The organism is Hymenobacter endophyticus (assembly GCF_032464715.1).
Lineage (GTDB): Bacteria > Bacteroidota > Bacteroidia > Cytophagales > Hymenobacteraceae > Hymenobacter > Hymenobacter endophyticus.
In genome coordinates this window covers 57672-115342 of the sequence record NZ_JAWDJT010000011.1, presented here as the reverse complement: position 1 = coordinate 115342, position 57671 = coordinate 57672, and the positions used below count along the sequence as shown (strand labels likewise).

General features: G+C 58.7%; 47 protein-coding genes and 2 tRNA genes (2 of these 49 cut by a window edge). 27 read left to right on the top strand and 22 right to left on the bottom strand.

Translation table 11 applies throughout. The annotated features are described in order from the left end of the window. Together ROI90_RS16025 and ROI90_RS16020 are read left to right on the top strand one after the other, a co-directional pair. Positions 1-224 carry the end of a hypothetical protein gene (locus tag ROI90_RS16025; protein WP_315999368.1) on the top strand. 886 nt of this gene lie to the left of the window's left edge, so 224 of the gene's 1110 nt are visible here — the last part of the coding sequence; its start codon lies off the left edge, out of view; the stop codon is at positions 222-224. A 341-nt stretch (positions 225-565) separates the two neighbouring features. Beyond that, the gene (locus ROI90_RS16020; protein WP_315999367.1) at positions 566-1099 is read left to right on the top strand and encodes a hypothetical protein; all 534 of its coding nucleotides are present in this window, start codon (positions 566-568) and stop codon (positions 1097-1099) included. A 68-nt stretch (positions 1100-1167) separates the two neighbouring features. Here the strand turns inward: ROI90_RS16020 and ROI90_RS16015 are convergent, their stop codons facing one another. Both ROI90_RS16015 and ROI90_RS16010 read right to left on the bottom strand, forming a co-directional pair. Beyond that, a complete protein-coding gene (locus ROI90_RS16015; RefSeq protein ID WP_315999366.1) occupies positions 1168-2220 on the bottom strand; it encodes a glycosyltransferase family 9 protein in 1053 nt (350 codons plus the stop codon). Positions 2221-2328: 108 nt separating this feature from the next. After that, positions 2329-4083, bottom strand: coding sequence for a helix-hairpin-helix domain-containing protein (locus tag ROI90_RS16010; protein WP_315999365.1), 1755 nt, complete (start codon positions 4081-4083; stop codon positions 2329-2331). 237 nt (positions 4084-4320) lie between these two features. On the opposite strand from ROI90_RS16010, the gene ROI90_RS16005 reads away from it, so the two are divergent. From ROI90_RS16005 to ROI90_RS15990, 4 genes are all read left to right on the top strand, one after another. Beyond that, positions 4321-4716, top strand: coding sequence for a hypothetical protein (locus tag ROI90_RS16005; RefSeq protein ID WP_315999364.1), 396 nt, complete (start codon positions 4321-4323; stop codon positions 4714-4716). A gap of 72 nt (positions 4717-4788) precedes the next feature. Further along, positions 4789-5172, top strand: a complete 384-nt coding sequence (locus ROI90_RS16000) for a hypothetical protein (RefSeq protein WP_315999363.1) — start codon at positions 4789-4791, stop codon at positions 5170-5172. 75 nt (positions 5173-5247) lie between these two features. Next, positions 5248-5655, top strand: coding sequence for an EVE domain-containing protein (locus tag ROI90_RS15995; protein ID WP_315999362.1), 408 nt, complete (start codon positions 5248-5250; stop codon positions 5653-5655). A 250-nt stretch (positions 5656-5905) separates the two neighbouring features. Further along, positions 5906-7480: a hypothetical protein gene (locus tag ROI90_RS15990; RefSeq protein WP_315999361.1), complete on the top strand. Its 1575-nt coding sequence runs from the start codon at positions 5906-5908 to the stop codon at positions 7478-7480. Positions 7481-7624: 144 nt separating this feature from the next. On the opposite strand, the gene ROI90_RS15985 is transcribed toward ROI90_RS15990, so the two are convergent. The 3 genes from ROI90_RS15985 to ROI90_RS15975 all read right to left on the bottom strand — a co-directional run bounded on the left by ROI90_RS15985 (position 7625) and on the right by ROI90_RS15975 (position 11365). Continuing rightward, positions 7625-8173, bottom strand: a complete 549-nt coding sequence (locus tag ROI90_RS15985) for a DUF4252 domain-containing protein (RefSeq protein WP_315999360.1) — start codon at positions 8171-8173, stop codon at positions 7625-7627. Between the two features lie 106 nt (positions 8174-8279). Beyond that, positions 8280-9746 carry an OmpA family protein gene (locus ROI90_RS15980; protein WP_315999359.1) on the bottom strand — a complete coding sequence of 489 codons (1467 nt, stop codon included), beginning with the start codon at positions 9744-9746 and terminating at the stop codon, positions 8280-8282. Positions 9747-10075: 329 nt separating this feature from the next. Continuing rightward, positions 10076-11365, bottom strand: a complete 1290-nt coding sequence (locus ROI90_RS15975) for an aminopeptidase P N-terminal domain-containing protein (RefSeq protein WP_315999358.1) — start codon at positions 11363-11365, stop codon at positions 10076-10078. A 206-nt stretch (positions 11366-11571) separates the two neighbouring features. Between ROI90_RS15975 and ROI90_RS15970 the strand changes: the two genes are divergently transcribed. From ROI90_RS15970 to ROI90_RS15950, 5 genes are all read left to right on the top strand, one after another. Further along, positions 11572-12600, top strand: coding sequence for a glycosyltransferase family 9 protein (locus ROI90_RS15970; protein WP_315999357.1), 1029 nt, complete (start codon positions 11572-11574; stop codon positions 12598-12600). Between the two features lie 268 nt (positions 12601-12868). Further along, complete coding sequence (locus ROI90_RS15965) at positions 12869-14101, top strand: M16 family metallopeptidase (RefSeq protein WP_315999356.1); 1233 nt, start codon at positions 12869-12871, stop codon at positions 14099-14101. 40 nt (positions 14102-14141) lie between these two features. Further along, positions 14142-14987 (top strand): YDG/SRA domain-containing protein, encoded by an 846-nt coding sequence (locus ROI90_RS15960; protein WP_315999355.1) that lies wholly within the window; start codon positions 14142-14144, stop codon positions 14985-14987. Next, positions 14987-15631: an O-methyltransferase gene (locus ROI90_RS15955; RefSeq protein WP_315999354.1), complete on the top strand. Its 645-nt coding sequence runs from the start codon at positions 14987-14989 to the stop codon at positions 15629-15631. The genes ROI90_RS15960 and ROI90_RS15955 overlap by 1 nt, the downstream gene beginning before the upstream one ends. A 125-nt stretch (positions 15632-15756) precedes the next feature. Then, entirely contained in the window at positions 15757-18726 is a 2970-nt protein-coding gene (locus tag ROI90_RS15950) for a TonB-dependent receptor (RefSeq protein WP_315999353.1), read from the top strand. Positions 18727-18864: 138 nt separating this feature from the next. Here ROI90_RS15950 and ROI90_RS15945 read toward each other — a convergent pair whose 3' ends face one another. Together ROI90_RS15945 and ROI90_RS15940 are read right to left on the bottom strand one after the other, a co-directional pair. After that, the gene (locus ROI90_RS15945; protein WP_315999352.1) at positions 18865-20712 is read right to left on the bottom strand and encodes an alpha/beta fold hydrolase; all 1848 of its coding nucleotides are present in this window, start codon (positions 20710-20712) and stop codon (positions 18865-18867) included. A gap of 131 nt (positions 20713-20843) precedes the next feature. Continuing rightward, a complete protein-coding gene (locus tag ROI90_RS15940) occupies positions 20844-21698 on the bottom strand; it encodes an AraC family transcriptional regulator (RefSeq protein WP_315999351.1) in 855 nt (284 codons plus the stop codon). A 458-nt stretch (positions 21699-22156) separates the two neighbouring features. Here ROI90_RS15940 and ROI90_RS15935 point away from each other — a divergent pair, with 458 nt between their 5' ends. From ROI90_RS15935 to trxA, 8 genes are all read left to right on the top strand, one after another. After that, positions 22157-24379 (top strand): LysM peptidoglycan-binding domain-containing protein, encoded by a 2223-nt coding sequence (locus tag ROI90_RS15935; RefSeq protein WP_315999350.1) that lies wholly within the window; start codon positions 22157-22159, stop codon positions 24377-24379. 40 nt (positions 24380-24419) lie between these two features. After that, positions 24420-25214, top strand: a complete 795-nt coding sequence (locus ROI90_RS15930) for a LysM peptidoglycan-binding domain-containing protein (protein ID WP_315999349.1) — start codon at positions 24420-24422, stop codon at positions 25212-25214. Between the two features lie 180 nt (positions 25215-25394). Then, positions 25395-29111: a DNA polymerase III subunit alpha gene (gene dnaE, locus ROI90_RS15925; RefSeq protein WP_315999348.1), complete on the top strand. Its 3717-nt coding sequence runs from the start codon at positions 25395-25397 to the stop codon at positions 29109-29111. 90 nt (positions 29112-29201) lie between these two features. Continuing rightward, positions 29202-29615 (top strand): hypothetical protein, encoded by a 414-nt coding sequence (locus ROI90_RS15920; protein ID WP_315999347.1) that lies wholly within the window; start codon positions 29202-29204, stop codon positions 29613-29615. Positions 29616-29696: 81 nt separating this feature from the next. After that, complete coding sequence (locus ROI90_RS15915) at positions 29697-30218, top strand: GbsR/MarR family transcriptional regulator (RefSeq protein ID WP_315999346.1); 522 nt, start codon at positions 29697-29699, stop codon at positions 30216-30218. A gap of 93 nt (positions 30219-30311) precedes the next feature. Further along, positions 30312-31241, top strand: a complete 930-nt coding sequence (locus ROI90_RS15910; RefSeq protein ID WP_315999345.1) for a TIGR01777 family oxidoreductase — start codon at positions 30312-30314, stop codon at positions 31239-31241. Positions 31242-31393: 152 nt separating this feature from the next. Further along, positions 31394-31762, top strand: a complete 369-nt coding sequence (locus ROI90_RS15905; protein WP_315999344.1) for a hypothetical protein — start codon at positions 31394-31396, stop codon at positions 31760-31762. 220 nt (positions 31763-31982) lie between these two features. Beyond that, on the top strand, positions 31983-32312 hold the full coding sequence (trxA, locus tag ROI90_RS15900) for a thioredoxin (RefSeq protein ID WP_044003005.1): 330 nt from the start codon (positions 31983-31985) through the stop codon (positions 32310-32312). Positions 32313-32419: 107 nt separating this feature from the next. On the opposite strand, the gene ROI90_RS15895 is transcribed toward trxA, so the two are convergent. Together ROI90_RS15895 and ROI90_RS15890 are read right to left on the bottom strand one after the other, a co-directional pair. Continuing rightward, complete coding sequence (locus ROI90_RS15895) at positions 32420-33385, bottom strand: TonB family protein (RefSeq protein ID WP_315999343.1); 966 nt, start codon at positions 33383-33385, stop codon at positions 32420-32422. A 230-nt stretch (positions 33386-33615) separates the two neighbouring features. Beyond that, entirely contained in the window at positions 33616-34101 is a 486-nt protein-coding gene (locus ROI90_RS15890; protein ID WP_315999342.1) for an AsnC family transcriptional regulator, read from the bottom strand. 156 nt (positions 34102-34257) lie between these two features. On the opposite strand from ROI90_RS15890, the gene ROI90_RS15885 reads away from it, so the two are divergent. After that, positions 34258-34372: transfer RNA gene (locus tag ROI90_RS15885), tRNA-Glu, on the top strand. Positions 34373-34678: 306 nt separating this feature from the next. On the opposite strand, the gene ROI90_RS15880 is transcribed toward ROI90_RS15885, so the two are convergent. Together ROI90_RS15880 and ROI90_RS15875 are read right to left on the bottom strand one after the other, a co-directional pair. Then, positions 34679-35818, bottom strand: coding sequence for an isoaspartyl peptidase/L-asparaginase family protein (locus ROI90_RS15880; RefSeq protein WP_315999341.1), 1140 nt, complete (start codon positions 35816-35818; stop codon positions 34679-34681). A 95-nt stretch (positions 35819-35913) separates the two neighbouring features. After that, a complete protein-coding gene (locus ROI90_RS15875) occupies positions 35914-38136 on the bottom strand; it encodes a protein-disulfide reductase DsbD family protein (protein WP_315999340.1) in 2223 nt (740 codons plus the stop codon). 225 nt (positions 38137-38361) lie between these two features. On the opposite strand from ROI90_RS15875, the gene ROI90_RS15870 reads away from it, so the two are divergent. Then, on the top strand, positions 38362-39693 hold the full coding sequence (locus ROI90_RS15870; protein ID WP_315999339.1) for a hemolysin family protein: 1332 nt from the start codon (positions 38362-38364) through the stop codon (positions 39691-39693). Between the two features lie 458 nt (positions 39694-40151). On the opposite strand, the gene ROI90_RS15865 is transcribed toward ROI90_RS15870, so the two are convergent. The 6 genes from ROI90_RS15865 to accD form a co-directional block, all read right to left on the bottom strand. Continuing rightward, complete coding sequence (locus ROI90_RS15865; RefSeq protein ID WP_315999338.1) at positions 40152-40670, bottom strand: gamma carbonic anhydrase family protein; 519 nt, start codon at positions 40668-40670, stop codon at positions 40152-40154. A 99-nt stretch (positions 40671-40769) separates the two neighbouring features. Next, a complete protein-coding gene (locus ROI90_RS15860) occupies positions 40770-41753 on the bottom strand; it encodes a radical SAM protein (RefSeq protein WP_315999337.1) in 984 nt (327 codons plus the stop codon). Between the two features lie 90 nt (positions 41754-41843). Beyond that, positions 41844-42605, bottom strand: a complete 762-nt coding sequence (locus tag ROI90_RS15855) for an endonuclease III domain-containing protein (RefSeq protein ID WP_315999336.1) — start codon at positions 42603-42605, stop codon at positions 41844-41846. 87 nt (positions 42606-42692) lie between these two features. Continuing rightward, positions 42693-43400, bottom strand: coding sequence for an OmpA family protein (locus tag ROI90_RS15850; RefSeq protein ID WP_315999335.1), 708 nt, complete (start codon positions 43398-43400; stop codon positions 42693-42695). A 368-nt stretch (positions 43401-43768) separates the two neighbouring features. Continuing rightward, positions 43769-44503 (bottom strand): OmpA family protein, encoded by a 735-nt coding sequence (locus ROI90_RS15845; RefSeq protein WP_315999334.1) that lies wholly within the window; start codon positions 44501-44503, stop codon positions 43769-43771. A gap of 236 nt (positions 44504-44739) precedes the next feature. After that, on the bottom strand, positions 44740-45624 hold the full coding sequence (accD, locus tag ROI90_RS15840) for an acetyl-CoA carboxylase, carboxyltransferase subunit beta (protein WP_315999333.1): 885 nt from the start codon (positions 45622-45624) through the stop codon (positions 44740-44742). A gap of 271 nt (positions 45625-45895) precedes the next feature. Here accD and ROI90_RS15835 point away from each other — a divergent pair, with 271 nt between their 5' ends. Further along, positions 45896-46903 (top strand): OmpA family protein, encoded by a 1008-nt coding sequence (locus tag ROI90_RS15835; protein WP_315999332.1) that lies wholly within the window; start codon positions 45896-45898, stop codon positions 46901-46903. Positions 46904-46952: 49 nt separating this feature from the next. Further along, positions 46953-48401, top strand: a complete 1449-nt coding sequence (locus ROI90_RS15830) for a T9SS type A sorting domain-containing protein (protein ID WP_315999331.1) — start codon at positions 46953-46955, stop codon at positions 48399-48401. 83 nt (positions 48402-48484) lie between these two features. On the opposite strand, the gene ROI90_RS15825 is transcribed toward ROI90_RS15830, so the two are convergent. From ROI90_RS15825 to ROI90_RS15815, 3 genes are all read right to left on the bottom strand, one after another. Then, positions 48485-51229 (bottom strand): TonB-dependent receptor, encoded by a 2745-nt coding sequence (locus tag ROI90_RS15825; RefSeq protein WP_315999330.1) that lies wholly within the window; start codon positions 51227-51229, stop codon positions 48485-48487. 618 nt (positions 51230-51847) lie between these two features. Further along, on the bottom strand, positions 51848-52564 hold the full coding sequence (locus tag ROI90_RS15820) for an SGNH/GDSL hydrolase family protein (protein ID WP_315999329.1): 717 nt from the start codon (positions 52562-52564) through the stop codon (positions 51848-51850). 141 nt (positions 52565-52705) lie between these two features. Further along, entirely contained in the window at positions 52706-53845 is a 1140-nt protein-coding gene (locus ROI90_RS15815) for a cystathionine gamma-synthase (RefSeq protein WP_315999328.1), read from the bottom strand. A 174-nt stretch (positions 53846-54019) separates the two neighbouring features. Here ROI90_RS15815 and ROI90_RS15810 point away from each other — a divergent pair, with 174 nt between their 5' ends. The 4 genes from ROI90_RS15810 to ROI90_RS15795 all read left to right on the top strand — a co-directional run bounded on the left by ROI90_RS15810 (position 54020) and on the right by ROI90_RS15795 (position 56616). Beyond that, positions 54020-54745 (top strand): TVP38/TMEM64 family protein, encoded by a 726-nt coding sequence (locus ROI90_RS15810; protein ID WP_315999327.1) that lies wholly within the window; start codon positions 54020-54022, stop codon positions 54743-54745. A 130-nt stretch (positions 54746-54875) separates the two neighbouring features. After that, positions 54876-54949 (top strand) — tRNA-Arg (locus ROI90_RS15805). A gap of 448 nt (positions 54950-55397) precedes the next feature. Beyond that, positions 55398-55865, top strand: coding sequence for a nuclear transport factor 2 family protein (locus ROI90_RS15800; protein WP_315999326.1), 468 nt, complete (start codon positions 55398-55400; stop codon positions 55863-55865). Between the two features lie 73 nt (positions 55866-55938). After that, positions 55939-56616 (top strand): flavodoxin, encoded by a 678-nt coding sequence (locus tag ROI90_RS15795; protein ID WP_315999325.1) that lies wholly within the window; start codon positions 55939-55941, stop codon positions 56614-56616. A 65-nt stretch (positions 56617-56681) separates the two neighbouring features. Here the strand turns inward: ROI90_RS15795 and ROI90_RS15790 are convergent, their stop codons facing one another. Both ROI90_RS15790 and ROI90_RS15785 read right to left on the bottom strand, forming a co-directional pair. After that, the gene (locus ROI90_RS15790; RefSeq protein ID WP_315999324.1) at positions 56682-56813 is read right to left on the bottom strand and encodes a hypothetical protein; all 132 of its coding nucleotides are present in this window, start codon (positions 56811-56813) and stop codon (positions 56682-56684) included. A gap of 4 nt (positions 56814-56817) precedes the next feature. Then, positions 56818-57671 carry the 3' portion of a xanthine dehydrogenase family protein molybdopterin-binding subunit gene (locus ROI90_RS15785; protein ID WP_315999323.1) on the bottom strand. It continues 1486 nt past the right edge of the window, so only the last 854 of its 2340 coding nucleotides appear in the window; its start codon lies beyond the right edge, outside the window — the gene reads right to left on this strand; its stop codon occupies positions 56818-56820.

Genomic DNA, 57671 nt, shown 5'->3' with positions numbered 1-57671 from the left:
CAGGGGCATACTGGCAGCCACTATGTGAAACGTTTGTCGAGTCCGACACTAGGTCATACAGCAATTATGGCGCACCTTATTTGGGCAACGAAACTGGTGACCATAACACGGTAGTTCACCGCTATTTTAGTTACATGAAAGGAATGAAGCGATATAAAGGAGAAGTTCGCTTCCGAATAGGTCAAAATATTACGCGCACATTCAGTATTGAGGATAAATGGTAGCATTAAAACGAGGCAGCTATATAGACATAGCTGCCTCGTTTTTTTAAAATGAAAAAATCATGAAATGCTTATTTCTCCTACTCTGGATTTTGTTGTTTTTCACACCTGCTTCGTATAGCCAAAGTAAATTGTACCTAGACTTAAAGCTAGGCGTAAATCATACCGAAGCGGAAGGGGCGCATTTTAACAAAAGCGCCTTGCCGCTGAAGATATACAGTCCTTTTCACGCTTTGAATTTCGATGAGCAGGGGGTTGCTATGTTGCGGTTGCAAATGCGTGAAAACTGGGGTATTGCAGCCGGTTACAGCGGCAGCACTCTTGGGTGGTTTTACAGTATAAAGGTGCCCGAGAAGTATACTGTTAACCCCTACGAAGGCGAGTGGAGAGGCCATGGCACGGGCCGCTATATGCACCAGTTCCCTGTTCTGGTCAGCAAGCGCATCGGCCAATACAACATCCAGGAAATTGACACGCTCAACCATACCTACCTAGTCAGCTTCCGGCTTGATGCCGTGCTGGGCTCCGGCCTGAACTGGAACAACCGAACCTGCGAGGATTGTGGTAGTCTGAGCGGGGGCGGCCTAGCCTATGACGTTATCGAGTTTGAGGAAAAAATCATCACCAAGCGGCGCTTCGGCACGTTTGTCACGGCGGGGGCAACGGCCCGGTTTTACCGCCTGGGCAAGGAGCGGCTGAACCTGAGTTTGTACTACACGCAGGGCCTGACCGATATGCTGCTGGTGCCGGTGGAGTACCGCTACAACTCGCAGCGGGGCAGCACCACGCTGCGCATCCGAGGCTCCGGGTTCAGCGCCACGCTGGGCGTGCCCATCCGCCTGAAAACCTTTAAAAAATCAGCAGCCCGCAGCGGGTAGCCCCGGCCCGCGTTGTCGCCGGGCAGGGCCCGGTGGGGCAGTGCGCCCGCAAGCCACGCGGCACGCGGCTACACGCCGGCGGGCAAATCCAGATCGAACCGAATGTCGCGCATGCAGCGGAAATGGCCTTTGGGGCATTGCTCGTAGCCGATTTTGGAGCAGGGCCGGCAATCCAGGCCTCTCACCTCCAGCACCCGGAAACTGGTGCGGTAGGGGTACATGCCAAACTCCGGCACCGTGTTGCCCCACACGCTGATGATTTCCTTGTGAAACGCGGCGGCAATGTGCATCAGGCCGGTATCGTGGCTGACCACCAGGCTGGCCTGCCGCACCAGGGAGGCCGATTGGTTGAGGCTGAACTTGCCGCAGGCGTTGTAGATGATGGTGGCCGGGGCGGGGGCAGCGGGGGCGGGGAAGTAGTAGGGGCTGTCGGGGATGCGGGCGGGCGCGGGCGGGGAAACGGCCGCGCCCTGATCGAAGGCCAGCTCCACTACGTGGCCGGTGGTTTCGTCGGTGGGGCCGCCCAGCAGCAGCACCGGCCGCCGCAGCAGCCCGCACAGCTCAATGATGCGCTCCACGGGCAGGCGCTTGGTGGCGTGCTGGGCCCCGATGGCAAAGGCCACGTACCCGCGCTGAAACGCCGGCGGCAGCGCAACCCGGATATCCACCTCATCGGCGGGCGGGATGAAATAGTCGAGACCCTGCCCGTCGGGGCGCACGCCCAGGGGCGCGGCGGCGGCCAGGTACCGCTCCACAATATGCACCCGGGGCAGGGTGTCCATTTTCAGGTTCACCAGCAGCCACTTGCGCCAGTTGAGCTTATCGAAGCTTCGGGATTTTACACCCAGCCGGGCCTTGAGCAGCGTGGTGCGCAGGTTGTGGTGCAAATCCACCACGAAATCGAATTGTTCGGCCCGCAGCTCGGCCACCAGCTCCGCCAGGGTGCCCGTGAGGCAGTGTACTTTGTCCACGTAAGGGTTGGCCGCCAGAATACCGCGAAAAGCCGGTTTAGTGGCGTAGTGTACCTCGGCCCCCGGCACCTGCTGCTTGAGGCCGCGCACCACGGGCGTAGTCAGCACAATATCCCCGATGGAGGAAAAGCGCAGAACGAGAATTTTCATAAGCATCAGTTGCCAGTTATCAGGTGCTGGTTGCCAGTTGTTTGTTGCCAAGGTCACACCGGTAACCAGAACGAGCTACCAACTGACCACCACCACCTGGCAACCAGACTATCCAAACAACGAGTCCTTGAATTCCAACGGGGGCTTGATGGCGGCTTTGCGCCGGGCGAAGTACTCGGCCACTTCCGCCGCCGATTTAGCATTGAACGTCATATCCTTGGTTAGGCCGCCTTTACGCCCCATCAGCACGCCGTAGCGCATATCGGCGTAGCCGTTGGTGTGGTGGGCATCGGGGTTGATGCTGAGCTGCACGCCTTTGTCCAGGGCGTAGTGTACCCAGCGCCAGTCCAGGTCGAGGCGCCAGGGGTTGGCGTTGATTTCGATGATGACGTTGTGCTGGGCGCAGGCGTCGATGACGGCTTTGTGGTTGAGTGGGTATCCTTCGCGGCGCAGCAGCAAGCGGCCGGTGGGGTGGCCCAGCATGGTAGTGTACGGGTTTTCGATGGCGCGCAGTACCCGAGTGGTGGCCTTTTGCTCATCCATTTTGAGGTTGCTGTGCACCGAAGCCACGATAAAGTCGAAAGTTTCGAGCACGGCCGGCGGATAATCCAGGGAACCATCGGAAAGAATGTCCGATTCAATGCCCTTGAAGATGCGGAACGGGGCTAACTCCCGGTTCAGCTCGTCGATTTCCTGCTGCTGCTGGCGCACCCGCTCCGGTGGCAGGCCGTTGGCGTAGTGCGCCGCCTGCGAATGGTCGCAGATACCCAGGTACTCATAGCCCTGGCCTTGCAGGAAGGTGGCCATTTCGCGCAGGCTGTGACTGCCGTCGGAGTAAGTGCTGTGGTTGTGCAAGGAGCCGCGCAGGTCCTGGTCTTCCAGCAACCGGGGCAGCTTGCCGGCGCGGGCCAGCGCCAACTCGCCCAGTCCCTCGCGCAACTCGGGCTCCACGTACTGCAAGCCGGCCCGCTCGTACAGGGCCTGCTCCGAGCTGAACTGCTCCCGCTTTAGCCAATGACGCAGTGTGTTGGGCTGACCGGAGCGGGCTTCCTCCGTTACTACCTCATTGAGGTGAGCAGCGGCGGCAGAATGCAACAGCACTTCATTGGTATACTCCGTCGGCGACGTCAGCAGTACCTCCACTTTCACCCCCGATTCGGTGGCCGTGCCGCGCCAGGCCAGGGGGCCGCTGCGGCGCGGATCGGGCGTGAGGCCATCCAGGCTCTTAAGCAGCTGATGCGCGGCAGCGGGCTGGGTAGTGGCGGCTACCAGCGTAATGGTTTCAATGGTTTCGAGGCGGCGGCGCACCTCCCCTACCACGGTTGCCTGCCCGATGCCCGCCGTGGCGGCCAAGCGGTTCTGCAGGTCTTCAGCCAGTGCTTCGGCCTGGGGGTACAGCAGCTTACCCCGGCTTTGGTCAGTGAATTCCAGGGCTTCCAGAATGGCTTGCTGGGTTTTTTGTCCGAAGCCTTTCAGCTTGCTGACCTCGTTGTTCTGGGCCGCTACGCGCAGCTGCTCGGCACTTTCAATGCCTAACTCCTTCCACAGGCTACGGATTTTTTTGGGGCCGATGCCTTTTATCTTCAGCAGCTCCACCACGCCGGGCGGGGTGGCCGCCAGCAGGCGGGTTAGCTCCTCAAACGAGCCCGTATCGAGGAGCTCGGCTACTTTGGCGGCGGCAGTTTTGCTCAGGCCAGTGCGGTCGGGCAGGCCGTGGCGCTCAATATCGGCCACGGGCACCGTTAGTTGCTCCAGGGCATTCACCGTGCCTTCGTAGGCCCGGATTTTAAACGGGTTTTCCTCGTGCAGTTCCAGTAGCTGGGCAGTAAGGCGGAAAGCTCGGATGAGGGCGCGGTTATCCATAGGACGGCAAAGGTAGGATGGTTGGTGGTTGTTACTTGCTGGTGGTTGCTTGTTTGTGGACGGCCGGTTTGGCGAAGTGCAACAGCCAGCCCCGGCGGCACCCGGATGGCCCTGCTGCTCTCCGCCTCGTCCAGCACCAGGGCCTACGGATAATCACCCAGCAACAAACAACTACCAACCAATAAACTACCTTGCGCCCAGTCCCGTTTCACTGGTAACGGCTTACTTCTCCTGCTTATGCGTTTATTTTCTCTGCTGGCCTCCCTGAGCATAGTACTGCTGGCCGCCACTTGCAAACCCGATTCCAAAGCAGCCAGTCAGCTCAAGCAGCTGGAGCGCACCTGGCTGCACGCCCATGAGGAAGACCAGGGCGACGTGCGCGTGTACCGACCCAATACCTACGCCTTCCCGCCCTCCCGGGGGCGCACTGGGTTTGCCTTTGAGCATAATGGCCTGTTTACGCAGTATGATATTGCCCCCACCGATGGTATTGAGGGGCGCAAAGGCCGCTGGGCTGCCGAAAATGACCATACCCTGCGCATCACCCTCGACGATAAAAAGGACCCCGACTACAAGCTGGAAGTGGTATCGTTGGAGAATAACGTGCTGAAAGTGCGCCGCGTGGAACAGTAAGCCGGGTTGCAACCTTTCGGCAGATACCAGGCCTCTCTTTGGTAGACTGTTCACTGATTTATGCCGACTCGTATGCGCTTCGCTACTGTATCCTTGCTGGGAGCCATGCTACTGGCTACCGCCTGTCAGAAAGATGATAACCCGGTTTCTCCGGACGCTGTAATTGGGCCACGCTGGCACAACACGTTTCGGCCCGCCCAGCAAGGCTACTCCACGTACACACCTACCAACCTGGCTGAGCCGGGCTGGCGTTACGAGGTTATGCAGTTGAACCCCGACCATACGTTCGTGGAGTCGGGTCTGGGCCCCGCCGATGGAGTGGTGGACTACCCCGGCACCTGGCAGCAGCTCAGCACCACCACCTACCGCATTCAGTTTCTTGATCCGCAGCGGCCGGGCTACGTGCTGCGCGTGAAAGCCGTGGACGCCGACAAAATGGAGGCCCGCCGGGAGTAGGGCGCAACCTGCGAAGGCCGGCTAGCAGCGCCGTGGTACTTTTGCGTCATTCTCTCACTCTGACTGACCGACTACGTGAACTACTGGCTTGTTAAATCCGAACCCGCCGCGTACTCGTGGGCTGATTTCGTGCGCGACGGGGGTACCGACTGGACCGGGGTGCGCAACTTTCAGGCCCGCAACTTTCTGCAACAGATGCAGCCCGGCGACCTGGTACTGTACTACCACAGCGTAACCGATAAGCAGGTAGTTGGCATTGCCCAAGTGGCCGCCCCGGCCGCCCCTGATGCCACCGCCGAAGCCGGTAGCGGTTGGGTAGCAGTACACTTGCAGCCTCAGCAGCCTTTCGCCCGGCCCGTTACCCTGGCTCAAATCAAGCAGGATTCCCGCCTCAGCCAGATTGGTCTGCTGCGCCAGTCCCGCCTCTCCGTAATGGCCCTACGGCCCGAGGAGTTTGACACCCTAGTGGAACTGGGCAACTAGCCTACGCCCACCAGCCCAGCGGCTTGCTGCCACGCGGGTACACCCAGGCTGGTTGCCGCAACACCTTTCCCCTGCAACCAGCTGCACATGTGAATTGCCCTAGCCCGGCCCACCCAAAAAAAATGGGTGGGCCGTGTGCATTTTACGCGTTTCGGGCATCTAATTACCAGGCGGCGTGTTAGGTCATGCGCGAGTTTCGCAGTATCTTCCTAGAGTTCAGCAGCCTTCGGCCACTTTCCCACTTGCCTGTATGAAATACCTGTACCTGTTCTTCTGCTTTCTGGCCAGTGGCGTGGGGGGGTATGCGCAAAAGTCACCCGCGGCCAAGCCCCCCTTCGAGCCCCAGCAAACCTACCGCGCCGAGCTGGAGCTGGCCACCCACAACAGTGATGTGCAGGTGCAGCCCATTGCCGAGGATAGCAGCGTGGTGGTGCTGGTGGAGCGCGACCCGCGCATAGCCGGCAAGCCAGAGTTTTTCTTCCAGAAGTTCAACCACGCGCTGCAGCCCCAGAGCAAGGTAGATATACCCGTACCGCGCGGCTATGATTTCCAGCGCATCTGCGCCGAGGGTACTGATGTGTACGCCGTATTCAGTGGCCTCGACCCGGCCACGTTGTGGGTGGCGGCCTATGATACCCGCACCGGCGAACTGGGCACTGGCGAGTTCAAGACCAAGCGCGCCCGCGGAATTCAGGAGCTGAAGGCGCTGGATGGCAACTTATTTGTAACCGTGGAAGTGGACCAGCACCTAACCATTCTGCTGCTGGACTTGCACACGGCTCAGTTCCAGTTCCTGCCCTCGGTGTTTGAACCTCTGCCCGCCCGCTTCACCTTTCTGGCCGATTCGGTAACCAAGCGCGCCGAGCTGATTCTGAGTGAGTCCAACGGGTTTAAGTCGCGGCTGCAGTTAAAGCAGCTGGACGAGGGTGGGCGGCTGATTCGCTCGGAGTTTGTGCAGGCCGGCAGTGAGCGGGGCCTGCTGGATGCGCAACTCAGCCCCGGCGACAGTGCCGCGCGCCTGCTGGCCGGTACCTATACCCTCCGCGACTCGCGCTATTCCCAGGGCCTGTTTGCCTCCGACCTTACGGCCGGTGTAACCCCCACTGGCCAGCGTCGCTCCCTGCGCTTCTACGACTTTCTGAATTTCAAGCACTTCTTCGACTTTATGAAGCCTGCCCGCCTGGCCCGGATGCGGCAGCGCAGTGCCCGGCTTAAAGCCTCTGACCGGCAGTACCGCCACCGTTTTCAGCTGCTCATGCACGATATGCTGCCCACCCCAGAGGGTTTCGTGCTAGTATCAGAAGTGTATTATCCGCGCTATGCCAACTCCACCAACTGGACCTCCCCCTACAGCTATGGCCTGCTGCCTGGCTACAACGGTTTTGGCTACCCTTCGCGCTACAACAACTTTTACAATACGCGCCGCGGCTCCGAGGGCTTCCGCACCACGCACGCCCTCATCTGCGGCTTCGACCGCCAGGGCAACCTGCTCTGGGATAATTCCTTCCTTCTCAAAGAAGTGGACCACTTTCAGTTGCAGGAAACTGTGCGCATCCGGCCCTTCCGGGATGGGCAGCGTATGGCTATGGCTTATTTAAAAGATGAGGACTTTCACTACAAGATAGTAGACCGCGCTGCCGATACCCCTAACGACTGGGAGGTGAAGCTAAAAACGCCCAACCCCACCGACAAAACCAGCGAAACCACCCAGGAACACCTAATGGAATGGTATGGCAGTCGGTTTCTGGCCGTGGGCTATCAGCATGTGCGCCCCGAGAAAGGCCCCGGCCGTGACGTCTTTTTCCTGAATACGCTGGAGTTCTGAGGGAGAGCTGAGGAGTAGTTGCTCCTGTTATCCTGAGCAAAGCGAAGGACCTTACCGCGTTGAAACGACTATCGTGCAAACGACTCGTTTAACGCGGTAAGGTCCTTCGCTTTGCTTAGAATGACCAGGGGAATACGTACTCTACTACTCCCTGATAACGCTGGGCAGCACCTTGCCGAGTTCGGCTACTTGCTCTTTGGTAAAACTACCGGCCACCGACATCAGCACAAAGGAGTCGGTGCTTTCCTGCTTCCCTACGGCTACAAACTCCGTCACTTTGCCACCCTGCTCCCGCACTGAGTACCGCATTTGGTTGGGCATATCGGAGTTGGTGGTGGTCAGGGGGGTGTACCGCTCGTTGGCCAGCAGGCCGTCAACTTCCCGGTTCAAGCCCTCAGTTACCAGGTCACGGGCCGAGTTGCTGGTTGGGGTGAAGGTAATGATGCGCGCCGCACGAATAGAGGACAACGCCTGGGTAAGGTCAGTGCCGCCGCCCAGCTTGCCCAGCCGGCCCAGAATAAAGCGGGTGCCAAGCCCGGCGTTCCAGTCGGTGGCTTTGAAGCCGGGGCGGTTTTCGTATTTGTTGAAGAACTCAGCCACGGTGCGGGCCGGATTGCCCGGGCCGCTGGCCCGGCAACCGGCTAGCAGCAATAAAACCACCGCAAGCAGCAAGGAGGAAGAACGAAGTTTCATGGGAACAGAAAATAGAATGAACGGAGAGAGAAAAAGGGCGCAGGCGGACAAAAAAAGCGGCGCACCAAGTGGTACGCCGCTTTTGTAGGTTGGTTACTCCGGCAGCTTAGGGCTGGGGAGCGTCGGGGATGAAGAATTCAAACTTGAACTCTACCCGACGGTTTTGCGACATGCCGGAGGCGGAAGTGTTCGGCGCAGCAGGCTCCGACTCACCACGACCTTCAGTAACCACGCGGGCGGGGTCAACTTGCTTGCCGGTAAAGTAGCGCTTCACCGAACTGGCACGGCGTTCCGACAGAGCTTGGTTGTACTCGTCGGTACCACGGGAATCGGCGTGGCCAATTACGCGCAGGCTGTACTCGGGGTGGTCTTTCAGGGCTTTCACCATTTTATCGAGCGTGCCGTAGGAGGTGCGCTTGATAACGGTGCTGTTGGTTTCAAAGCGGACGGGTTGCTCCAGCTTGCGCACGCCTGGGTCAATTTCCATAGGGCAGCCATTGGCGTCTACCTTGGCACCACGGGGGGTGTCGGGGCATTTGTCGGCCGAGTCCGGAATACCGTCACCGTCGGCGTCCACTACCAGCGGGCAACCGTTGGCATCTACCTGGGTACCACGCGGGGTATCGGGGCATTTATCGGCGGCATCCGCTACGCCGTCACCGTCGGCATCGGGGCAACCGCGCAGGGCGGGCAGGCCAGCCTGGTCGGGGCACTGGTCGTCTTTATCGGCTACACCATCACCGTCACGGTCGGGGCAGCCTTGCATAGCGGCGGTACCAGCTTCCGTGGGGCACTGATCCTGGTAATCCGGCACCCCGTCCTTGTCGCCATCGAGGGGGCAGCCGTTTTCGTCCACGGCCACGCCGCTGGGAGTGTCAGGGCATTTGTCTTTGCGGTCGGGCACGCCGTCACCGTCGGTATCCTTGGCTTTGCCCAGGGCAATGTTCAGGCCCACGGTATGCTGCAGAAACCGGTCATCAAACTTGTTATCATCCCGAACCGGGTCGCCGTCGATGTTGGCGTTCAGCGGCACGTGCTGGCCAGTTTGCACAAACAGGGTTACCGCCTCCCCCAAGTGGAAGTCGATACCAGCCGCGCCAAACAGGTCGAAGTGGTTTTTGTCGTTGGCAATGTTGGTGCTCGTGCCGTTGCGGTTGATGGTTCCCTCACGGCTCGTGTAGGTAAGGCCCGGAGCCGCCAGCAGGTAGGGCCGCACGGGAGAGTCATCCTTAAATAGCTTGAATTTCAGGCCCAGATTTACGTTTACCACGTTGGTGGCAAAGTTGCTACCGAAATACGGTGCACCGGCCGGAGCATCCTTTTTGAATTCCACGTAATTGCCGCTCAGCTGCACGTCAAGCCCCTGGGAAATGTAGCGGCTAAAGGTGATACCGGGAGCATATTTGTTCTCACCAAACTTCCAGTAGTCAGAGCCGAAATTGCCCTTATACTGCATGGCGCTTACGTTGAGGCCAATGGCCGTCTTCCGGTCGGCCGTCTGGGCCTGAGCCCGCGGAGCTGCCGCCAGAAGCGTCAGACCCAGGGCCGTTGAGGTTGCTAAAAGGTGTCTCATGAGGGCGAAATTAGGTGGAAGAAATGGCTTAGCTGGAAGCAAAACGCCTGTAGTCGGCCATGCTCCGGACTACCCGCCTATACCTACCCTCAGGCAATAAAGTTGCCCTGCGCCCAAACAGGCACCTTTTTCACCTCAACGGCATTGCTTTAATTGTTACATATTCAATAAGTTATATACTTACTTACAGCTATCAACGGGCCATTATCGGCTACGCGGGTCTTCACCAGTTGAGCCAGAAAAGTTTGCCAGAAAAAAATTAAAAAAGCCCCGCGCTCCTGGTCTGGAGCGCGGGGCTTTTTACTCAGCTCAGGCACTACTACGTCCGCTTACCGCCGCATCAGCCGCTCAATGTCGGCGGCCTCCAGCGGAATATTCTTCATCAGGTCGTCGTTGCCGGTTTGGGTGATGAGAATGTCGTTTTCGAGGCGGATGCCCAGCCCTTCTTCCCGGATATAAATGCCCGGCTCCACGGTGTACACCATGCCCGGCTCGAAGGTGCGGTACTTGAAGCCCACATCGTGCACATCCAAGCCCAGGTAGTGGCTGGTGCCGTGCATGAAGTACTTCTTATAGAGCGGAGCGGCCGGGTTCTGGTTGCGCACGTCCTGCTCACTGAGCAAATCCAGCTTGATGAGCTGCTGCTCCATAAACTGGCCCACGGCGGCGTGGTACTCTTCAATGCTGCCGCCGGGCACCAGGCGGGCCGTGGCAAACTTCATCACGCTGAGCACGGCCTCGTACACCTCGCGCTGGCGCTTGGTGAACGTGCCGTTCACCGGAATGGAGCGGGACAGGTCGGCGGCGTAGTTGGCGTACTCGGCCCCAAAGTCCATGAGCAGCACGTCGCCGTCCTTGCACTCCCGGTCGTTGCTGACGTAGTGCAGAATGCAGGCGTTTTCGCCGGAGGCAATGATGCTGCCGTAGGCCGGGCCCCGGGAGGCATTGCGCAGAAACTCGTGAAAGATTTCGGCCTCAATTTCGTACTCCATCACGCCTGGCTGCACAAAGCCCAGCAGGCGGCGGAAGGCTTTTTCGGTGATGTCGGCGGCACGCTGCATCAGCCGGATTTCCTCGGGGCTCTTGATGGCGCGTAGCTGGTGCATGATGCGGGCCACGCGGCGGTACTGGTGCAAGGGGTAAGCCTCTTTTATCCACTTGATAAAGCGGGCGTCACGGGTTTCCACCTCCACCACGGCCCGAATGTGCTCGTTGGAGTTGAGGTACACGTTTTCGGCCTCGTTCATCAGGGCCGGCAGCACACTCTTAAAGGAGTCCAGCCACATAATGGTGGGCACCCCCGACTGTTCGCGGGCCTGGTCTTTGGTGAGCTTGTAGCCTTCCCACACCAGAATATGCTCACTGGTTTCCTTCAGGAACAGGATTTCCCGGTATTGGGGCAGCACGGCATCCGGAAAAATAACCAGAATGCTTTCCTCCTGATCTACGCCGGAGAGGTAAAACAGGTCATTATTCTGGCGGAAGGCCATGGTGCCGTCGGCGTTGGTCGGCATTACATCATTGGAGTGAAAAATAGCCAATGAGGCAGGCGGCAGCTGCTCACGGAAGCGGCGGCGGTTCTCAGTAAACAGGTCGGACGAAATAGAGCCGTAGCGCATGGGCGGCAGAGCAAAATGAGTGACACAAACGGAAACCAAAGGTAGCCGCCGAAGCGGCCGGGCCAAGTTAGGCAGAAGCAGGCGGCTTCCGGGTACCGGCTACAGCTTGCTGTTCATCACAGGCGGCTCCTGCCTTCATCGAGTAATAAGACGAAAAGGTGGTGAGCCTGCGCTGAACTGGTATCTTTGTGGCCTGATATTGTATTATGCCCGAACCCGCTGCCCCACCCGCCATTCTGTTGATTCAGACTGCCTTCATTGGCGACGTGATTCTGGCCACGGCGCTGCTGGAGTATCTGCACCAAACGGAGCCCGCCACCCCGGTTGATTTTCTGGTACGCAAGGGCAACGAAGGCCTGGTGCAACACCACCCCCACGTGCGCCAAGTGCTTATCTGGGATAAGAAGACCAACAAATACGGCGGCCTTTGGCAACTGCTCAAGCAAATCCGGCAGACGAAGTACGGGCGGGTGGTTACCCTGCAGCGGTTTGCCAGCACCGGGTTTCTAACTGCCTTTTCGGGGGCTCCGGAACGCATTGGCTTTGAGAAAAACCCGCTGGCATTTCGGTTTACGCGGGCCATTCCGCACGTGGTAGCAGCCGGCGTGCATGAGGTGTCGCGCAATCTGCATCTGCTCAGCCCCGCCTACGAAGGCCCGGTGGTGCCGCCCCGCCTCTACCCTACCCCCACTGATGAAGCCACTGCGGCCTCCTACGCGGCTGCGGGGCCTTACATCTGCCTTGCCCCTACCTCAGTGTGGTTTACCAAGCAGTTTCCGGAGGAGCAGTGGCTGAAGCTGCTGGCTGCCCTGCCTCCGCAGTACACCGTGTACCTGCTGGGTGGCCCCCCCGACACGGCCACCTGCCAGCAGCTGCTGGAGCGCACCCAGCGGCCGGGCGTCGTCAATCTATCGGGCAAACTTTCCTTGCTTGCTTCGGCGGCCCTCATGCGCGGGGCGGTGCTCAACTACGTGAACGACTCGGCCCCCATGCACCTCTGCTCGGCCGTGGGTGCGCCCGTATGCGCGGTGTATTGCTCCACGGTACCGTTTTTCGGGTTTGGGCCGCTAAGTCCGTTCTCGCGCGTGGTAGAGCTGGAAGAGGAACTGGAATGCCGGCCCTGCGGCCTGCACGGCTACCGCAAATGTCCGCTGGGCCATTTCCACTGCGCCCACGGTATTCGCACCCAGCAGCTGCTGGCCGTGCTGGCCGAGGCGGAAACGGTGAGATTGTGAAGTGGTGAGTTTGTGAAATCAGGGCGTCATCCTGAGCGAAGCTAAGAATCCTACATAGGCTAGAACATTGCTGCACGACCCATCTGTACGCAAAAAGGCATTTCACTCCCTTCAAAATGACGCCCTGATTTCACAAACTCACCACTTCACAATTTCACCGCCCCTACCTTTGCAACTACATGCCGGGTGACATGGTTATACAGGGCCGGGGCAGTGCTTGGCACCTCCACCAAGTCCCTACGCCCCCAAGTTCCTAAGTCCCCATCAAATGTCCGATTACGACCTGTACGAGTTGCCCAACGGCATCCGGGTTCTGCATAAACAAGTTCTGCACACCAAAATTGCGCATTGCGGCTTCCTGCTGGATATTGGCTCCCGCGACGAGAAACCTCACCAGCTGGGGCTGGCGCACTTCTGGGAGCACATGGCTTTCAAGGGCACTGAGAAGCGCAAGAGCTTCCACATTCTCAACCGCCTCGAAACCGTGGGTGGAGAGCTGAACGCCTACACCACCAAGGAGAAAATCTGCTTTTACGCCTCCCTGCTCAGCACCCATTTTGAGCGGGCTTTCGAGTTGCTGACCGACCTGACGTTTAACTCCACTTTCCCCGAGAAGGAAATTGAGAAGGAGCGCGGGGTGATTCTGGAGGAAATGGCCATGTACCACGATGCCCCCGAGGACGCCATCATCGACGACTTCGACGACGTGGTATTTGCCCGGCACTCCCTGGGCCACAATATTCTGGGTACCCGCGAGAGTGTGTCGGGCTTCCAGCAGGCCGATTTTTACGCTTTCCTCCAGGAAAACGTGCGCACCGACCGGCTGGTGTTCAGCTCGGTGAGCAACCTGCCTTTCAAGGAAGTGAAGCGCCTGGCCGATAAGTTTCTGGCTCCCTTGCCGGCCCGGCTGGGCGCCCGGCCCCGGCTCTCGTTCAGCGGCTACCAGCGTCTGGAGCGCCTGGAGCGTAAACCCATTACCCAGGCCCACTGCCTGATTGGGGGCCCCGCCTACGCCCTGCACGACGAGCGGCGGATTCCGTTTTTCCTGCTGAGCAACCTGCTGGGCGGCCCCGGGATGAACTCCCGCCTCAACCTGGCCGTGCGCGAGAAGTACGGCCTGGTATATACCATTGATGCTACCTACTCGCCCTACACCGACACGGGCCTGTTCGGCATCTACTTCGGCACGGAGAAGAAGCAGGTGAACCGTACTATCTCGTTGGTGCAAAAGGAGCTGAAGAAGCTGCGGGAGCAGACGCTAGGCACCTCCCAGCTGCACACCTCCAAGGAGCAGCTGATGGGCCAGCTGGCCATGGCCGAGGAAAGCAACGGCGGCCTCATGCAGCTGCTGGCCAAAAGCACCCTGGATATTGGCCGGGTGGAAAGCATCAACGAAATCTTCGAGCAGGTACGCCGCATCACGGCTCCGCAGCTGCTGGAGCTGGCCAACGACATTCTGACGGACGAGAACCTGAGCGTGTTGCAGTACGTGCCGGAGTAACCTTGCCATGCCTAGTCCGAATCCAGTATATCTAGGAGCAGTGCCTGCTATCAGGCCGGGCCATGAGTTCTTAAACCGCCACGAGGTGCAGGCGGCCGGAATTCACCGTGACCGGATGAAAGGCATTTCCTCCATTGCCGGCTTTCCGGCCGAAGCCATTGTGCTTTCCGGAGGCTACGAGGATGACTGGGATGCTGGCGGCACCATTTTATACACGGGCGAAGGCGGCAACTCGCAAGGCACGCAGGTGGCGGATCAGACGCTAACTGGTGGTAATCTGGCGTTGCACCGCAGCTTCGAGCAGCAAACTCCCGTTCGGGTAATCCGCCAGATTCGTCCGGCCAAAGCGCGCTCATCCTGGTATTATGAATATGCTGGGCTATACAGCGTTGCCCGTTGCTCATACGAGCGGGGCCGCTCCGGCTTTATGATCTGGCGGTTTTTACTGGAACAACTACCGGAACAGGTGCTGCCGGCACCTGCTGCCTTTCAAGTGCAGGAGCCGGCCGCCGTGTATCGGCCAGCGCCGCGCATTACCACCAGCGTAAACCGCTTGGTCCGCGACACCAGCCTGATGCTGCGGGTAAAGCGGTTGTACGATTTTCACTGTCAGGTTTGCTTAGAAAGACTGGCAAACCACGCTCGGCCCTATGCCGAAGCGGCGCATCTTCAGCCACTCGGCGCCCCGCATCATGGCCCTGATACGCTTGACAACCTGCTGTGCCTGTGTCCTAACCACCATGTGCTCCTGGATATGGGTACCTGGAGCCTGGATGACCAGTTCAATCTGCAGGGTTTGCCGGGTGCTTTGCAGGTTCACCCAGATCATCGCCTCAAAGTAGAATGGGCCCGCTACCATCGGCGTCATATTTACCAAGCCCCCTGATGTACTCCCCCGACGACGCCCAACGCTACGCTGACCGCCACACCACGCCCGAAAGCCCGCTGCTGGCCCGCCTCAACCGCGAAACGCACGTACAGCTGCTCCACGCGCGCATGCTCAGCGGCCATGCTCAAGGTAGGTTGCTGAGTATGCTGAGCCACATGGTACGGCCGCGGCGGGTGCTGGAGCTGGGCACGTTCACGGGCTACTCGGCGCTGTGTTTGGCGGAAGGGCTAACGACGGATGGGCTATTGCACACCGTGGAGCAGAACCCGGAGCTGGAAACCCGCATTCGACGCTACGTGCGGGAGGCTGGCGAGGAAAACCGGATTCAGCTACACATCGGTAATGCCCGGGAACTTGTGCCTGCGCTGACCGAAACCTGGGATTTGGTGTTCATCGACGCCGACAAAATCAACAACGACACCTACTATGAGCTGGTGCTGCCGCAGGTGCGGCCCGGCGGGTTTCTGCTGATTGACAATGTGCTGTGGGGCGGCAAGGTGTTGGATGAGTATCCGGTAAAACCATCGGACAAGGACACGTTTGCGGTGCGGGCCTTCAATGATAAGGTGCAGGCCGACGAGCGGGTAGAAAACGTGTTTCTGCCCTTGCGCGACGGATTACTATTGGTGCGCAAGCGGTAAAAGCGGCGGCTTTAGGGGATGATAGCGCGGGGTTGGTCGGTTTTTTCTCACCGGAAAGGTCCTGCAAGCTAAACGCCGGCGCCGGTTTTGCGTCTATTGCCACTGTAGTATATCCTTTCCGACCAATGCTCAGACCTTTCCTCCTGATTTTGCTTTTGCTCACGGCCTGTATGGGCGTGGCGCAGGCCCAAACCACCACGGTAAGCGGCCGGGTGCTGGATGCCAAAGACCAGTCGCCGCTGATTGGGGCCAACGTGCTGCTCACCCAGATACCCGACTCCACCAAGCGGGGCGCGGCCGTGGAGGCCGATGGCTCTTTCTCGGTAGCGGGCGTACCAACGGGCCGTTACGTGCTGTCGGTTTCGTTTCTGGGGTATCAGAACCTGCGGCGCACCGTGGAGGTAAGTGGCGCGCCGCTCAACCTAGGAAGCCTCACGCTCCAGGCCGGGGGCGGCATTGCCCTGAAGGGTGTGGAAGTGGTGGGCAAAGCGGCGGCCGCCGTCCAGAAGGGCGACACGGCCCAGTTCAACGCCGGCTCCTACAAAACCAACCCCGATGCCAACGCCCAGGACCTTATCACCAAAATGCCCGGCGTAACCGTGGACCCCGGCACCGGCAAGGTGCAGGCCCAGGGCGAGCAGGTGCAGCGGGTGCTGGTGGATGGCAAGGAGTTTTTCGGCAACGACCCGGACGCTGTGCTCAAAAACATTCCGGCCGAAGTTATCGACAAGATTCAGGTGTACGACCGGTCCTCGGACCAGAGCCAGTTTACGGGCTTCGACGATGGCAACCAGCAGAAAACCATCAACATCATCACCAAGCCCAGCTTCCGCAACGGCAAGTTTGGGCGGGTGCTGGCCGGCTACGGCCCCCAGGACGACCGGTACCGCCTGAGTGGCAACCTGAACGTGTTCAAGGGCAAGCAGCGGTTTTCCGTGGTGGCCCAGAGCAATAACGTGAACGAGCAGAACTTCGGCACCGAGGATTTGCTGGGCGTAGTGGGCTCCTCGCGCCAGGGTGGCGGGGGCGGCCAGGGCCAGCGGGGCCAGGGCGGCGGCCGCGTGGGTGGCGGGGGTGGAAACTTCGGCGGCGGAGGCGGCAATAATTCGGGAGACTTTCTGGTGAGCCAGCAGGGCGGCATCAGCAAAACCCACGCCCTGGGCCTGAACTACTCCGACGTGTGGGGCACCAAAACCGAGGTGCAGGGCAGCTACTTTGTGAACCTGAGCGACAACACCAGCCGCACCAACCTGCTGCGCCGCTACGTGGCTCCCAGCGGCCAAACCCAGGATTTGCGCTACAATGAACTCTCGCTGAACACCAGCCGCAACATCAACAACCGCTTCAACTTTCGGCTGGAGCACAAGTTTGATTCCCTGAACTCCTTGCTGTGGCGGCCCAGCCTCTCGGTGCAGCGCAACACGGGCAACAGCCTGCTCAACGGCAACACCTTCCAGGTGAACTCCGACGCTACCAACACCGACCAGGGCGCCAATAACAGTTCCTTCCGCTCGGCTCTGACGGGTATTACGGCCGCCAATCAGTTGCTGTACCGCCACCGGTTTCAGCGCCGGGGCCGCACCTTCTCGTTGGGCGTGAACACCACCTACAACGACAAGAACGGCGACAATAACCTGTTGTCGAGCACGACGTTATTCCGCGGCGGCCAGCCCCAGACTACGCTGCTGAACCAGTTTTCGGAGCTGGAGCAAACCGGCTGGGCCTGGACGGGCAACGTGAACTACACCGAGCCTATCGGGCTGAAAAGCATTCTGCAGCTAGCCTACTCCGTCAACTACACGCCCAACGACTCCGATAAGCGCACCTACAACTTCTCGCCCGGCGAGCAGCAGTACAACATCCTGAACGACACACTCAGCAGCGTATTCCAGAGCCGGTACCTGACCAACTCTGGGGAAGTGACGTACCGCTACCAAACCAAGGATTTCCAGTGGGCAGTGGGGGCGGCGGTGCAAAACGCTCAGCTTCGCAGTGACCAGGAGTTTCCGCGCCTCGGCAGCACCCGCCGCAGCTTCCTGAATGTGCTGCCTAATGCCCAGGTGCGCTACAACTTCTCCAGGCAGCAGAACCTGCGTCTGAACTACCGCTCCAATACCAACCCACCCAGCATCAGCCAGTTGCAGGAAGTGGTAAACAACGCCAATCCGCTGCAGCTGACCACCGGCAACCCCAATCTGCGTCAGGAAACCCGCCACAACCTGTTTCTGCGCTACTCCTCGGCCGTGCCCGAAAAGTCGACCTCGTTTTTTGCCCTGCTGGGCGGCTCCTACGTGAACCGCTACATCACCAATAACACCATTTACGCCGGCACCGCCCCCATCACCGTCGACAACATCACCATTCCGGCCGGTGGCCAGCTCACGCGCCCCGTCAACCTGGACCAGCAGTACTCCCTGCGCTCCTTCGTGAACTACAGCCTGCCGCTGGCCTTCATCAAGTCCAACCTGAACATCAACGCCAACGGCACCTACTCCCAAACGCCGGGGCTGGTATTCGGAGAATTGAACTACAGCCGCACGCCCACTGCCGGGCTGGGCGTGGCCCTGAGCAGCAACATCAGCCCCCAGCTCGATTTCACCTTAAGCAGCAATTCCAGCCAGAGCTACGTGCGCAATACCCTGCGCCAGCAGCTTAACAGCCAGTATTTCCGCCAGAATACGGCCCTGCGCTTCAGCTGGATTATCACCCAGGGCATCACCGTGCAGTCGGATGTAAACCACCAGCTGTACTCGGGCCTGTCGGCGGGCTTCAACCAGAACTTTGTGCTCTGGAACGCCTCGGTGGGCAAAAAAATCGGACCGAAGCAGCAGGCGGAAGTGAAGCTGTACGCCTTCGACTTACTGGGCCAGAACAACAGCATCCAGCGCAACATTACGGCCGCCTACACTGAGGACGTGCAAACCAACATTCTGCAGCGCTACTTCATGCTCATGTTCACCTACAATATCCGCAGCTACGCGGGCAGCAACGGCCGTGGAGACGCCCTGCCCGATGATGCGCCCACGGAGCGCCGCCGGGGCCCGGGCGGCTTCGGCCAGCCCGGCGGGGGCCCGCCTCCCGGCGGCGGGATGTAAGCACCTAAACAGAGCGGTGGGCCGGCAGGAAAATCATTCGGAGTTGAATGATTTTCCTGCCGGCCCGCCGCTCTTTAACAACCAGCTGTGCAAACTGACCAGCCCTTACTGCTGATCAGCCTGCAACGCATGCCCTTATCAGTCGGCAACCGGTTTAACGGCTGGCTGATGCTCCTGCAAAAAGCGCAGCACCGCTTCCAGTACCTGCGCCGGGCTCTCCTCAAACATGTAGTGGCCGCTGCTGGGCAGTGTAATGACCCGGCCGTTGGTGGTCATAGCGGGCACGCTTTGCTGCAGGGTGCCGTGCGCTACGTAGCTAGCAATGCCCAGCACCGGCAAACTCAGTTGGGCGTAGGCGTGGTGGTCGGCTATATCCTGCCCCAGGGCCTGGTACCAGGCAGTAGCCGCCCGGATATTTTCCGACTGGTTGTATACTGCCGCGTACACTGCCCGGTCAAACGCCGTCATTTTGCTCTCATCCAACATCACATAGGCAAAGAGGTAATCGAGCAGCAGGTGGAAGCGGCCCGCCAGTAGCTTTTCGGGCAGCTTTTTGACTTGGTTGAACGCCATCCACCAGATGTACGGGTGCTCCCCATCCATTTTGCCCGCAAGTGCCCCCGGTGCGGGCAGCATGGGCATGTAGCGCATCCCCTCGGTGGGGTGGGTGCCATCCAGCACAATCAGCTGGTCGGTGGCGGCGGGGTAGTTGTAGGCGAAGCTACTGGCTACCATGCCCCCGATGTCGTGCCCCAATAGAGCAACCGTGTCCAGCCCCAGGTGCTGCACCAGTTCGTAAATATCCCGGGCCATCGTCTTTTTGTCGTAGCCATCAGCGGGCTTGTCGGAGCTGCCCATGCCGCGCATATCCACGAGAATGACGTGGTAGTGCCGGGCCAGTTCCTGCGCCACGGGATGGAAGGAATACCACGTTTGGGGCCAGCCGGGCAAACAGACCAAAGGCCGGCCGCTGCCGCCGGCCACGTAGTGCAGGCGCACCCCATTCACGGTGGCGTAGTGGTTGGTGAAGCCCGGCAGCCGTTTCACCAGCTCCTCATCCGAGTACGGCCCTAACAGATTTGGCTGGTTGGCCTGGGGCGGGCGCTGCCCTAGCAGATCCTCGGCGCTGGTCCAGGTCAGGTCCGGGTATCGGTGATTATCGAGCGGGGTATTTTGCACGGCGAACATGCTGCGCACATACTGCAGCTGCTGCCAGTCGGCATAGAGTTGCTGTTCGCCGGCCAGGTTGGCGGCGCGCACCTGCTCGATGCGGGCACTCAGATTGGCGCGGGAGCCTAGCGGCACTACTGCAAACGGCCCGTGGCCGGCTGCTTCGGCCGCCGCTGCCAGCTCGTGCGGGCTGTGCTGAAAGCTGGCGATGCGCAGAAAGCGGGGCGTGGTAACATCCAAGGCAACGGCGGCGGTATAGGCGGCCGTGTCGTTCATGGTAGTGAAGTCGATTTTCCAGTCGGCATCTTCCCAGTAGCCCACCTGCTGGTGTTTAAGGTCGAGCAGCGGAATACCGTAGGTCAGAATTTCGCCGAAAGCCCCGTTAAGAATGGAAGTGGCCGCAATGGGGGCTTTATCCAAGAGTTGCTGAAACTCGCGGCGCAGGTCGAAGTTGCGGTTCTCGCCCGGGTGCTGCCGGGTGTAGTCACTGGCGAAATCGGAGGGAATGAAGCGGGGCACGCCGGCCGCCACGGCCGCCGTCAGCAGATTGGCCTGGGCATCCACGATAACCTCGCGCAGCCCCGCCAGCACCGATACCACGCAGGCCACGCCCTCACAGGCCTGGGTGAGGCCCGCCGTGTCGGTCAGGTCCACGCGGCGCACATCTACGCCTTGCCGGGTTAGCGCATGCACTTTGGCGGCCTCAGTGGCCACGCGCACCACGGCCCGCACCGAGGCCCCGCGCCGCAGCAGCGCCGCCACAATGCGGCCGCCAAGCTCGCCGGTTGCGCCGGCTACCAGAATGGGAGTATTCATCAGAAAAAGGGTTAGGTGAGGGCAGCGAATTACTGCCCGTAGAACTAGCCCAAAGGTCTGGTGGCCGCGCCCGGCCCCTTGCCCAATTCCTGCTGTTTTCTATAGGATTCCTGCGGATTTTGCGGCCGTGACTACCGTCGCTGGAAGTCGCGGGGGGTGTGGCCGGTAGCGCGCTTGAATGCCGCCGCGAAGTGGGCGGGCGAGGCAAAGCCCAGCACCTCACCAACGGCGGCCACCGGCAGCTCGCCGGCGCGCAACAAGTGCTGGGCCCGCCGGATTTTCCAGCCCAGCACGTATTGGTAGGGCGACTGGCCGGTGGTGTGCCGGAAGCATCGCGTGAAATGAAACACGCTCAGGTTGGCCAGCTCAGCCAGGGCCTCCACCGTCACCACCTGCTCCATAGTATCTTCCAAATACGCCTCGATGCGGGCCAGAATTGGGCCCGACAAGGTGCGGCCCGGCGCGGGGCGCCGCTGCTGGGTGGCGTGGTGCTCCAGCAACTGGTAGCACAGCGCATTGGTCAGTGACTCCACGTAGAGCAGGCCCAGCGCGTGCCGACTGCCCGCCGCCATGAGCAACTGCCGGCCCAGCTGAGTGAGCAACCCATCCTCAAACCGAAACCGGTCACGCAGAATGAACTTGCTGCCTTGCTGGCTGACCCGGTGTTCCAGCGCTTGCGGGTTCAAGTGCAGTTGAATGATATCGGCGGGCCCGTGCCAGGCGGTTGCCCCGTACTCCCCGGCCGGGTACAGGCCGGCGTCGCCCGCCCGAAACAGCTCTTCCTCGGTGCGGCTTCCGTTCTGGCGGCTTGAGCGCACGGGTTGGCTCCCCTGATGAATGATGAGCACGTGCTGGTCGTGCGCGTGCGCCGGCATAGCCATGGCCTCCAATTGGTAACGCTCTACCCGCAGCCCCGGCCACGCCTGCCCGGCACTGGATGCCAGCGCCGGACGGTCGTATAGCAAGAAGCTGGTGGCGTTATTCATAGGAAGTGACGGATAGGCTGCTGCACTGTAGGGCAAGCGTGTAGACTAAGCCTGTTACACCTTGTCCGCGCCTGAGGGTAAGCCCACGCAGCCCCAGAAAGTGTGGCTGCCACCCCAAATTTACGGCAATTTTGCAACGACTGGCCCTTACACTCCATACTTCGCTGGGCAATCCGGCACCCTGCTTTCCTGATGGCGTGGTACCAGAGTTGAACCTATCCGCGGGCCTAAGCCGCTGGCGTTACTGGTTAGCCCGCACTCGGGCATGGCGCTTGCCTCGTCTTTCGGCGGAGAAGTGTAAGCAGCCCAGGGCGAATGAAAGAATTTTGCCATTCTGTTGGATTTGCAGCGGAGAGGCCGGTTGCCCGGTTTTTTTTCTTCTATTTTGTAGGTTAACGGGGCCGGCATCAGCGCGCAAACGCCGACCAGCGGCTCCGAGTGGTTGCATTTCCCCGCTTATGAAACGACTTGTACTACTGGTATTGCTGTGGCTGCCGCTGTTGGTGGCCGCCCAAACCGTGCCAGTACCGGCCCAGCTCAGCCTGGCCGATTTGCGCCTGCGCCTCACGCCGGGCGGCCGGGCGGCCCTCCAGCAGAAGGTAGATGCCCTGCGCCGCCACCCGGCTTCCTTCCAGGCCCGCGTAGCCCTGGCCGATGCGTATTTCCCCATCATTGACCGGGTATTTCAGCAAGAAGGCCTGCCGCTGGATTTTCACTTTCTGGCCCTTCAGGAAAGCGGCCTGCAGGGCGACGCCCAGAGTATTCACGATGCCGTGGGCTACTGGCAGTTTAAGCGCGAAGCCGCTCAGGATTACGGCTTGCTGATGAACGAGGCCATTGATGAGCGCAAGCACATTACGGCTTCCTCGAAAGCGGCCGCCCAATACCTGCTGCGCAACAACAAAACCTTCCGTAACTGGGCCAACACGCTACTCAGCTACAACCTGGGCCTCACCGGCACCAAGCCCTATACTCTGCCCACCGATGCCGGGGCCACGGAGATGGAGGTTTCGGAGCAGACGCACCCGTATATCCTGACCCTGCTGGCTCATAAAATTGCGTTTGAGCCGGCCATTGGTCTGAATACCAAGCCGCCGCTGCTGTTTCAGGAGTTTCCGGCCCCGGCTGGGCAGCCCCTGAGCGTGATGGCCCAGGCCATGCAGCTGAATCCTGCCGATTTGGCCAAATACAACCGCTGGCTGCTGGCCCCCACCGTGCCCACCGACCGGGTGTACACGATGCTGGTGCCCATCACCGACCCGCTGCAGCTTACCGCCTTAGCCGCCCAGCAAAAAAACGCCACCGCCGGTCAGCTCCTCAACAACCCAGCCCCCGACCCCGAAAGCGCTGACTTTGTGCGCGTAAATGGGCTCCGGGCGGTGGTTGCGCTGCCCGGCGACACTAAAGAAGGTCTGGCTAAGCGGGCCGGCGTGAAGCTGCGCAAGTTCATGCAGTTCAACGACCTGTTTCCTTTCGACAACATCGTGGCCGGCCAGCCCTATTTTGTGCAGAAGAAGCGCGACAAAGCAGAGACGGAGTACCATGTGGCCCAAGCCGGCGAGAGTGTGGTAACCATTTCGCAGAAGTATGGCATCCGGGCCAAAGCCATCTGGAGCAAAAACCGCATGGCCCGCAACGAGGAACTGCGGCCCGGCCGCGTATTGTGGCTGCAGCATACCCGCCCCAAAAACGTGCCCGTCGAGTACGCCGATGGCAGCAACGCGGCGGCCCTGGCGGCCTTCGAAAAGCCCAGCACCAGCCCAGCAGCCTCACCGGCCCCGCAACCAGCCAAACAGCCCGAAAAGAAAAAGAAGACGGAGGATGCTGAGCCTTATATGGGTAGCACAGCCACCGCAAACCGGACGCTGGAAGATGCCGTGGAGGAGGACAACTCTACTGTGGTAGTGCAGCCCGACAGCGCCACCGATGAGCACACCGAAAACCTGAACGAGCTGCCACCTGCCCCAACCCGGCCCGCAGCAGCTGTGCCTGCGTCCGTTGCGGCCTCGGCGGCACCTCTGCCCAAGAAACCCTTGCCAACTTCGGCCCCGGTGGCCGACGAGCCAACCGATGCGGAGCCCGTAACTGAGCCCGCCTCGCGCCCGGCCCCGGTTACTGCCGTTCCCCGCCCCGTTGCCGCCTCCCCTGCAGTACCGGCTCCTGCCGCGTCCAGCCCGGTTAAACCCACTCCGGCAGTAGTTGCCCCCCCGCGTCCCACCTCACCCAGCACGCCTCAACCGGTGGTTGCGGCAGCTCCGGTTACCGCCGTGGAGCCTGTACCAGCTAACGGCCTGCACACCGTGCAACCCAAAGAAAACCTCTACTCCGTGGCCCGGCGCTTTGGCCTGCGCCCGGCCGATATTGTGCTCTGGAACAACCTGCCTCAGCAGCCCGCCCTGCGCATTGGGCAGGTACTGCGCGTCACGGCTCCCGGCGTGGAGGCTGCGCCGGTTGCAAGTCCGCTACCCGCAAAGGCTGCTCCGGCCGCTGCTACCAAACCTGCCGTGTCGGCTCCTGCTACGGCCCCGGCCAGTGTGAAGCACACGGTGCAAACCGGCGAAACCATGTACAGCGTTTCGCGCAAGTACGGTGTCACCATCAAGCAGATTATGGAGTGGAATAACAAGCCTGATTTCTCGGTGAAGCCCGGCGAGGTGCTGCTTATCAAGCCTGCTAATTAGTTTTTTACGTATCGGTTCAGCTTTTACCCGCTCGGGTTTTATGCGTTTTCATTTCACTTCTGCTTTGTTGCTAACGGCCGGTTCGTTGGCCTCTTTCTCTACTCAGGCTCAGCAGGTGGCTCCACCGGCCCCTCAGCATACCACTACGCGGCCCGTACTTTCCAACGACTCCGTGCGGGTGATGTCGGGGCTGGTTGAAACGAGCGTGCGGCGGCTCCGGGCCATCTATTTCGAGCCCAACGACACCAAAGCCACTCAGCTAATCGACGCGGCCCTGGTGGATATTCCGGTGCTCAACCAGCGTCTGAGCCACTACACTGCCAGCCTGCCGCGCGAGCAGCAGCAGCTATTAGCCCAGCGCCTGCGCCAGCAGCCCTGGCAGGTAGAGCTGAATACCCTCCTGCGCAGCCCTCAATACGCGGGGTTTGATGCTCGTGCCGCCAAAAACCCGGCGCTGCAGGAAGCAGCCGAACGATTACATGCTTCCGGCTTCATGGGTACGGCCAAGCCCGTAGCGGCCAAAGCCCCGGCAGCCGCCCCTATGGGTACCATCAGCATACCCACCGCGCCAGCTGTTACGAAATCCAAGGCCCAGCCGGCAGCCAACAGCCTTATGCCGGCCGCCAAACCGGGAGCCGCACCCGTTACTAAATCAGCCACCCCGGCCGATAAAGTTGGCTTCCCCGGCCAGCACCACACCGTGCAGAAGGGCGAAACCCTGTTCAGCATCGCCAAGCAGTACAAAACCACCCCCGCCCAGCTTCAGCAGTGGAACGATAAAGCCGAGCCTTCGGTGAAAATCGGGGAGGTTTTGGTGGTGGAGGCCGGCCGATAAATGCGGGCCTAGCTCGGGATGCACCCGTAGTAGCAGCATGCTTCAAAAGAGGACGGCTATATAGCCGTCCTCTTTGTTTATGGTACACCAAAATCCCTTGCCGCGCAACCTTTCCCGGCCGCTGATTCATGGGTAACTTTACTGTCCGCTTGGCGCCCTAACGGCGCGGAGTTGCTTGCCATGCCTACCTTCTCGCACCTGCACTGCCACACCCAATATTCCCTGCTCGATGGTCAGGCCAGCATTTCGGCCCTGATGAAGAAGGCCCAGGCCGACGGCATGCCGGCCGTGGCCCTTACCGACCACGGCAACATGTTCGGGGCTTTCAACTTTGTGGCCGAGGCGAATAAGTACAACGTGAAGCCCATTGTAGGCTGCGAGTTTTATCTGGTGGAGGACCGCCACAAGAAAAGCTTCAGCCGGGAAAAAGGTGAGCGGGACGTGCGCCACCACCAGCTGCTGCTGGCCAAAGACCAAGCCGGCTACCAGAACTTGGCCAAGCTCTGCTCCATGAGCTTCATCGAGGGCGTGTACTCCAAGTATCCGCGTATTGATAAGGAGCTGCTCTTGCAGTACCACGAGGGCCTGATTGCCACTAGCTGCTGCATCGGGGCCGAAATTCCGCAGGCGCTGCTCTGGAAATCGGAGGACGAGGCCGAGGAAAAGCTGAAGTGGTGGCTGGACGTGTTTGGCGAGGATTACTACATCGAAATCCAGCGCCACGGCATCGAGAACATCGACAACACCGGCAAAAGCCAGGAGGACCTGAACCAGATTCTGCTGAAGTGGGCCCGGAAGTACAACGTCAAGGTCATTGCCACCAACGACTCGCACTACGTGAATCAGGAGGACTTTGCGCCCCACGATTTGCTGTTGTGCGTGAACACCGGCGAGGAGCACAGCATCCCGGTGGGCGACTTCCAGACCAAGTATTTTCGCCTGGTTTCCGGTGAGAACAAGGTACTCTACGACCACCTCGACAACCTGCGCCCCCTCGCCAGCTCCGACGACCAGGTGCGCCGCCAGCTCATGCGCATCGATGAGGAAGCCCAGATGCCCCGCCCCCGCTCCCGCTTCGGCTTTCCCAACGACCAGTTCTACTTCAAGAACCAGGAAGAAATGGGCCGGCTGTTCCAGGATGTGCCCGAAAGCCTGGACAACACCAACGAAATTGTCGACAAAATCACGCCCCCCAAGCTGGCGCGTGACATTCTGCTCCCCAACTTCCCCATTCCGCCGGCCTTCGCCAACGCCGATGAGTTTCTGCGCGAGCTGACCTACGTGGGAGCTTTCGGCCCCTCGGCCGGCAAGGGCATCGTTACGATGACCAAGCCGCCGCGCTACTCCGAGCGCACCCCCGAAATAGAGGAGCGGCTGGATTACGAGCTGCGCATCATTGAGACGATGGGGTTTGCGGGCTACTTCCTCATCACCCAAGACTTCATCAACCACGGCCGCAGCGTGGGCGTGGCCGTGGGCCCGGGCCGGGGTTCGGCCGCCGGCTCGGCGGTGGCCTACTGCGTGGGTATCACCAACATCGACCCGATTAAATACTCGCTGCTGTTCGAGCGTTTCCTGAATCCGGAGCGCGTGTCGATGCCCGATATTGATATCGACTTCGACGACGTGAACCGCCAGCGGGTGATTGACTACGTGGTGGATAAGTACGGCAAAACGCAGGTGGCCCAGATTATCACCTTCGGTACCATGGCCGCCAAGTCCAGCATCAAGGATGTGGCCCGGGCCATGGAGCTGCCCCTGCCCCAGACCAACGAGCTGGCCAAGATGGTGCCCGAAAAGCCCGGCACCACCCTGGCCGGCGCCTTCGCCGAAAACCCCGAGCTGGACTATATCCTGCGCGACATGGCGCCCGACAACCTGCGCGGCCACATTCTGCGCCTGGCCCACAAGCTGGAAGGCTCGGTGCGCAACACCGGCATCCACGCCGCCGGCGTCATCATTGCCCCCGACGACATCACCAAGTACATCCCCGTGTCCACCTCCAAGGACTCGGACCTGCTGGTAACCCAGTTCGACGGCAAGGTGATTGAGGCGGCCGGGATGCTGAAGATGGACTTTCTGGGGCTGAAGACGCTGACCATCATCGTCGATGCCCTGGAGCTCATCAAGAAAAACCACGGCGTTGATATCAACATTGATGATATCCCGCTCGACGACCCCAAAACCTACGAGTTGTACCAGCGCGGCGACACCATCGGCACGTTCCAGTTCGAGTCAGAGGGCATGCGCATGTACCTCAAGGACCTCAAGCCCACCAACATCGAGGACCTGATTGCCATGAACGCCCTGTACCGGCCGGGCCCCATGCAGTTCATCCCGAACTTCATCAACCGCAAGCACGGGCGCGAAGAAATTGAGTACCCGCACGAGTTGCTGGAGCCCATCCTGAACTACTCCCAGGGCATTATGGTGTACCAGGAGCAGATCATGCAGGCCGCCCAGATTCTGGCCGGCTACTCCTTGGGCGGCGCCGATTTGCTGCGCCGGGCCATGGGGAAAAAGGACATGAAGAAGATGGCCCAGGAGCGGGAGAAATTCTGCGAAGGCGCCAAAAAGCTGCACGGTATAGTGGCCAAAAAGGCCAACGACGTGTTTGACGTGATGGAGAAGTTTGCGGCCTACGGCTTCAACCGCTCCCACTCCGCCGCCTACTCGGTAGTAGCCTACCAGACGGGCTACCTCAAGGCTAATTACCCCGCCGAGTACATGGCCGCCGTGCTTACCAACAACATGTCGGACATCAAGAAGGTGACCTTCTTCATCGAGGAAGCCCGCCGCCAGGGCGTACCCGTGCTCGGCCCCGACGTGAACGAATCCATCCTCAAGTTCAACGTAAACGAAAAAGGCCAGATCCGCTTCGGCATGGCCGCTGTGAAGGGCGCGGGCGAGGCCGCCATTGAAAGCATTGTGGCGGAGCGCGACAAAAAGGGCCCCTACACCGATATTTTCGACTTCTCCAAGCGCGTGAACCTGCGCGCCGTGAATAAGAAGACCTTTGAAAGCCTGGCCCTGTCGGGCGCTTTCGATTCGTTTGAGCGGTACCACCGCCGCCAGTTCGTGGAGGCCCCGGCCAACGACCAGAACCTCATCGATAAGGCGGTAAAAATGGGCCAGCAGTACCAGGCCGACCAGGATTCGGCCCAACAGAGCCTGTTTGGCGGTGGGGCCTTCGGGGCCGTGGCCATGCCCCTGCCCAAAGTGGCCGATATGGAGCCCTGGCCCGCTACCGAGTTGCTGCGCCGCGAGAAGGAAGTGGTGGGCTTCTACCTCTCCGGTCACCCGCTCGACGACTTCAAGCTGGAAATCGACTCCTACTGCACCTGCGGACTGGATAAGGTGGAGAACTACAAAAACCGCGAGGTAACGGTAGCCGGGCTGATTTCCAACGTCCTGTTCAAGACTACCAAGACCGGCCAGCCCTTCGTGTCGTTCAGCGTAGAAGACTACGAGTCGTCACTGAACCTGGCTTTGTTCCGTGACGATTACTCGCGCTTCAGCAACCTCATCAACCCCCGCAACTACGATAAGGAGCAGGTGCCGCCCATGTACATCCGCGGCAAGTACGCCCAGCGCTTCCGCGACTCCGACCAGTTCGAGTTCAAGATTCTGACGATGGAGCCCCTGTTCAACGTGGCCGAGAAACTCGCCAACGGCGTGCGGGTACAGCTGGACCTACGTACCATCACGGAGCCCTTCATGGACCGTTTCATGGAAGCCGTGGAAGGCTGCGCGGGCTCCAAAAAGCTCGAAATCAAGTTTGCCGAGCCCCACGAGCACCTCGCCGTGGATACCTACTCCCGCCGCTACCGCATCGAGCCCAAGGAGTTCATCCGCAAAATGCGCGAAATGGAAATTGATGCCTGCCAGCTGATATAAGTTTGTAGCATACCGTTGAGTCACATGAGGCGGCTACTGCTTATATTCAAGCAGTAGCCGCCTTCATTTTTACCTACTCCACAGCTTCAAATGACTCGTTATACTTTATGGGCAATAGGTAGCCTGTTATGCATGAACAGCTGTAATAAGCCACATTCCGTTACTGAGGCAGCAGTACAGGGGGCATGGAGTCCGGTATCAGCAGCTTCTTTGTCAGGTGAGCCAAATGAAAACATCTGCTTTACGAAGATAAAAGGGCGTACTATTATGGTAACTGCATATTCTTCAGGAATCAACGCGGCACGCTTTAGCCCTGACGGTGATTCCGTTACGATTACCAAAGGTTGTACAGGTTATTCATTGCCCGTTGCGTTCGATAGTAGCAATGACACGTTGATATTCGCCAACGGCATACGATATGTGCGCATGGATTCTGCCCAATTTTTCGGTGAGAAGCTTGCTTTTTCGGAAGCTCTTCACCAAGCTTCCGCATTACTGAAATAGACTCAAGGCAAGAATCATCTAACACAAAAATAAACTTTCATTTTTTATTGAAAGTTTAAAATACTCTACTACATTTGAACCATGCAACTCGACGAAGCCAAAAGCAAGTTCATTGAAGGCTGGGGCACCCTGGGCTCGGCTTGGGGCGTGAGCCGGACGATGGCGCAGGTGCACGCGTTGCTGCTAGTGTCGGCCGGAGCCCTGAGCACCGAGGACATCATGGAGCAGCTGCAGATTTCGCGGGGAAATGCCAACATGAACGTGCGCGCCCTCATGGACTGGGGCCTCGTGCGCAAGGAGTTGCGGCCCGGTGAGCGGCGGGAGTTTTTCTCGGCGGAAAAGGACATTCACCGCGTGGCCACCCTCATTCTGCAGGAGCGCCACAAGCGGGAGCTGGCGCCCATTATGCGCGTGCTGGGCGAAATCAGCCAAGTGGAGCCCTCCCCTGCCGCTACCCCGGAGGAAACTCAGGCCTTCACTCAGATGATCGGCAACATTCAGAGCTTCGCCGACTTTGCTGACAAAGCAGCCAACACGCTTATTAAAGCCGATGAGAACTGGTTTGTGAGCACCTTCATGAAGCTCATGCGCAGCCGGTTTTAGGAGGCGCTTATTTTTTTGCTATCATATTTCAATAATTATTGAAAGTTTCAAATTAATAGTATACAAAACATTCTCCCTTCTACCCTCACTTCCATGAACCAACCACTGATGATTCTGGCCGGCGGCAATGGCTTTCTGGGGCGGCACCTGGCCCGGCACTTCCGGCAGTTGGGGTACGAGGTGCTCACGCTAACCCGTCAGGCCAAGCGGTTTGGCGAAGTAGCCTGGGATGGCCGCACCCTGGGGCCCTGGGCCAAGAAGCTGGAGGGTGCGGCGGTGCTCATTAACCTGGCCGGCAAATCGGTGGATTGCCGCTACCACGCCGCCAACAAGTACGCCATTGTGCGCAGCCGCACCGAAAGCACCCGGGTGCTGGGCGAAGCGGTGGCGCAGTGCCGGAACCCGCCCGCCGTGTGGCTGAACTCCTCCACGGCCACCATTTACGAGGACACCAGCGGCGCGGCCCCAGCCAACACGGAAGCTGCCGGCCGCATCGGGCGAGGCTTTTCGGAGATGGTAGCGCAGAAGTGGGAAGCCGAATTTAACCTGGCTACCGCGCCCCATACGCGCCGCGTGGCTTTGCGCACGGCCATTGTGCTCGAGTCTGATGGTGGAGCTTTGCCCGTGATGGCGCGGCTGGCCCGTCTGGGCCTGAGCACGCCCCAGGGCAACGGCCAGCAGTGGGTAAGCTGGCTGCACGCGGAGGATTTCTGCCGGGCCGTGGAGTTCTTGGTGGCCCGGCCACAGCTAGAAGGTGCGTTCAACCTTTGCGCCCCGGAGCCGCTATCCAACGCCGCCCTTATGGGCCTGCTCGACCAACATTACCGGCCGCGCTGGCACCTGCCCCAGCCGCAGTGGCTGCTGGAAATCGGGGCCTTCCTGCTGCGCACCGAAACCGAGCTGATTCTGAAAAGCCGCAAAGTGGTGCCGCAGCGGCTGCTGGAAGCCGGTTTTCAGTTCCGTTTTCCGACCTGCCCGCAAGCCTTGGCCGATTTACTTCCACAAGTTGACTCCGCTAGCTAGCTCAGGCCTCATTAGCAACCTCCGCAGCGCCAGCCATACGTCCGCAACGCCGATTCAGGGCTAATTGACGCGCCCTGCGGCCTAACCGCTACCTCATCACCTGTCACTTTTCACCTCATCACTTTTCATTCACCTTTTAACTTCTCAACGTCATGAACTACTATCTGCTGGTTTACGGAGTGTATTTGCCCGTCACGGTGCTGCTGACTATCTGGGTGGCGCGCACGCTTTTCAAGAATGGCCGGCTGTTTCTGGTCGATATTTTTCACGGCAATGAGCAGTTGGCCGACTCCGTGAACAAGCTGCTGCTGACGGGTTTTTACCTCATCAACATTGGCTATGCCACCCTCACGCTACGCACTACGGAGGCCGTGACCAGCTACCAAGGCAGCGTGGAAACGCTCAGCATCAAAATAGGCACCATTATCCTGATTCTGGGCGGTATGCACTTCTTCAACCTCTACGTGTTTTATAAGCTACGCCACCGGGCACAGGAATACGCCCGGGCTTATCACTCTTAAGTCAATACCGTGTGCTGAATAACGCCCGATACTACCAGCCTATACCCGGCCGGTAGTATCGGGCAACTGCGTTGCTCCGGCCAGTAATCTGCCACTCTGGCCGAAGTGAACTTTCCGGCGCGCTGCTTGTTGGAACGCAATCTGCTACCTTGCGGCCCGCTTGTACGTACAAGCTGCTCAGACAAGCGTACAGACTCATTTCATCAAAAACCCTACAATTATGGGACATAAAGCCATCGAAATTACCGATGCTAACTTCGACCAGATCATCAACTCCGATAAGCCGGTACTGGTAGACTTTTGGGCCGAGTGGTGCGGCCCCTGCCGCATGGTGGGCCCGGTAGTGGAAGAACTGGCCGGCGAATACGAAGGCAAAGCCGTTATCGGCAAAGTTGACGTTGACTCGAACCCCCAGACTTCTGCCAAATTTGGTATCCGCAGCATTCCTACGCTGCTGGTGTTCAAGAACGGTCAAGTTGTTGATAAGCAGGTTGGTGCAGTGCCCAAGCATGTACTAGCCCAAAAGCTGGATGCACAGGTAACTGCCTAGAAGCCAGCGGCGCCCAGCCACAGAAAAGCCCCGTCCTGCATGCAGGACGGGGCTTTTCTGTGGCTGGGCGCTTGCCGCTACCAGCTACGGTAGCGCTGAACTGAAGCCTATTCTTCCAGATCAGGAGCGGCGGCCCGGGCTTCAGAAGGCGGGACCTGGGCAGGCTTCAGGCCAGAGGCCAGCGAGAAATTGGCGGAGAAGTGAATAGGGATGGTAAAGGTCATGGCGGTGGGCAAATTGTACTCGCGGCCGGGCTCAAAAGCGGGCAGGCCAGCTACTACCCGGCGGGCCTCCAAGTCGGCATCGGGGGCTAGGCCCTGTACTACTCGCACTTGCTCTACGCGTCCGTCTTCGCCCACGGTATAGCTCACGTATACATTACCCGTAATGCCTTTGCGCCGCAGGGTGCGCGGGTAGTTGGTAGTGCGGGCAATGTAGCTGAGCATGGCCGCTTCTCCGCCCGGAAACTGCGGCAGTTCCCGCGTGCGTACGCGGCCCATGTAGGGGGACCCATCCTTGTTGAAGAAGGCCAAGGCGAGCGGCTTGCCTTGGCGGTCGGGCATTTCAATAGCGCTCAACTCCCCCGTATCGTAGTAGTAGCGCCACTCGCCCACGGGCCGGCCAGCATTGTAACGTCCCTCCGAGCGTTTCTGGCCGTTACGATGCACGGTAATCCAACGGCCTACCCGCTGCCCGTCGGTGTAGTCGCCGCGCTGGCTTACCTGGCCATCCTCGTACCAGCCCAAGTACAGGCCGGAAGCCTCATCATCGTGGTAGTGTACCTGGCTGGCTTTACTCCCGTCGGGGTGGTACCAGGTCACCAGCCCATTACGGACTGGTGGATCAATGGCGGAGAGGGTACCTTTCAGCAGCAGCGTGCCAGACAGAGCATACTCGCGCATGGCGTAGGTGCCCAGCAGCTCGTTTTTGCGGTCTACAATGCGGTAGTGGGTGGCGCTGTCCGGCACGGTTGCCTCATCCTGGTCGTTGAGGTAAACGGCGGGCAGGCTTTGGGCCTGACCGAGGCGGACTACTAATACCAGTGACAGGAGAAAAGCGCGGTGAATTCTCATACGGTAGCCAATACTGGTATAGTCCCGAAACGAATACACGAAATATAACCCGCAGCAAATCAAGCCCCAAGGCCCTTTTCAACTTCACCAAAAAAATGCAATTAATGCTAGCTCGGGGTCAATTTATCTTTATTACGCTCGAGCTTACTAGTGCCCTGAAAATGCAGCAGCCGCTACCTCACCAAGGTGGGGCAGCGGCGCCAACAAGCAAGTTTGCTTACTAGGAGAGCTTAGTTTTCGCCCTCCTCTATCTCCTGCAACTGAATGGGGCGGTTGAAGGCCTCCTCCAATGAAATCAGAGTTTCGGTACGCTCAATACCCTCAATTAGCTGTATCTGCTCGTGCAAAACTTCCCGTAGATGGTTGGTGTCCCGACAAATCAGGCGAGCAAAGATGCCGTAAGCCCCGGTAGTGAAGTCAATGCTCACTACTTCCGGAATCAGCCGCAGTGCCGTCACGACGCTTTCATACACGGAGCTCTTCTGCAGATAAATACCAAGAAATGCCCGCACGCCGTAGCCAAGTTTCTGGTAGTCAATCTTGAGCGTAGCGCCCTGCACAATGCCCAACTCCTCCAAGCGAGCCATGCGTACGTGTACCGTACCGCCTGAAACATGCACCTTGCGCGCAATTTCGGTGTAGGGCATTTTAGCATCATCAATCAACAGCGCCAGAATCTTCCGGTCAGTGTCGTCAAGTTCGTAATTACGAGCCATTTTTCAGGGTGTTGATTACCTATATTGCAATGAAAACAAGACTTTATTAAAAAGTATGTAATTTTTTTTACAAATGTCTGAAATTATTTTATTACTTCAACCAACCTAGTACATTTGTCATAATCCAACGCAAGCGGCAGCGGATTGTTTTTACAGTGTAGAATGGTGAAACTGGCAGACGCGCCCTCCTCTCTCGGGGGTGGAGATTTGGGAAAAACTGGTCCGGCGGCCGGCTAACTACTCCATGGAGGTTCGAATCCTTCTTCTACAGCGAAAAAATGGGTGGATTATGTGAGGAGGAAAAACGGGGCGTATCTGGGTGGGTACGTTCTGAATCGAGAGGCGGCATCTGGGTGGGTGCCGCCTTTTCTTTTTTCCAGCCTGCGCAACATCCACTTCAATTCTACCCCATTCATTTCGGTTGGTGCACGCTTTTCTTTTCGGCCGCAAAGGTCAGGCTTTCCAACAAGAAATGCACGGATAAAGGTAAAAAAGGCTCCGGGTGGTTGCACCGGAGCCTTTTTATTTAACAGTTTCTCAAAACAGGAGGTTAGTTCTGCGCCTGGGTGGCAGGGCGCTACTGCTTGTAAATTAATACCTGCCGCTCCCCATTCCCCCGGATGTAGGCCCGGTACATCCCCTCCGAGTTGAAAGGCAGCGTAATGTTGCCGGCCTGGTCTACCGCAATCAGACCACCGTCGCCGCCCAGTTTGGCTACTTTATCAATGGTAGCTTGCGCGGCTTGTTGCAAAGGCTGCTGGCCATACTCCATGCGGGCGGCTATGTCGCGGGCCACGGTGGCCCGGATAAAGTACTCGCCCCAACCCGTGCAGGATACGGCGCAGGACTGGTTATCGGCGTAGGTACCGCAGCCGATGATGGGCGCATCGCCAACGCGGCCGTAGCGCTTGTTGGTCATGCCGCCGGTGCTGGTAGCGGCGGCTAGGTTGCCGAACTGATCAAGGGCCACGGCCCCCACGGTACCGTACTTCTTGCCCTCCGTAAAAATCTGGTTTTCGGGCAGAACCGTGCCCTGGGGTTTGCCGGGTTTCTGCTTGATTTTAACTTTCTCGGGCTTTTTGATTTCAGTTGATGGGGCGTTCAGCTGGTCGGGGGTGCCGGGCTTACGCTCCGCGGCCAAGGCCTTTTCCAGTTGCTGGTGCCGGGCCTCGGTGTAGAAGTAGCTGGGCGGCACGATATCCACCCCTTTTTCGCGGGCAAACTGCTCGGCTCCCGGCCCTGTCAGCAGCACATGCTCCGATTTTTCCATTACGGCCCGCGCTGCCGTAATGGGGTTGCGCACCACCGTTACGCCGGCTATGGAGCCTGCCGCTAGGGTGCGGCCGTCCATAATAGCGGCATCCAATTCGTTGCGGCCCTCGTGCGTGAATACGGCTCCTTTACCGGCGTTAAACAGGGGCGAGTCTTCCATGAACCGCACGCTGGCTTCCACAGCATCCAGGGCCGTGCCGCCCCGCTTTAGTACCGCATATCCCATATCCAAGGCTTGGTTCAGAGCTTCCTGGTAGGCCTTTTCCTTTTCCGGGGTCATGAGGGCACGGGTGATGGTACCGGCTCCACCGTGAATAACCAGGGTAATGCGGGAAGCATCAACGGGCGCGGCGGTAGCGGTAGGACTGGTCTGCGCCTGTAGCAAGCCAGGGGCGCCAAGCAAAGCGGCCAGGATAGCCACACGAAGGGTAAGGCGAGGAAACATACGGATGGAATATCAGAGGTGAAGGAGCCGACAAGATAAAGCCCCGCGCTGAACGATGGTTCGGCGCGGGGCTTTTCGTAGGAGGTAATGGTTGGCTAACGGGCGGCTACCTGCTGGCGGTACCGGGCCAGGCCCGCATCCAAGAACTTCACAAAGTTGCCCACGTTGCTTTCGTAGGCTACTGGGGTAGCCAGCGTATGCGCCAAATCAGCGGGGGAGTTGGGGTCGAGCAGTACGTAGTAGGGCTGGGCGTTTACGTTGAAACCGGTGAGCTGCAAATCAGCGTTCTTCTTGCCGAGCGTGGTTTTTTCCTTGTGGTCGTGGGCAGAGGTGTACCACTCGTTGCGGGGCAGCGGCGACTTGTCATCTACATACAGCGCCACCACCACGAAGTCTTCGCGGAGGCGCTTGAGCACCTGCGGGTCGCTCCAGACGGTGGCCTCCATTTTCCGGCAGTTTACGCAGGCGTGGCCGGTAAAATCGATGAATAGCGGCTTGTTGGCAGCTTTGGCGCAGCGCTTGGCCTGCTCCAGATCAAAATAGCCAGACAGGCCGTGGGGCAGTTCCAGAAAATCGGCGTAGCGTGGGGCTTCGCACTCAGCATTAGGCAGCGCTGTTGCCACGGCTGGGGCGGCGGTGTTAGCCAAAGAAAAATCCTGGCGGCTTTGGGGCGGCAGGTAGCCGGCCAGCAAAGGCAGGGGCGCCCCAAACAAGCCCGGAATCAGGTAGGTCATGAAGCTGAACGCCAGCACAGCCATCAGCAAGCGGCCTACGCTCAGGTGGGATAGGTCGGAGTCGTGGGAAAGCTTGAAGCGGCCCAGCAGGTATACCCCCAGCAGACCCGACAGCGCAATCCAGAGTACCAGGTACAAGTCGCGGGGGAGCAGGTTCCAGTGGTAGGCCAGGTCGGCCATGCTCAGGAACTTCAGGGCCAGCATCAACTCCACAAAGCCCAGCGTCACCTTCACCGTATTCAGCCAGCCACCCGAGCTGGGCAGGCTTTTCAGCCAGGTGGGGAACAAGGCAAACAGCATAAACGGCAAGGCAAATGCCAGGGAGAAGCCCAGCATACCCACTACCGGCTGAATTCGCTCCCCCTGGGCGGCCATAGTAAGAATGGACGCCACAATAGGACCAGTGCAGCTAAAGGATACCACAACCAGCGTGAGAGCCATGAAGAACACCCCGGCCCAGCCGCCTTTATCAGCTTGCTCATCAATTTTGTTGACCATGCCGTGGGGCAGCGTAATTTCAAACAGACCCAAAAAGGAAAGCCCGAATACCACGAATACCACGAAGAAAATCAGGTTGGGCAGCCAGTGCGTGCTGATTAGATTCAGGCCATCGGCCCCCAACAGCACTGTGGTCAGCAGGCCCACTACTACGTAAATAAAGATGATGGACAGACCGTAGAACACCGCCTTCAAAATACCTTGCCGACGGTTTTCGGAGCCTTTTGTGAAGATGGAAACCGTCATGGGGATGAGCGGAAACACACAGGGCGTGAGCAAAGCCCCCAACCCCGAGAGGAAAGCCAGCAAGGCAAACCCCCACAGGCTGCTACCCTGCCCGGTAGCGGCAGCTTCGGCGGCTATGGCCGGAGTAGCCAGGGCCGCTGCATCCGTCACGGCCGAGCTGGCGGCCTCCTGCCCTACCGGCTGAGTAGCGTAGTCGGCGGTGGGAGTTGCCGTGGTGGCCATAGTAGCTGCCGTATCGGCGGGGGGCACCACAGCCGTTGCGGGAGCGGCCGTGGTGGCAGGGGCAGAAGCTGGCGTTACAACTGCGCCGGTGCTGCCTTTGGCGGGGGCGGGTGTAGCAGGGGACGACGCCGCTCCGGTTACCTCAATGGGCCCGAAGCTCAGGCTTTCCTCGCCGGGAATGCAGCGGCCATCCACGTCGGTGCAGCTCTGGAACTCGGTTTCGGCCTTGATGGTGAGGGAGCCAGGTTGCAATACCCGGATTCGTTGGGTGATGCGGCCGGTTTTCTCAAAGTAGGTGACGTTGCCCTTAAATACGTCGTCGTAGTGTTTGGTGGCCCCAACGGATTTGGGCCTGCCCACCAATTCGTAACTCGGGTTCTTGGCGAAGGTGAACGTAAACACCGTGGGCCCCAGGTCGGGGTCGAAGTCGGTGGCGTAGAGGTGCCACTTTTCATCAATGCGGGCATTCACAATAAGGTCCAGCTCCTCCCCTACCTTGGCGGTAGGCTTGCTGAGGGCCACGGAAAGCTTGGTGGGCTGTAAAACCTGCGCGCTGGCTCCCAGCGTGAGTAGGAGCAGCAACAGCAGCGAGGAAATAAAGGAAGTACGCCGGGACATGAATCAGGAAAAAAACGACGAAGAGTCGGGGAAAAAGCAAAGGTCGGGAGAAACCGCAACAGCTAACCGCAGAAAGTAGTTTTTCCACCATGAAAGCTGCACCATATTCCGTTGTGCCAAGCGTGGTTGGGAGGTAACGCTGGGTATTTTCCAACCGCTTGCGCCGAATGTCGTATTTTTGCTTTACAAAGGAAGGCCGACCGGTTGAGTCTGGCTTCCGGACCTATGGCTTTAAATATAATATTGACCATTCTGCTGGTATTGCTGAATGGCTTTTTCGTAGCAGCAGAATTCGCCTTCGTAAAGGTTCGGCCGTCTCAGATAGACATTAAGGCCCAGAGTGGCAACCGCTTAGCCAAGCTCGTGCAGAGCATGTTGCTGGAGCTTAATTACTACTTGTCGGCCACGCAGCTGGGTATTACGGTAGCTTCCCTGGCCCTGGGTTGGGTGGGCGAGAGTGTAGTGGCCGAAGTGGTGCTGGCCATCATTGATAAACTGGGCCTCACTGTTAGCCCCACGCTGGTTCACCAGATTGCCATTGGCACCTCCTTCACGCTGATTACCACCATGCACATTGTGCTGGGGGAGCAGGCTCCGAAAGTTCTGGCCATTCGCAAGCCCGAAAACGTGAGCATTGCCATTGCTATTCCGCTGCGGGCGTTTGCCTTTATCACGTTCCCGTTCATCTGGATGCTGGATAAGCTCTCGAACCTGGTGTTGCGCCTTTTCGGGGTAGCCTCGGTACACGAGCACGAGGTACACACCTCGGAGGAGCTGCGCCTGCTGCTGGATCAGAGCAAGCAAAGTGGGGAGTTGCAGGAGTCGGAGCACGAACTGCTGGAAAACGTGTTCGAGTTCAACGACCGGATGGTGAAGCAGATTATGGTGCCCCGCACCAAGCTTTCGGCCATTGATGTAAACACCCCCGAGGAGGCAGTGCTGGAGGCCGTTTACAACGAAGGCTTCTCGCGGATTCCGGTCTTTGAGGGCAACATCGACAATATTGTGGGCGTGCTCTACGTGAAGGACCTGCTGCAAATCATTCGGCAGCAGCAGCCCATTGAACTGGCCAAAATCATGCGGCCGGCCTACTTCGTGCCCGAAACCAAGAAAATCAACCGCCTGCTCCGCCAGTTTCAGCGCAAGCACATGCACATGGCCATCGTCTCGGATGAATTCGGCGGCGTATCGGGTATTGTGACGATGGAGGACATTGTGGAGGAGCTGGTAGGCGAAATTCAGGACGAGTACGACAACGAAGTGCCTGTAGTGGAGAAAGTGTCGGAAAGCGAATACCGCGTGAACACCTCCACCCCTATTTCCGACGCTAACGAATACCTGCCCTATCCCCTGCCCGAGGGTGACGACTACGAAAGCGTAGGCGGCCTACTGAACGTGCTGTATGGCAACATTCCGGAAGTGGGCGACGTGGCCGTACTCGACAACTACGAGTTCCGGGTGCTGAAACGTGCCGGCCGCGCCGTAGAGCTGGTGCAGATTCGGGTAACAGACCTCAACGAGTCAGCTGAAGAGGCGGACGAAGCATTAGCCCTGTAGTCCAACCTGGTAAGTCAGTACAATAAAAAGCCCCGCCAACTGTTTGGTGGGGCTTTTTTGTGCTTGTAATGTAGTCAGTGGGCCGTGCTCTATAACAGAATGCGCACCAGGGCCAGTGCGGCCCCTATTCCGAGCAGAAGCCATACTTTGCTGGAACCAGATTTCTTTTTCTTCTGAGCATGCTCAGGTGAGACTACCGCTGTTTGCTCTGTTGGAGACTGTTGCTGGGCAGAAACCAAAGATGGCCCAGCGGGCAGTGTGGTTACTAACGCTGGCTTACCGGGCCTATCTGGATTAGGGGTAGCGGGAGCAGCCGAGGCAGTTGCGCCAGTGAACAGCAGGCAACCCGCCAGCAAATACGAGTAAAAAGAACGCATGCGTACAGGGATATGGTTGAGTTGAAAGCCTGAAGCTACAGTTCCGGCGGCAGTTTTCAACTCGGCCTCCGCCCTTCTCTCTTATGCAGGCTGAAACCAACTAGCGTAGAGTTGGTAATTGGCCGCTGTCTGGCGCAAACCGGCCTGCTGCTCCTCGGTTACTGGCTTTATTTTACGGGCTGGAATACCGGCATAGAGGTAGCCTGGCTCACACTGGGTACCTTCCAGCACCACCGCTCCGGCCGCAATAATGCAGCCGGCTCCTACCACGGCCCGGTCCATCACAATAGCACCCATCCCAATCAGCACATCATCTTCTACGGTGCAGCCGTGCACAATGGCCTTGTGCCCGATACTCACGCGGGAACCGATAACCGTGGCCGCTTTCAGGTAAGTGCAGTGAATGACGGCCCCGTCCTGGATGTTCGTTTCATCGCCAACCCGGATGCTGTTTACGTCGCCGCGCACTACGGCGCTGAACCACACGGTGCAGCCCCGGCCCAGCGTTACGTCGCCAACTACCGTGGCATTGTCCGCAATGAAACAGTCTGCCCCGAATTGTGGGGTTTTCCCTTGAACCGGTAGGATAAGAGCAGGCATAGAAAAGATGGGGTTGAGAGTTAGGTGCTTGACGTTAAAAAGATGTGTTTCACAGATGCCCCCAGGCCGAGCAGCCGGTTCACCCTTACAATTCAACTTCTACCGTGTCAGCATCCGCTTCCAGGTACCTTTCTCCCAGTTGTACTTGAGGGTACTGGGGAGGGCCTGCCAGAAGTATTTGCTGGTTTCGACGGCGAAACTGGGCTGCATGTAGCAGTTGATGGTGCAGCCCTCGCACTGCGGCAGCCGGCCTTCCAGGGCCGCCAGCTGCTGCACCTGGGTGGAGTTGTAGAGAGCCAGCAATTGGCCTTCAATCGGGAATTTCTGCTCGCCCAGGTGGTAGCAGGGCAGTACCAGCTCGTTGCTGGGCGAAATAACCAGGGTGGTGCTGGCCGCCCGGCACACGGGCGCGGCTACGTGGTTGCCCCCGTCGCGCCGGAGCTGAATAAAGGCCTCATTCAGGTACACGCCCGGCCGCTTGCCAAACGCCGATAGGTAATCCAGCTCCTCAGCCGTCAGCTGCTCCCCGGTAGCCACGGAGTTATATTCGAAAGCCGGATTCAAAATCAGCATCAGCTTATTCGGCTGGGTGATTTCCCGGTACACTTTTTCCAGGTCCGCCAGGTTTTCCCGGAACACCGTGAACAGGATATCCGGCCGCTCCCCTAGCTCCCGCGCCACCCGAATGCTTTCCAGCACGAAATCAAAGCAGGCCACGCCCCGGCCCTTGTCGTGCACCTCTTTCTCGGAGGCATCCAAGGAGAAGTGCAACATATCAACTTTGCCCCGCAGCCGCTCGGCGTATTTGGGGTAGAGCAGGCAATTGGTGGTGAGGGTGGTAATAAAGCCCATATCGTGGGCCAGCCCCAGAAACTCGTAAATCTGGCGGTGCAGCAGCGGCTCGCCGCCCGTAAAATCCACCACCGACACACCCAACTGCTTTAAGTCGCGCAGGTTTTGCTCCACATCAGCCAGGGTGATGTAGGGTGAGGGTTTCTCCCAGATGTCGCAGAAGGAGCACTTGGCATTGCACCGATACGTGACGTAGTAATTACACAGAACCGGGTGACGAACAAGGCGCATGAGGAGGGCTTTAGCGAGTGGCAGCCAGCAAATAGCAGCAACACCAACCCAAAGCTAACAGCAAACGGCCAGTTGCGGTTACGTAACTACCTAATGCGCCAGCTCCCCCCAGGTAGTATTCCACTGGCTGGGAGTGGACGCTAAGGCCTCCGGAGTGGCCGGCCCGTAGTGCTCCAGGTAGTAATTGCAAAACCCTTTCAGCGGGCAGCGGGCACAGTCGGGCTTGGCGTAGAAGCAGATTTTCTGCCCGTGCCAGTAGTTGTGTTTGTGAAAGTTGAGCAGCGTGAGGGCATCCTTGGGCAGTTGCTCCAGCAGTACCTGGTGGGCTTTGTCGGCGGAAGCTTTGGGGCCAATCATGCCTACGCGCTGGGCAATGCGGTGCACATGCGTATCCACGGGCAGCACCGGCTTATGAAAGTTGAAGAGCATCACCAGGGAAGCCGTTTTCAGGCCGATACCCGGCATATCATTCAGCCAGGCCATACCTTTCTCCGTGGGCCACTCCGCCAGAAAATCCAGCGCAAACTCGCCCCGCTCCGCCTGAATGCGCCGCAGAATTTCCTGAATACGCGGGGCCTGGGTATCGGGCCAGCGCGTAGTCCGGATAGCGTGGGCCAGCTCCGCCGTGGGCGCGGCCAGCACTCCGGCCCAATCCCCAAAAGCTTCCAGCATCCGGTCGTAGGCCAGTTCCTCGTCGGCGTGGGTGGTGCGATGCGACAAAACGGTGGATATCAGCTCCCGCATAGGGGAGCGGCGGGGCTTATCCAGGGTAAGTGGCGGATAAAACTCGTTCAGGATAGCATGGTTTTCCCGGGTTTTTTCGGCGGCGGACGAATTGTAGGTGGTGGGCATAGGGGACAAGGCAGATAGCACTGAAAACAGTACGGCCCTGCCACCAAACAGGTGACAGGGCCGCTTAAAAAACTGCTGCGTACTTGCCTAGATGGTGCCTTTCTCGGCAGCCTTCTTCAGCTTCTCGTTGGCAAAAATGGCTACCTCTACGCGGCGGTTGGCTACGCGACCCGCTTCCGTCGAGTTATCAGCAATAGGCTGGGTAGAGCCGTAGCCGGTCACCGTGAAGCGCGAGGCATCTACGCCCTGCTGCTGGGCGTAATTAGCCACGGCCTGAGCACGACGCTGCGACAAAGGGTTGTTGATAGCATCGGTACCGCTGATATCGGTGTGGCCTTCCACAATTACGTTGGTGTCACCGTATTTGATGAGGGTTTTAGCCAGCTCCTGGATGTTCTCCTGGGCAGCCGAGGTCAGAGCCGACGAGTTCTTGGCGAACAGCAGGCCCGAGTCGAAGGTGATTTTAATACCCTCACCCACGCGCTCCACTTTGGCACCGGCCATTTCTTTCTTTAGCTCAGCAGCCTGCTTATCCATGCGGCGGCCAATGAGGGCTCCACCGGCACCACCCACAGCGGCTCCGATGATGGCACCCTTAGCGGTACCCGATTTGCCGCCAATAACGCGGCCTAGCACTGCACCGCCGGCGGCACCACCCAGGCCACCAATAACGGCACCTTTAGCCGTTTTGCTCCAGGGCTTTTTGGCGGTGGTAGTCGTTTGAGCTTCAGCGGAGCTGCTACCCAGCAGCAGCACGGCCATCAGTAGGGCGAACAACGAACGAAGGTTCTTCATGGGGTTGGGGGAGGTTAGTGTGTTGGTGTGAAGTAAAGGGAAAAGCAGCAAAGAATGGCTCGGTACAAAATCAAAAGTGGTTGCTGCCTTTCGTATAAATGGTTTTGCAACCACCTTGCCAAAAACGTTTGCCACCAAAATTAATTGTTCGTTTCTGGTACAGCGCATCACCACGCCGCAAATCAACGCTATACCATTGGCAACCTTCCTGTTTGGGAACTAAGTATTTACACAAGGCATCAAGAAAGTGTTATTCTTGTCATAGTCCTCTTTACAGCCTATTTGCTGCTAGTAGGCTCTACCGGTATAGCGCACAAAAAAAGCCGCCTCATTTGGGGCGGCTTTTTTTGTGCGCTGAGGGAATCAGCTTACAGGGTGCCTTTTTCGGCGGCCTTTTTCATCTTCTCGTTGGCGAAGATGGCAATTTCTACCCGGCGGTTAGCCTGCTTGCCTTCAGCGGTGGTGTTGTCGCCGATGGGCTGGCTGGAGCCGTATCCTTGGGTGGTGATGCGGGCAGCATCTACGCCCTGGGAAGTAGTGTAGTTAGCCACAGCCTGGGCCCGGCGCTCCGACAGCGGCTGGTTGATAGCATCGGAACCGCTGGCATCGGTGTGGCCTTCGATGAGTACGTTGGTGTCGGGGTACTTCTTGAGGACTTCGGCCATTTTCTGGATTTCCATCATGGAAGCAGTGCGCAGGTCGCTCTTGTTGGTATCGAAGAGGATACCCGAATCGAAGGTGATTTTGATACCCTCACCTACGCGCTCTACTTTGGCGTTCTGCATGTCGCGCTGCAGCTCTTCAGCTTGCTTGTCCATTTTGCGGCCGATGAGGGCACCACCCGTACCGCCCACAGCAGCACCAATGATAGCACCCGCAGCCGTACCCGATTTGCCACCAATTACGCGGCCCAGTACGCCACCTACCACGGCGCCGCCACCGGCCCCAATGATACCGCCCTTGGCGGTTTTGCTCATGCCAGTGTTGCGCGGGCCAGCGCCGTTAGTGGCCTCCGGAATGTTAGGGTTGCGGGTGGTGGCACAGGAGCTCACAAAGAGAACAAAGGCCATCAGCAATGTCAGCAGGGAATTGCGAGAAGTCATAGGAGTTGAAAATTGAAGGGGGAGAAAAAGAGCAGACTGAGTGGTTGTGCAGGTTCTTACTGCGGTTGAGCAAAAAATGTTCGGCAAATATAGAACGAGCTCTATACCGTTGCCTTTAGGGCTACTGCCAAGTGGTAGCAAACAGAAAAAAGCCCGTTAAACGCGTCGAATACGCATTTAACGGGCTCTAGCCAAAAAGCTTGCCGAAAATCAACAAGCTTAACGGCAGCAATCCACTAGTTGCTGGTAGCTGGCTCAGTAACAGTCACTTCAACCGGCTTGAGCATGGTCAGGAGCTCAGTAAGTTTATTTTTCAGCTCCTTGCGGTCCACGATAAAATCAAGAAAGCCGTGCTCCAGCACAAACTCGGCGCTCTGAAAGCCCTTGGGCAGATCCTTACCAATGGTTTCCTTAATAACCCGGGGGCCGGCAAAGCCAATGAGAGCACCCGGCTCGGCAATGTTGAAGTCGCCGAGCATGGCGAAGGAGGCTGTAACGCCGCCGGTAGTAGGGTCCGTTAGCAGGGAAATGTAGGGCAGACCGGCTTCCGAAAGCAGTGCCAGCTTGGCCGAGGTCTTAGCCATCTGCATCAGGGAGAAGCCGGCTTCCATCATGCGGGCCCCGCCGGAGCGCGAAATCATGAGGAAGGGCAGCCGGTTCTGGCGGGCGTAATCAATGGCCCGGGCAATTTTCTCACCCACCACCGAGCCCATCGAGCCCCCAATAAACTTGAAGTCCATGGCGGCCACTACCAGTTCCAGCCCGTTCATCTGACCATGAGCCGAGCGTACGGCGTCGCGCAGACCGGTGCTTTTCTCGGTGGCCGCCACCCGCTGGGGGTACGCCTTGGTATCCACAAAATTGAGCGGGTCGGCCGAATGCATGTCGGCGTCCAGCTCCTGGTACTGGTGATTATCAAACAGAAAATCGAAATAGTCGGCGGCATCAATCCGGTCGTGGTGGCCGCAGTTGCCGCAGGTGGAAAGCAGACGCTTGTGCTCGGCCATAGTGGCCACGGTTTTGCACTCGGGGCACTTGTACCACAGGCCGTCGGGCGTTTCTTTTTTCTGTTCGGTGGGCGTGACGATGCCTTTTTCTTTGCGCTTAAACCAGGATGACATATGGAGAGATGCTTAAGTCAATGGAGAGGAGGGCGTGAAGGTAGCACCCAGGCCGTTTATTTATTGCCGAGGTGCAAGTTACGGCAGAATACAGAAGTGCGAAAAGAGAATGAAGGTAGGATACGGGCGGAGCTAGATGAGGTGCATAAAATGGCCTGGAAAGCACTGGGGCCACTACCCGGAATCCGCCGCCGGAGCCTTACCTTGCCGGCCAGAAACCCCGGGCGTTAGCAGCGGGCTTTCTGGCTATCCTCTCCTGACTTTCTTTGCCGTGAAACACTTTCCCGCCTTTGCTTTCTGCGCCTTGCTGGCGGCCTCGGCCCTGCCCGGCTGCGTAGCCTCCAAAAAATACGACGACCTGAAAGCCCGCCAGGCTGCTACTGAGCAGGCCAAAACCGAATCGGAGCAGCAATACCGCAAAGCCGTGACGGAGCTAAAAAAGGCCTCCGATGAGCTGGCCCAACTGCGCCTGGATACCCGCCGCCTGGTGGATGATTCCACCGAAACCGGCCGCAACCTGCGCCGCATGCAGCAGCTCAACACCCAGCTCACCGACAGCTACGATAAGCTGCTAAAGAACTCTGACCGGGCCATGGCCGACAAATCGGCCGACTACAATAAAGTAGCCAAAGACCTGGCCCGCCGCGAAGCCGAGTTGGGTGAGTTGGACACCAACCTGCGCAAAAGCCGCACCGACATCGACAAACTTACCGCCGACCTCACGGCCCGGGAGGCTCGCCTAGCGGAGTTGCAGAAGGCCCTGGCCGAGAAAGACCGGGCCGTGGATGCTCTTAAGGCCAGCGTGAGCAACGCCCTGCGCGGCTTCCAGGGCACCGACCTGCAAGTGAAGATGAAAGATGGTAAAGTATACGTGTCCCTCTCGGAGCAGCTCCTTTTCAAATCAGGCTCTACCAAAGTCGACCCTAAAGGCCAGGAGGCCCTGAAACAGCTGGCTACCGTGCTCCAGCAGCAACCCGATGTGAACGTGGTGGTGGAAGGCCACACCGATAACGTGCCTTTCAGCCGCCCGGCCGGGGCCATGCAGGATAACTGGGATTTGAGCGTGCTGCGCGCCACTGAAATTGCCCGCCTGCTCACTACCGGCGGCGTGCAGCCGGAGCGCGTTACGGCCTCGGGCCGCAGCCAGTACGTGCCCGTGGCCTCCAACGATTCGCCCCAGAACAAGGCACTCAACCGCCGCACCGAAATTATCCTCACGCCCAAGCTCAACGAGCTCCTGAAGATTCTGGACAGCAACTCCACGGCCGGCGGCAAATAGGTTTTTCGTTGGGGTACTGATATTGTTCTAGACATTAGTCCACCGCTATATGAAAGCAGTATGTATTCTCCGTCTTGGTATCTGTGTCCTTCTGTTGTGTAGCAGCTTTGCCGCCAATGCAACGCATTACCTCGCCGGTACCATTACCTACCGCCGTCTTGCACAACCCAGCCAGTATGAGGTGCAGGTTATTCTCTATACTGATACTACTCCTGGCGCAGTTGATGAGCCGGTAACAACCCTCAACTGCTTGCCCAACCTGGAAGCCGGGTGTGCTGCTGCTGTAAAAAATGGCTTCACCCTCCGCATACCTCGACAGCGCTTTGAGCAAGTTGGGGTAGCCCAGTGCGGTGCGCTCAACCTTAGAAAGAACTATTACACCGGGGTAGTCACACTCCCACCAAACCGCTGGACACTCTTAGTTGACAATGTTAACCGGCGAGCTGGGGTGCTCAACATAAACACCTCCGAAAACTCCAGCGGTACTATTTCGGCAACCCTGGATAATTCAACCGGGTTGGTTAACAACTCGCCTGAATTTGTTTCTACCGATGTTCCTGTCCTCAATGGTACCCAATATCATCAGCTCACGGCAAAAGTGGCGGAGGCTGATGGAGATTCGGTAGCTTATGAGTTTGTGACGCCGATGGAAGGACTCACTGCCCAGAACTGCCCACGCCCATCAGCCGGTTTTGTTCAGCCACCTCATTTTCGGCTTAATGCCATTACCGGGCTCCTGGAAACAGTGCCCTTTACCCTTATGCAAGGTAATTATGTAATGCTTATCCAAGCCAATGAATTTCGGCGTCTGAATGGCACCTGGACTAAAATAGGCAGTATACAGTATGATGTCATTTACACCGTCCGGACTGACTTCAGCTCCAACAGAAATCCGCGTTTCACTGCTTTACAGCGGGGAACTTCCACCCTCGATTTCACGCGGCCCATTCCGATCAATCCTGGGCAAACCGTTGATTTGACCCTCACAGGCACTGACCCTGATGCCGGACAGCAGCTTCGTTTTAGCAGCTCCACGCCTTTGCTATATAGTGCACTGTATCCCTCTGTTACCTTTCCCTCTATTCAAAGCGTAGCCGCTTCGCAAGCGCGCTTTACGTGGCAGGTACCGACATCCTTGCCGCTGGGTCGCTACACGTTTTCTGTGACGGTAAACGACGACTCCTGCCCGCAAAATGGCCGGGAGATTCGGGCCATTACAATTGAAGTGACTAACCGAGTAATTACAGGATCTGCCGCACCTAGAGCTACACTACTTACGGCCTACCCCACCCCCTTCCGCGAACAGGTGCAATTTACTTTGGAGAAACCCGGTACGCAGCTCATTACGGTATTTGACGGCCTGGGTCGCTTCGTAGCTCAATTTACCAGCCGCCCCGATGGCACTGTGCAGTGGCAGCCTACGGCCACACTAGCGCCCGGCTTGTATGTAGCCCGCACCGCCGACGGGCACCAACAGTTCCGGTTGCTCCGCGAGTAGCCCTAACCCAGCGACAATAAAACGGCCGGCTCCCCACACAGGAAGCCGGCCGTTTTATGTTGCGCTTAACTGCCGTTCAACTGTTAGAACGACACGTTTACGCGGCCGAAGTAGAAGGCGCCGCTGTAGCCGAACTGATTGGAGCTGTAGGGGAAGCGGCCCCGGTTAGTAGCGTCCAGCGTGGTGTAGGTCAGGCTCTGCTCGTTGTTGTTGGGGTCCTGGTAAAGCCGGTCGGGGTAGACGTTGAAGATATTGTTGGCCCCGATGCTGACGCCCACGTTCTTGAGTACCTGGGCGCTGAGCACCAAATCCGTCACCCACTTAGCCGAGAATGTCTGGTCGATGTAGGAACGGTCGGGGTTGGCGTCCTTAGTCTGGATTTCTCCGAAGCGCACGGTGCGCAGGTTCACGCTGAAGATTTTGTAGCCGTAGTCGGCACTCAGGTTGATTTTGCTGCGGGGCTGGCCGTTTTCGAGGCGGGCCCGCTGGGCGCGGTCGAACAGCGTGTTCTGCAGGCTGGGGTTGGCATCAATGAAAGCCGAGCTGTTGAAGCTGCGCACGGTGGTTTCGTTGAAGTTGGCCGCCGCCGTGAGGGTCAGGCGGCTGTCGGTACCCAGTTGCAGCCGCTCGGCGGCCACCACGTCTAGGCCCCGGGTGCGGGTGTTCACAGCGTTGGCGAAGAACTGAATGCCCTGTACCGGCAGCGTACCCAGAATCTGGTTGACGGCGGCGTTGCTGCGGTTGAACTGGCTACTGAGCACAATCCGGTCCTTGATATCAATCTGGTAGGCATCCACCGTCAGGGTAATCGTACGGAGCACCCGCGTCGTAAGGCCCAGGCTGTAGTTCTTCGATTTTTCCTGCTTCAACGAGCCAATACCGAAAGCCCGGGTCAGGGGGTCGTCGTTGTTGGTGGTGAGCACCTCGCGCAGCTCTCCGCTGGTAAACTGGGTGCTGGAGTTGGTGAAGTAGCGCTGCTGCAACGAAGGGGCCCGGAAGCCGTTGCCCAGGTTACCGCGCACCGCCACATCGGGCAGAATGCTGTAACGGGCCGCCACTTTACCGCTCACGTTGTTACCGAAATCAGAGTACCGCTCGGCCCGGCCGGCCACGCTTACGAGCAGTTTTTCGGTGATGTCGCTTTCCAGATCCAGATAGCCGGCCACATTGGTGCGGGTGTGGCTGGCGGCGTCCTGGGGCTTGTAGCCGGGGAAGCCCTGGGCCCCGAAGGCGGCGCGGGCCCCGTTCACGGTGCGCGTGCCGGCCAGGTAAGAGCCTTCCTCGCCGGCCTCAATCTCAAACATATCGGCCCTGAACTCCCCGCCGAAAGCCACGTTCAGCGTGCTCAGGGCAGGCACGCTGGTAAACTTGCGCGAAAAGCCCAGGTTCACGGTGTTCTGCTGAAAAATGAGCGTACCGGCGTAGAACTCCCTGGGGCTGGTGCCCTGGGGCAGGGAGGCGTTGAGTGTGTTCGTGACGTCGTAGCGCAGGCTGTTGCGGCCGTAAGTGTTGCTCAAATCGGCCGCGAAGCCCAGCACCTGCCCCCGCACTCCGGTAATCAGGGAGGCATCATCCACGGTGCTGTTGATGAAGGGCAGGTAACCGTTGGGGTAGAGGGTCAGGTCGCTTTGAGTGGCCTGGTTGGGCAGGCGGTAGAGGGCACCGGCCCGACCGGTACGCCGCGTGAGGCCGCCCGTCACGTAGGCTTCCAACCCCAAATTGGGGGCCAAGTCATAGGCCGCATTCAAAAAGCCGCCATAGGTGCGCACATCGGAGCTGCCGACGCGGATGTTGCGGCGGTTGTAGCCCCGCTCCGCCACCAGGGCGTCGTCTTGGGCTTTCAGGTCGCGCTTCTGCTGGTCAGAAATGCCGCTGGGATAGGTGCCGCCGCTGCCCAGGTAAATCAGCGGGGCCGTATCGGGGCGGCTGCGGTCCACGAAGCTCCGGTTGCTGAACTGCCCACTCACGTTCACGAAGCCCCGGCTCCCCAGCCCGAAACCAGCATTGGCATCGGCTTGAAACAACTCTCCGTCGCCTTCCACCGTCTGGCCCACGGTGCTGCTGGCCTGCACGCCGGTGGTATCGTCTTTAAGCTGAATATTAATAACGCCCGCAATGGCATCGGAGCCGTACTGGGCCGCCGCGCCCTCGCGCAGCACCTCAATGCGCTTGATGGCGGCCGGCGGAATAACGTTCATATCGGTACCCACCGAGCCGCGGCCGGGCGTGCCGTTGATGTTCACTAGGGCCGAGGTGTGGCGGCGCTTCCCGTTCACCAGTACCAGCACCTGGTCGGGGCCCAGCCCGCGCAGGGTGGCGGGGTCCACGAAGTCGGTACCATCGGTTACGGTCTGGCGGCTGCTCTGAAACGACGGGGCAATGTAGGTCAGAATCTGGGTAACGTCGGTCTGGGAGTAGGCCTTAATTTCCCGGGCCGAAATAACATCGACGGGTGAAGTGGTGAGGATATTGGAGCGCCCTTCGGTAGCCCGGGAGCCGGTCACTACCACTTCGTTCAGAGCCGTCTCATTATCCTGGAGGCGTACATCCAGGCTGGTGCGGCCATTCAGGGGCAGTTGCTGGGTGGTGGCTCCAATGGCAGAGAAAACCAGGGTGGCGGTGGGCGCAACCTCCAGGCGGTAACGGCCTTCCGCATCGGTGCTGGTGCCGTTGCTGGTGCCGCGCTCCAGCACCGTTACGCCGGGCTGGCCCTCGCCAACGGCATTGGTCACACGCCCCGATACGCCCACTTGTTGGGCAACGGCAGCAAAGCTGGTCAACGACAACGCCGTTACCAACCCCAGACGAGGGGAGAATAGATGCTTCATATCAAGAAAGAAAAAGGAAATTACTAGCTGCCGCGGCCATCGGTAAGGGCCACAGCAACAAATTCAGACAACATCAACCAACATGCAGACCAGGCCCGCATTCCGCAAGTAGGAACGCCAGGCAGCCGGCCGGCAACCACGAGTCAACAAAACAGAAGGCGAGCTTCTTCCGGGGCCTTTAGCCCGCATACGCAGCACACGCCTACCGGGTCGGTAGGGTTCAGCTCAGCAAAACCGGAAAAAGAGTAAAACGGCTCAGGCCGCACAACCCAAGCCAGCGGCGTTCCTCAACAACAGCAACAGCACCCCGCGCCCACCCGGCAAACGGGCTGTGCAGAGGTGACAGAAGAAAAGCGGGCTGTTGTCAACCGGCTTTCCTGCGGAGCAAGGGCGGCTGAGAGGTAATTTTTCACGCGGCAAAGATAAAAACACGCCCCGAAGCCAGCAGCTTCCGAGGTAAGTGCGAGTACTACAACCAACCGCAGATTTTGTTTTCGGGCTCTGAAATTTCCTGCCAATAACCAGCCCTTATCCCAGTCTGGAGTCAGTCAGAACGGTTTCGGATAGAAAGGCAGAAGTAACCTTTCTGCCAGTATTTGTGGAGCTACTACGCGCCAGTTACTTCAGCAATACCCGCACTACCGGCAGTGCCCGATTGGCCCATTGGCCCATGTGCAGACCAGAATAATGCAGGCCATCGGGGGCAAACTGGGCGGGGTTGGAGTTGGTGGCACGGGTCAGGTCGGTGATGTCCACAAACTCCACTGTTACCTTCGAGCACTCTTCCCGGGCCACAGCATTGAACTGGTCAATTTCCTGGCTGATACGGGCCTGGGGGTAGCTGCGTCCGGTCGGCGTCTGTCCCCAATCAGGAATGGACAACACAAACACGCGCCGGGGCCGACCACCCGCCAACTGAATAGCGGTTTGTAACAACTGCCGGAACTCGGTGCGGTAGGTATCCAGCGGCAACCCTCGGTACTGGTTATTCACCCCTATCATCAACGACACCAGCCCGTAGGTTTTCTGCACGTTGGCCGCCGTAATAGCATGCTGCAGCTCCCCGGTCGTCCAGCCGGTTTGGGCAATGATATCAGGGGTTTGCACACCTTCTGCTTGGGCTAGTTGAGCCAGTTGCACGCCCCATCGGTCCGTGGCTGGTACGCTTTGCCCGATGGTATAGGAGTCGCCCAAGGCCAGGTAGCTCACCGGATTGGCTGGGGTAGTAGGCACCGGGGTGGGTGGAGCCGGGCTGGGCGCGGGCACGGAGGTCGGCTCCGTACAGCCTACAAACACCAAAAGCAGCAACCAGATACAACGGAAGTGAAGTAGCATCAGCAATAGAATTTACCCCGACACATACGGCGAGTAGATACCGGCAGATTGCCAGACCTGAGCCGAACTGCCCCAACGCAAAACGCCCCCGCAACTGTTCGTTGGCGGGGGCGTTTTGTGGTTTCAGAGAGAGTCAGCCGGTTAACCAATGGCTTGCTTCAGGTCGTCAATGAGGTCTTCGGCGTCCTCAATGCCCACACTCAGCCGAATCAGCGAGTCAGAAAGACCGGCTTTGCGGCGCTCCTCGGCCGGAATGCTGGCGTGCGTCATGGTAGCGGGGTGGCCCGAGAGGCTTTCTACGCCGCCCAGGCTTTCAGCCAGGGAGAACAGCTGGAATTTCTCCAGGCAGGCAATGGCATCCTCTTTCCGGTCACCTTTCAGCACGAAGGAAATCATGCCCCCGAAGTCGCGCATCTGCTGGGCGGCCACAGCGTGGTTGGGGTGGTCCTGGAAACCGGGCCAGTATACCTTCTCCACCTTCGGGTGGGCTTTCAGGTACTCGGCTACTTTGCGGCCGTTTTCGCAGTGGCGCTGCATGCGTACGTGCAGGGTTTTGAGGCCGCGCAGCACCAGGAAGCAATCCTGAGGGCCGGGCGTGCCACCGCAGGCGTTCTGGTAGAAGCTCAGGCGCTGGTGCAGCTCATCGTCGTTCACCACTACGGCGCCCATTACGGTATCCGAGTGACCAGCCATGTACTTAGTCAGCGAGTACATTACCATATCAGCACCCAGCTCCAGCGGAGTTTGCAGATAGGGCGTGCTGAACGTGTTGTCCACTACCAACAGGGCGCCAGCCTTCTTGGCTACGGCCGATGCAGCGGCAATATCAATAATGTTGAGCAGCGGATTGGTAGGCGTTTCCACCCAAATCAGCTTGGTGCGCTCCGTCACAGCCGCTTCCACGGCCGTCATGTCGTGCATGGGCACAAAGTGAAATTTGATGCCGTAGGTGGCGTAGACCTTGGTAAAGAGCCGGTACGAGCCGCCGTACAAGTCATTGGTGCTGATTACTTCGTCGCCGGGTTGCAGCAGCTTCACAATGCAGTCAATGGCCGCCATACCCGAGGCAAACGCCAGCCCGTGCTTGCCGTTGTCGAGGGCCGCCAGGGCGTCCTGCAGTTGGGTGCGGGTGGGGTTGTGCGTGCGGGAGTATTCGAAGCCCTTGTGGTCGCCGGGGGAGCGTTGCACATAGGTGGAGGTCTGGTAGATGGGCGTCATGATGGCCCCGGTTTCGGGGTCGGGGTGCACGCCAGCGTGGATAGCCTTGGTTCCGAATTTCATGAAATCGAGCGTAGAAACGATGGAAAAATGGGTGGCAGACAGATTGCGGGGCAAAGGTAGCGGGGTTTTGGCAGTATGTTCTTTCGGTGCCGGAGCCCGTGTAGCCTTCCCTGCCGTTCTTACGTTCCTATCTTCGAGCCGGGCGGCCAACGCCGGCCCGTTTGTTTGCTACCTATGTCCTTTCTCAAAGAGCTTCTCTCTCAAAATAAGTCCACCCTGTTTTCTTTGGTACTGCTGACGGTGCTACCCCTGGCCGGCGACAGTGTACTGGCCTGGACCCTGCACGAAAACCAGCAGTGGCTTGTGCACCCCTCGGCCTGGCAAATGCTGCTCTACTTTGTGGTAGTGGCCTGCACCATGACGCTTTCCCTCACGCACACCACGGTGGTGGTGCTGGTAACGGCCTTTTTCTTCGGTTGGCCGGGCTTTATTGGGATGTTGCTTACCTACATGCTGGCGGCGTACGGCGGCTACCTCATTGCCCACTCCCTCGACCAAGGCAAGCTGATTAGCCTGCTGGAGCGGTTCCCGAGGGCCCACGCCATTATGCACGAGCTGCGCCGCGACAGTTGGCGGCTGGTGCTGCTCACGCGCCTCTCCCCAGTGCTGCCCTTTGCCCTTATTACGTTTATTCTGACGGTGGTGGGCGTACCCCAGCGGCAATTCCTCACGGCCTCGGTAGTGGGGATGCTGCCCCGCACGCTGTTCTTCTACTGGCTGGGCACCAAAGCGCAGGACGTGTTGCAGCTAATCCAGGACCCCGACACAGGTACGGCCGGCAAGGTGCTGGTGGTAGCCCTGATGGCGGTATCCTTGTTTGGGCTGTACTTCCTGTTTACTCAAGCTTTGAAGCGGGCTTTGGCGCAGGGAGCCGAAAAAGAGGAAAAAAATGTTGGCTGAATTTCAGCAGCTTGCATTCTTTTCGCTCATTTTTCAGCAGTTTTTTCGCTAGCAGCTTGCACTACCTAAATTTTAGCCTCTATCTTTGCACAACCAAAACGGAAAAACGCCTCCGAAACGGTAACAAGTTGGTTGTGTAGCTCAATTGGATAGAGCATCTGACTACGAATCAGAAGGTTTAAGGTTCGACTCCTTACACGACCACATAACACCTTTAAAACACCCTGTAAACCAAGCGTTTACGGGGTGTTTTTGTTTGCGTGTACTACACCCGGTTTGTTTCTCCCGCTTTTGTCTCGTTGCATTGACTACGTTACACGCGGTGATACTACAAACTCACCCCCTACCCACCCTATAAGCTATTAAGACAAACGTACCAGTTGCTCAACCAGACGTTTGGGTAAGCCTTTGACCTAAGCAATGTTTACCTGGGTCGGAATTACAGCGTGATGGGCTACAATTCACAACACAACCAGGTGTTTGAATTATGTACTGATTGGTTTGAATCTCTTTTTCCAGCGTAGCGCGACTGCCGGACCTTTGTCATGGTTATGCAAGTTGTAAGGCGAGTCGTGGCACCTCCATAGACGATAATCCCTTCTCTCGCCAACCGCTGCATTACAAGCGGCCTCATCATTAGCAAACTACCACTATGAAAGCATTCGTTCTCGGCCTGGGTTTCGTGTTACTCGGCGTGCAAGGCACCTACGCGCAACAGAAAGGTGGAAGTGCTGCCCCGGCAAAAACTGCGCTGGTAGAACAGCAGATCAGGAAACTCTCCCAGGACAAGTGGCGCTGGATGGCCGAGCGCAAAGCCGACACGCTAGCCGTCCTCTTCGATGACAAGGCAATGTTTGTTCACATGGGAGGAAGCTGGGGGAAAAAGCAGGAGCTCGATGTCATCCGCAGCGGGAGCATACACTACAAGCAGGCGGACGTAGAGGAAACGTCGGTGCAGATTATTGACAACACGGCCATTCTGCTGAGCAAAATCCGGCTGCTTGCCGTGTTGGGAGGCAATGAGGTTACCAACCCCTTCATCGTGACGGAAGTGTATGTGCGCGAAAAAGGCAAGTGGAAGTTAGGCTCCCTCTCGTTTACCAAGTTGCTCACTCCCTAGTGTCAGACGCCTCACCGGGCGGCCAACGTTGAAATCCTCGTCCGGAAGACAGCCCCACCTAGCATTACTCCTCATGAGAAAACAGGCGAATGGCTACTTGCAACGCCGGAAGCAGCTTTCGACGGCTATGACGTGCTGGCTGCTCGGGTGCTTTCTGCTGATTTCGGCGTGTTCGTTCTCCCAGTCGGAAGACCAACAGGCTCCGGCAAAAGCGCCTCTTGATCCGAAAAAAGTGCTCATCGTGTACCTATCGCGCACCAACAACACCAAGGCCGTAGCAAACATGATTCACCGGGCGATGGGCGGAACGTTGGTCGCTCTTGAACTGGAGCAGCCTTACCCGGCCAACTACCAGGCCACGGTGCAACAAGTGGCCCGGGAAAATGAGGCCGGCTACCTGCCACCGCTCCACACGAAAATTGCAAACCTGCAGCAGTATGATGTAGTATTTATAGGTTTCCCGACCTGGGGCATGCAGCTGCCGCCACCCATCAAGAGCTTTCTGAACGAGGTTGACCTAAGCGGCAAAACCCTTGTACCCTTCAACTCCAACGCGGGGTACGGAGTGGGCAGCAGCTTTGCGACGGTAAAGGCGCTGGCTCCCAAGAGCACCATCCTGGAGGGCTTTTCAACCCGGGGCGGAATTGAGCGGGACGGCGTACTCTTCGTGATGGAGGGAACCAAAGAAAAGCAGGTGCAAACGGAAGTTTACGCATGGTTGAAGAGGATCAACCTGCTCGGCACCAAATAAACTGCCCCGGCCGCGTCAGCAGCCAGGGCAGTTTACAGGATGAATGAACGGAGCAAACAGTCCGTCTAGCGGTTAATGGTTTGTTGACGAGCCGTCAGCGCATCAGTTGCAGGCGGAATGGCTTTGGCGTGCAGGAGTAGCCCAAACAGCAGGAGCAGAAACGTCAGCGCGGGTATGCGGAAGGCACGTTGCGGCATCGTATCAGGCAGGTTGGCGCAGGGATTCCAGCACCTTGTCCGGCGTCATCGGCAAGGAGCGCAACCGCCGGCCGGTAGCGTGGAACACGGCATTGGCTACGGCCGCCGTCACGCCCACGATGGAAATTTCCCCGATACCTTTTACGCCCATAGCGTTGACGTAGGGGTCGTGCTCGTCGATGAACTCCACGCGCATATCGGGAATATCCGCGTTGACCGGGATATGGTAGTCGGCCAGGCTGGCGTTGATATAGCGGGCCAGGTGCGGGTCACGTACGGTTTGCTCCATCAGGGCCGCGCCAATGCCGAAGATGCTGCCCCCGATAACCTGGGAGCGGGCCGTTTTGGGGTTCAGGATGCGGCCCGCAGCCATGACGCTTACCCACCGGGTAATGCGCACAGTACCCAGTTCGGGGTCCACCTGCACCTCACAGAAGTGCGTACCGAAGGCGTGCATGGAATGCGGGGCAGCTTCCTCCTTTTTATTCATGTTGGCGTTGGCCGTCGCCTGCGGGGCTTCGTAGCCCGCGCCGTAGCGGCCCAGGGCACTGCCTTCCACGTCGCTCATGCTGGCGCGCTTCATCACCTCCCCAAACGCCTCGCCCTTACCCGGATTGGCTTTCAGCTGCAGGCGGCCCTGCTCTATTACCACGTCGGTGGACTTGGCCCCGTACAGCGGGGAGCGTTTGTCCATAGTCGCCACCTTGATGAGCTTCTGCCACACTTCCTGCGCAGCCAGGTACACCGACGAGGACACCCGGCCGGCCGCTGTGGAGCCTCCCGACCATTGCGTGGTAGGTAGGATAGTATCACCCAACTCGAAGCGTACACGCTCGGGCGGCAAACCCAGCGCCTCGG

Excerpts from the sequence above, each read along its gene's own strand:
- ROI90_RS15935 (WP_315999350.1), top strand. The coding sequence starts at position 22,157 with ATGAAACGACTTGTACTACTGGTATTGCTGTGGCTGCCGCTGTTGGTG.
- ROI90_RS16010 (WP_315999365.1), bottom strand. The coding sequence starts at position 4,083 with ATGGATAACCGCGCCCTCATCCGAGCTTTCCGCCTTACTGCCCAGCTA.
- ROI90_RS15845 (WP_315999334.1), bottom strand. The coding sequence starts at position 44,503 with ATGACTTCTCGCAATTCCCTGCTGACATTGCTGATGGCCTTTGTTCTC.
- trxA (WP_044003005.1), top strand. The coding sequence starts at position 31,983 with ATGGGACATAAAGCCATCGAAATTACCGATGCTAACTTCGACCAGATC.
- ROI90_RS15825 (WP_315999330.1), bottom strand. The coding sequence starts at position 51,229 with ATGAAGCATCTATTCTCCCCTCGTCTGGGGTTGGTAACGGCGTTGTCG.
- accD (WP_315999333.1), bottom strand. The coding sequence starts at position 45,624 with ATGTCATCCTGGTTTAAGCGCAAAGAAAAAGGCATCGTCACGCCCACC.
- dnaE (WP_315999348.1), top strand. The coding sequence starts at position 25,395 with ATGCCTACCTTCTCGCACCTGCACTGCCACACCCAATATTCCCTGCTC.
- ROI90_RS15880 (WP_315999341.1), bottom strand. The coding sequence starts at position 35,818 with ATGTTTCCTCGCCTTACCCTTCGTGTGGCTATCCTGGCCGCTTTGCTT.
- ROI90_RS16000 (WP_315999363.1), top strand. The coding sequence starts at position 4,789 with ATGCGCTTCGCTACTGTATCCTTGCTGGGAGCCATGCTACTGGCTACC.
- ROI90_RS15860 (WP_315999337.1), bottom strand. The coding sequence starts at position 41,753 with ATGCGCCTTGTTCGTCACCCGGTTCTGTGTAATTACTACGTCACGTAT.
- ROI90_RS15915 (WP_315999346.1), top strand. The coding sequence starts at position 29,697 with ATGCAACTCGACGAAGCCAAAAGCAAGTTCATTGAAGGCTGGGGCACC.
- ROI90_RS15875 (WP_315999340.1), bottom strand. The coding sequence starts at position 38,136 with ATGTCCCGGCGTACTTCCTTTATTTCCTCGCTGCTGTTGCTGCTCCTA.
- ROI90_RS15800 (WP_315999326.1), top strand. The coding sequence starts at position 55,398 with ATGAAAGCATTCGTTCTCGGCCTGGGTTTCGTGTTACTCGGCGTGCAA.
- ROI90_RS15965 (WP_315999356.1), top strand. The coding sequence starts at position 12,869 with ATGTCCGATTACGACCTGTACGAGTTGCCCAACGGCATCCGGGTTCTG.
- ROI90_RS15795 (WP_315999325.1), top strand. The coding sequence starts at position 55,939 with ATGAGAAAACAGGCGAATGGCTACTTGCAACGCCGGAAGCAGCTTTCG.
- ROI90_RS16015 (WP_315999366.1), bottom strand. The coding sequence starts at position 2,220 with ATGAAAATTCTCGTTCTGCGCTTTTCCTCCATCGGGGATATTGTGCTG.
- ROI90_RS15790 (WP_315999324.1), bottom strand. The coding sequence starts at position 56,813 with ATGCCGCAACGTGCCTTCCGCATACCCGCGCTGACGTTTCTGCTCCTG.
- ROI90_RS15970 (WP_315999357.1), top strand. The coding sequence starts at position 11,572 with ATGCCCGAACCCGCTGCCCCACCCGCCATTCTGTTGATTCAGACTGCC.
- ROI90_RS15990 (WP_315999361.1), top strand. The coding sequence starts at position 5,906 with ATGAAATACCTGTACCTGTTCTTCTGCTTTCTGGCCAGTGGCGTGGGG.
- ROI90_RS15920 (WP_315999347.1), top strand. The coding sequence starts at position 29,202 with ATGACTCGTTATACTTTATGGGCAATAGGTAGCCTGTTATGCATGAAC.
- ROI90_RS15895 (WP_315999343.1), bottom strand. The coding sequence starts at position 33,385 with ATGAGAATTCACCGCGCTTTTCTCCTGTCACTGGTATTAGTAGTCCGC.
- ROI90_RS15820 (WP_315999329.1), bottom strand. The coding sequence starts at position 52,564 with ATGCTACTTCACTTCCGTTGTATCTGGTTGCTGCTTTTGGTGTTTGTA.
- ROI90_RS15850 (WP_315999335.1), bottom strand. The coding sequence starts at position 43,400 with ATGAAGAACCTTCGTTCGTTGTTCGCCCTACTGATGGCCGTGCTGCTG.
- ROI90_RS15950 (WP_315999353.1), top strand. The coding sequence starts at position 15,757 with ATGCTCAGACCTTTCCTCCTGATTTTGCTTTTGCTCACGGCCTGTATG.
- ROI90_RS15980 (WP_315999359.1), bottom strand. The coding sequence starts at position 9,746 with ATGAGACACCTTTTAGCAACCTCAACGGCCCTGGGTCTGACGCTTCTG.
- ROI90_RS15975 (WP_315999358.1), bottom strand. The coding sequence starts at position 11,365 with ATGCGCTACGGCTCTATTTCGTCCGACCTGTTTACTGAGAACCGCCGC.
- ROI90_RS15810 (WP_315999327.1), top strand. The coding sequence starts at position 54,020 with ATGTCCTTTCTCAAAGAGCTTCTCTCTCAAAATAAGTCCACCCTGTTT.
- ROI90_RS15865 (WP_315999338.1), bottom strand. The coding sequence starts at position 40,670 with ATGCCTGCTCTTATCCTACCGGTTCAAGGGAAAACCCCACAATTCGGG.
- ROI90_RS15945 (WP_315999352.1), bottom strand. The coding sequence starts at position 20,712 with ATGAATACTCCCATTCTGGTAGCCGGCGCAACCGGCGAGCTTGGCGGC.
- ROI90_RS15940 (WP_315999351.1), bottom strand. The coding sequence starts at position 21,698 with ATGAATAACGCCACCAGCTTCTTGCTATACGACCGTCCGGCGCTGGCA.
- ROI90_RS16005 (WP_315999364.1), top strand. The coding sequence starts at position 4,321 with ATGCGTTTATTTTCTCTGCTGGCCTCCCTGAGCATAGTACTGCTGGCC.
- ROI90_RS15955 (WP_315999354.1), top strand. The coding sequence starts at position 14,987 with ATGTACTCCCCCGACGACGCCCAACGCTACGCTGACCGCCACACCACG.
- ROI90_RS15985 (WP_315999360.1), bottom strand. The coding sequence starts at position 8,173 with ATGAAACTTCGTTCTTCCTCCTTGCTGCTTGCGGTGGTTTTATTGCTG.
- ROI90_RS15930 (WP_315999349.1), top strand. The coding sequence starts at position 24,420 with ATGCGTTTTCATTTCACTTCTGCTTTGTTGCTAACGGCCGGTTCGTTG.
- ROI90_RS15815 (WP_315999328.1), bottom strand. The coding sequence starts at position 53,845 with ATGAAATTCGGAACCAAGGCTATCCACGCTGGCGTGCACCCCGACCCC.
- ROI90_RS15905 (WP_315999344.1), top strand. The coding sequence starts at position 31,394 with ATGAACTACTATCTGCTGGTTTACGGAGTGTATTTGCCCGTCACGGTG.
- ROI90_RS15830 (WP_315999331.1), top strand. The coding sequence starts at position 46,953 with ATGAAAGCAGTATGTATTCTCCGTCTTGGTATCTGTGTCCTTCTGTTG.
- ROI90_RS15855 (WP_315999336.1), bottom strand. The coding sequence starts at position 42,605 with ATGCCCACCACCTACAATTCGTCCGCCGCCGAAAAAACCCGGGAAAAC.
- ROI90_RS15870 (WP_315999339.1), top strand. The coding sequence starts at position 38,362 with ATGGCTTTAAATATAATATTGACCATTCTGCTGGTATTGCTGAATGGC.
- ROI90_RS15890 (WP_315999342.1), bottom strand. The coding sequence starts at position 34,101 with ATGGCTCGTAATTACGAACTTGACGACACTGACCGGAAGATTCTGGCG.
- ROI90_RS15910 (WP_315999345.1), top strand. The coding sequence starts at position 30,312 with ATGAACCAACCACTGATGATTCTGGCCGGCGGCAATGGCTTTCTGGGG.